This is a genomic window from Methanococcoides alaskense (assembly GCF_027594145.1).
In the GTDB taxonomy this organism is placed as follows: Archaea; Halobacteriota; Methanosarcinia; order Methanosarcinales; family Methanosarcinaceae; genus Methanococcoides; species Methanococcoides alaskense.
This window is the reverse complement of record NZ_JAQFFK010000003.1, coordinates 576,714-634,384: the sequence shown is the minus strand read 5'-3', so window position 1 is coordinate 634,384 and position 57,671 is coordinate 576,714. Positions and strand designations below refer to the sequence as shown.

Below are 57,671 nucleotides of genomic sequence, written 5' to 3'. Positions count from 1 at the left end.
CGGAGAGCATACCCTGAACCATAGTTCGTACTTTTCTGGATCTCCTCGAAGGCGATCTCGAACACCACATCAGGTTTAAGTTCGATCTCCCGACCGGATTCACCAACAATGAGCTCAGAGAAGACCTCAGTAAGCTCAACAAGTTGCTCATCTGAAAAACCTGTAGCCACTTTGCCGATCGGAAGGAATGTTCCATCTTCCGGGTCATGACATGCCAGAGCATAAGAACCGATAAGATTTGCACGCTTCCCATAACCCCATTCCGCACCAATGACAACGAGGTCGAGTGTCTCCATTATAGGCTTCTTCTTGAGCCAGTTCTTACCCCGCTTGCCTGGAGAATAAGAAGCTTCCGGGTTCTTTAGCATGACTCCTTCATGTCCACCCTTCAACGCAGCAGCATATATCTCGTTCACAACTTTCTCATCATCTGTGAGAACCTGCTCATCCACCTTGATACTCTCACAGTTATCCACACAGGAGACCAGTTGTTCCCTTCTTCTTAAAAGAGATTGGTCCATCAATACCTCTCCATTAAGATAGAGAATATCGAAGAGGTTCAACGTAAGAGGGATCTCACGAACCATTGCCTCAACGTCATACTTTCTCCTGAAGCGTTTGAGTATATCCTGGAAGGCACGAGGAGCTCCAGTCTCATCGACCGCTACAGCCTCACCCTCCAGAATGGCAGAATCCGCCTTCACATGGAGCTTCACTGCCTCAACGATATCCGGCAGAGATAGTGTCACATTCTCAAGTCTCCTCGAAAAGATGTTGACCGATTCCCCATTCTTATGAATTTGAACCCTTGCACCATCGAACTTCCACTCGATAGCAAGCATACCAAGGTCCTTTATAGCAGCCTCGATGCTCGGAGTAACCTGTGCCAGCATCATCTTTATCGGACGGTCAAGCTCCATCCTGAGCTTTGAGATCTCCTCAATGCCACCCTCTTTTGCAGCAACTGCCACAAGACCCAGATCGTTGGTCACCATAAACCCACGTTCTATCTCCCCTGCCGGAACATCGAAAGCCTTAGAGATAGCATCACGAACGATCCCTTCACCAACACCAATGCGAAGGTCCTCGATCGCCAGTCGGGCAAGATAACGTGCTTCTTCAGAGCTGGATGAATTGAAAAGGAATTGCAAGTTCCTCATCTTATTACTCTGTGAACCTGCGCCTGATGATCTGGAAATATCAAGGAACCGATCAAAGACATCCATTATAGAGATGGAAGGATCTTCACCCATGAATGCAGAGAATGTAGACTGGTTCTTTTTCTGTTTTCCAAGTGCCGCTACCGCAGTTTCACCTATATCGCCTGTGGAACGGACAAGGTCCTCAATGTCTTTCAGGGAAAGACCGGATGATCTCGAAAGGGCACCATACAGTAGACTCGTACCCACGCCAAGCTGTTCAACACTCCATGCAGGAAAAACATCCCCCATCACAAAATGGGTCACAACAGGAAGTTCCTCTGTAGATACCGACTTTAACATATCCGAGACAACATCTGTCATCTCCAGTGAACTTGAGATATGTTCGATCTGTTTACAAACATCAGCGAATTCCTTGAAATCGGTCATGAGTAAAATTTCCTGTCGTTCCCATCTGGTAATCAGATCGCCATCAGTCCTTGTAGATGGATATAATATCGCTCAAGATAGCACTTGCAGTCTCAATAGAACCTGCACCCCTGCCTGTAACCGTAATGGTCCCTGCAAGATCGGTACACACCGATGCAACGTTCAACGTACCGCCCACAGCCAGAGGATGGGATACCGGTACAAGGCGTGGTGAAACACGAAGACGATCCTTCTTGACCTCACCTATAAGCTTGATTACATAGCCTTCATCATGGGCAAGAGAAAGAGATTCCAGAGTTACTTTGGTAATTCCGGTAACATCCACATCCTGATAGGTTGCATCCTGATCGAATATGGAATTTGCAAGAATGACAAGTTTACATGCCGTGTCGATACCTTCCACATCATATGTAGGGTCGGTCTCAGCAATACCAAGCTCCTGTGACTCCGCAAGCATCTGCTCATATGAAGCATGCTCTTCCATCATACGTGTCAGAATGTAATTACATGTACCGTTAAGGATACCTTCCACACTGATTATCTCATTTCCGGCAAGCGTATCTCTCACAAGATTGATGATAGGCATCGCACCGCCGACGGTCGCCTCAAAGAGCAACTTACGGTCAGCTTCCTTCGCAGCTTCGACAAGTTCCCGATATTTCAACGCAAGAGGACCTTTATTAGAGGTCACCACATGTCTGCCAAACTCAAAAGCAGCAACCATGTTAACAAGGCCGATACCACCGGTCTCTATATCGGTAGGAGTGGTCTCGATCACAATGTCATGGTCCACACTTTTGATGACATCTTCCCCAGTAAGATCATCGATAGCAACAGTACCGAATTCCCGCTTTCTGCCAAGTGCAGCTTTAAGATCGATACCAGCAACATTTACCTCAGCGCCTTTGGAATCAGCGATGGCCACAACGTCGAGGTCGATACCAAGAGACTTTAATTCTTCATCCTTTCTCAGAAGGACCTCTGCAACACCCTGTCCAACTGAACCAAATCCAATAATGGATGCACGTACTTTTCTCATTGAATATCACCTTTATGAAATTTCAGCTTCAATTGGTTCTATGACCAGAAGATCCTTCTTGATCGCGACCTGCCTAAGGACTGATATCGCTTCATGAAGCTCATTCTTACCCACAGCATCTATCTTTAAGGAAGCAGAAGAACGCATGTCTATCTGCGGCATTGAAAGAGAAATGTTCACGACCTCTGCAAAGCCGGTATTATCAATAGTATCAATAGTATCCTGTATATCAGTATGAACTATATGACCTATCAGGAGGACAGCACCATGTGCTGTGAAACGCTTCTCATCAACCCTTGCAACACCAATTCCATTCTCTTTAAGACGACCTATAAGGACCTCAAGATTGGCTGGTTCTATCTCAAAAACAAGCTGTACCGGAATGGCACTTCTTGGAGTTCGTTCTTCATGATGATGCACGATCGATTTCAAGTTCCCTTTTAGCTCCGAAATCGGATCCAAAGCCAGAAGCAATTGTCCTGGAGTGTCCTTTAATTCAATGTCCATTGAAACTCTCATGTGTTCCCTCTTAGGCATTCTTCATATAAATGTATTGATAAGCCATACCATTAATTCTTAAGATAGTACAGAAGCAAAGTCAACTTACTTCTTATCTTCAGGAATTATAATGATGTTGCCCCGCCCTTTCTTGAACTTATCCACAAGTCCGCGGTTTTCCAGATCAGAGACTATCAGACTTACCTTCGCCTCGGAATATCTCAATTTCCCACGCAGGTCCTTTTGGGTTATACGTCCACCATTTGCAATAACGATGTCCAGAACTTCCTGAAGGTCATCAGGCAGGATATTTGTTTCAGCTTTAGTGATAGTATCAATGGTTTCCGAATCATCGGTAATAGTATCAACCAGACCATCTTCCTTCACATAAACGGAGAGGGACCCATCTGGTAAAACACCATTATCACCCTCTGGTGAAGTGTTGACCAAACTCCCTTCATTCGCCCCTTTCTTCTTTGAATACACATATACTGACAAAACAAGTACAAAAACGAGTAGCAAAGCCGCTACATAGGCCATATATGAGCTTCCCGTATCAGCCTCGATGATCTGAGAATCGGCTTCAAATGCTTCGCTCAAATTAGCTATTTCAGCATCTTCAAGGTCCTCATTTTCATAGGAAGGAAGGAGAAGAAGGTCGATTATGTAATCACCATCATCGGTTATTGTTATTGATTCCTGTGCCGACGCTACGAGAGTAGTACCAGTATAATAAGTAGCAACTATCACATAGTCACCTGGAGCCAGATCAAGGGAATAAACACCATACTTTGCAACTATGGACTGCGGAGGAGTGGAATTGACCTCTATCAAGACATTCTCAAGAGGTTCAAAGGTGTCCCATTCATAGATAGCCCCATGTATCGTTGCAGTTCCAACAGCCCCCACAGGAACAATAAGCAGTATTAATGTAAGAAATGTGCAAACCCCAAATAATGCCCTGCCTTTCACAGTGTTATATTGCCGGGTTCTACTTTTATAGTTTTTTATTCCCGAATTAGTAGTATTGAAGCGAATTGTATCTCTGGAATACTAATAATAGGAACACCAAAAATATTGAATAGCTGAACAGCTTAAATAAAAACGGGAAGGGGATATTAGATGGAAAAGCGGGATTATATGATTATATTAGAAAATAAGCAAATTTTGTCCTTTAATATACAAAATAGTTCGATATAAAGTATTATAAAGTAAAAAAATGCTTTTTATCGCTCAAATAATACTTTAGATAATCTTGATTCTGAAGATCAATGAAAGTAAGCTTATATCCCCCATATCCAAAGTTGAACTTGTAAGTTCATTACATCGATGATCAAGATCGTATCACATAGAAAAAAAGGAAGGGTCCATTATGAAGAACAGAACAATGAAAGGGGTTGCACTGATCGGTGCCATATTGATGATATTCAGTCTTCTTCCTGTGACAGCTTTTGCTGCCAACCAAGGGGATAATGGTGTTGGGGCCATGGGTGCAGACAAGATAAGATCACAGGAACACAAAGATGAAACCATCACACCTGAGTTTGCTGCTAACCAAGGGGATAATGGCGTTGGAGCCACAGATGCAGACAGGATAAGATTACAGGAACATAAAGATGAGAACATCACACCTGAAATGATCCAGGAAAAGGAAATGCGAAATGACCGGGCAAGGAGCAAAGTTCAGCTTTCAAAGGCCGGCTATGATGAACTAAGAGGAAATTTCCAGAACGCTAAGGCATTGCAAGCCAAAGGTGAATTAAATGCCACAGAAGCAATGGATGCAGCAAAGGAATACCTGGCCGGAACCATTGATTATATGGTCACCCGTCTTGAGACTATCAAGAAAGAAGGGAACTATACAGAAGATGTCAATAAGACAATCGACACATACATTGACAGTCTTGAAGCACAGAAAGATGATGTTGCTGCTGCAGATACCAGAAAGGACCTCTCCGAAGCAACAAGGGACATAAGGAAGATCTGGAGTGATGCTCAAAAGGACCTGAACAGGATGAGAGCACAGAAGATCAACAGTGGCCTTGTTAACTACCTTGATAAAACAAATGGTGTTTCAGAGAGACTCCAGAATGAGATCAACAGTTTGACCGAGGACGGCGAAGATACTGAAGACCTCCAGGAAATGCTTGACGACTACAACGCCCTTATCGAGGAAGCAAAGCAGGAGCATGAACGTGCAAGAGTAGCTTACCAGAATGGAGAAGATGACGCTGGCGAACAGCTCCGTAAATCCATCAGACTGACGAATGAGGCCAACACCCAACTTAGAGCACTTGTCCAGGAAATGAAAGGGTTCAGACAGGGCTATGTGACAATGGCAGGCGAAGGTTTGATCGATGCAGAGGGTGATGGAACGATCGTGCTTTCAGGAGAACTTAAGGTCGAGTTCACTGCAACCAATGCCACTATCGTTATCAAAGACCTTGCAGGAGACGCAGAAATTGACCTTGATGGGGATTACGAACAGTTCAATGAGGACACTACAGGAGACGGAAGTTACGCAGTCGTCTACCATGATTTTACCGGAGAAGCAAAAATTGAAGGATCCCGCCTCACAGTTATGGTCCGTGGAGAGGACATAACCATCAAAGCAGAAGGGACAGGCAGTACATCCCTTTCAGGAGAAGGATCTTACACGATCGAGAAAGATAGTGAGAGCACTGAACTTGAATGGGCTGCTCCAAAGATAAGCGACGATGAAGAGGATGAAGACTCCGATGATGACAGTGCTGATGAAAAAGAGAATGAACTTGAAGACAACAGCACCGAAGAAATGGAAGATGAAAACTCCGATGATGACAGTGCTGATGAAAAAGAGAATGAACTTGAAGACAACAGCACCGAAGAAATGGAGGATGAAGACTCCGACGATTCCGAAGATGATGATAAAGATGACAGTTCCGATGACAACAACTCAACTGAGGTGGTCTGATCATGGTAAGCATTAAACATCTGGGAATTGTTGCTATCCTTCTCATCGGACTTACACTCTCCGGTTGCGTAGGGGAACCTGCTGACAATGATACAGAAGAAGATACAGCCACTGCAGACGAGATACTTGCAGAAGAGGGAGTTGAACTGACAGATTCTGAAATAGCAGACCTTGAGAACGATCTTGAGGAATTTGAAGCCCAGATCTCCGAGATAGAAGAAGATACAGAACTCATAGTAGAAGAGGTATGAAAGTCGATCATTTCGACTTTATCTTCTTTCTTTTTCTTTTCTTATTTTACTCAGCAGCAATTGACCCTGCGAATAATAATGTAGCAAGGAACAGTATTGCAAAGACCATTATGAAACACATTAGCTTTACATCGAAGTGTACGAAGATGTGTTTTTCAATTGTCCCTTCAGACCATCCTTTTTAGGTCTCATGATGGGAACCATTTCACTAATATCGGGTATTTCAGACAATATATATGAACTGACCATATGAAATTATTCACACACATACAAGACCCCAACGCATTTATATAGAACTACAAATCAATAGATATGTTAGTAGGTGTAAATATCTGAAATTTACAGATTTTTCAAAGAACAAAAGATACATACGCACTACTGAGGTAAAACATGAAGAACATGCTTAAGACCACATTATTACTTTCATCCTTGACAGGACTGCTGATCATTGTAGGTCGTCTTATCGGCGGAACTGCCGGAATGTTCATCGCATTTGCGTTTGCACTTGTGCTGAACTTCGGCAGTTATTGGTACAGTGACAAGATAGTCCTGAAGATGTACCACGCTAAAGAAGTGACCGAATCCGAAAGTCCACAACTTTACGATGTTGTGAGGAATCTTGCAATGCGTGCCCAACTCCCGATGCCTAAAGTTTACCTCGTGGAGACATCGATGCCAAATGCATTCGCTACCGGCAGAGATCCTAAACATGCAGCAGTAGCTGCGACCACAGGGATAATGAATATCCTCACACCAGAAGAGCTTGAGGGTGTGCTTGCCCATGAACTGGCACATGTAAAGAACAGGGACACACTTATCAGTGCTGTTGCTGCGACAATTGCCGGAGTTATCACAATGCTTGCCACCTGGGCAAGATGGGCTGCCATCTTTGGAGGTATCGGAGGCAGGGATGATAATGGGGGAGGAAATATTGTTGGTTTCATAGCACTTGCAATAGTGGCACCGCTGGCAGCAACCATCATACAGTTTGCAATATCACGTTCACGTGAGTTCGGTGCAGATGCAGAAGGAGCACGCATTTCACAGAAACCCTGGGCACTTGCCAGTGCACTCTCAAAACTTGAATCCGGAGCACAGAACTACCAGCCAAGAAAGAACGATGTTAAGCCATCCCAGAACACAGCACATATGTTCATCGTCAATCCTCTGAGAGGAAGCTCATTGATGAAGTTGTTCAGGACACATCCTCCCACAGAGGAAAGGATACGCCGCCTGAACGAAATGTGAAAATTTAGAACCTGAAAAGGTCTACCTGGCCAGGATCGGTCAGGTGTATTATTTTTATTCCGGAAGATTCAAGAACCTTTGATAAATGGTATCTATGGCAATTCTTCGGGTTCTTTTCAGCACACATAAGAACGATACAGGAACCCGCTTTATTGACAGCCTCTATTTTATCCACTAAACGAGAGTAATATTTACTGAACTCATCGGTCTTTGTATAATCCATGTAGCTTCCGTTCCTAAGACCCCCAAGCCCCGGACAATGAGAATAGATAATATTGTTCATGGGAAGCACTATCTCGAGGTTCTCCTTATTGAAATCCTCGTGCACCGAATGCGGATAACTGCGAATATCCACCAAATGAACGATATTGAAACTTTGCACCATATCAATAAGATATTCAAGAGACCTGTTACCATAGCCTATGGTATAGCAGAAACTACCGTCTTCCATTATGGCCATTGAATGGATTGGAAGCTTATTATCTTTTCTGTTTTGAGCTGTTAACCTACGTTTTTTGAACAGAATTTATAGACATTGGATGCATATCAATGAACATTATTGAACATTGAACAGATACCTATATTAGAAGGATAATGCCTAATTAAGTTCATTAGTGGAGAATTTATCATGACGCATGATGCTGCAATTGGAAGGATCATAAAAGCCCGGAATATAAGCGATGCATGGTATCGAGGACTCAATGTCATATGGAACCATGGAAGTGTGATCACGGATGAGCGTGGGAGCCAGATACGTGAATTCATGAACCTTATGGTGGTTATCGAGGACCCATACAGTAATGAGATACCTGAGGATAGCGCCTGGAACCATGAGAGGCTGGAAGAATATGCAAAACAGCTTATTACAGGCGAAAATGTACAGGATTTCGAATACACCTACGGTCAACGGCTCAGGAACTGGGATGGTAAGGTCGACCAGATAGAGTATGTCATCGAGAAACTGACAAACAACAAGACAACACGCAGGGCTACTGCCGTCACATGGGTACCAACGATCGATACCGAAGTGGATGAAGTGCCATGCATGATAGTTGATGATTTTAAAATACGGGATGAAAAAGTACATCTTACAACATTGTTCAGGAGCCATGATTTTGCCGGAGCATATCCTGCAAACCTGTATGGGCTTTCAAAACTGCTCGAATATGTTGCAGATGAAGTAGGACTTGCTCCAGGAACGATAACGACCATGAGTGTTTCCGCACATATATACGACCATGACTGGGACAAGATCGAGAAGATCATTAAAGGGGTGCAGTAAATGAAAGTTACAGTAGGAAGATCAGGAGTACACGGAGAGATATTTGCACCTCCTTCAAAAAGTTACACTCACAGGGCTATCACAGTTGCAGCCCTCTCAAAAGAATCCATTATACACAGACCTTTGATCTCAGCAGACACCCAATCAACGATAAAGGCCTGTGAGATGTTAGGTGCATACATCGAAAAGGATGGAGATAAATTATTGATAAGCGGTGTTGATGGAGAACCACAAACTCCTGACAACGTTATCGATGTTGGCAATTCCGGAACAACGCTTCGTTTTATGACAGCCGTTTCTGCCCTTGGCCAGGGAACTACCGTTCTTACAGGAGATAATTCCATAAGATCAAGGCCTAATGGACCGCTTCTCAATGTATTGAACGACCTTGGAGTTCAGTCCATATCAACACGAGGGAACGGGTGTGCACCTATTGTGGTGACCGGAGGATTAAAAGGTGCTATCGCAAAGATAGACGGCTCCATAAGTTCTCAGTTCATATCCGCACTTCTGCTTGCATGTCCACTAACAAAGAACAGTACAACGCTTTCAATAAAGGGAGAACTGAAATCCAGGCCTTATATCGATGTCACATTGGATATTCTGGAGAAAGCTGGTGTTGAGATATATCTGGAAGATAATCAGAACCTTAAGTTCATAATACCTGGTAGCCAGAAGTACAGGCTCAAGGAATATACCGTACCAGGAGACTTTTCCTCGGCATCATATCTTCTTGCAGCAGCTGCAATGACAGATACGAAGATCAAGGTCAATAATCTGTACCCATCCATGCAGGGAGATGTTGCCATCATAGATATCCTAAAGGAAATGGGTGCCAATGTCTACTGGAACAAAGAAGAAGGAACAGTAGAGGTGAATGGTGGTAAACTTCACGGCATCACAATGGATGCCGGCGCAACACCTGACCTCGTACCTACAGTCGCAGTCCTCGGTGCAGTTGCAGAAGGTGAGACTGTCATTACAAATGCCGAACACGTCAGATACAAGGAAACCGACAGGCTCCATGCAATGGCTGTAGAGCTCAATAAAATGGGAATCTCCACAAGTGAGGAAAAGGACAAGCTCACCATCAAAGGAGGAGAGCTTAAAGGTGCAGATGTCCATGGCTGGCACGACCACCGCATAGTGATGTCACTGACACTTGCCGGAATGATCGCAGGTGATACGACCATCGATACTGCGGAAGCTATCTTTATCTCATATCCGAACTTCTTCGATTCAATGCGTTCCATCGGAGCGGATGTGATCCTAAGCGAACAGTGACGAAGAAGATATATTATCTTTAGGTCAGCTTACCATGATATACGATGTAGTGGTTGTCGGCGCAGGACCAACTGGCTCTACAGCAGCGCGTTACGCAGCAATGGCCGGTGCGAAGGTGCTCATTATCGAAGAGCATGCTTCCATCGGGTCTCCTGTGGAATGCACAGGATTACTGAGCACACGTGCTGTTTCGGAGTGTGATGTACGTCCCGAAGATGATTTCGTATTGAACAGTGTTCGCGGGGCTTTTGTACACTCACCTGACGGAACCTGTCTACCCATTGATGGAAAACGGACAAAGGCCTATGTCGTTTCCAGAAAGATATTTGACCGTCATCTTGTCTCGCTTGCAGTTGATACCGGAGCAGAGCTCATGCTTAAGGGCAGGGTCACAGGGATACAACAAAAGGACGGGATACAACTTCTTTCGGTCATCCACATGGGAAAGATGATAACCGTCAGATCGAAGATCATCATCGGTGCAGATGGTGTCAAGAGCAACGTTGCCAGATATACAGGGCTTGGAAAGGTTGACAGGATCCTTTCAGGAGTACAGACAGAAGCCCTTTACAACTCAAATGACACTGATTTTGTGGAACTGTTCGTTGGTTCACAGGCACCCGGATTCTTTGCCTGGACAGTACCTGTCAATGAAAGGATATCAAGGATAGGACTGGCAGTAGAGCCAGGAAATGAACACAATGCAATAAACTACCTGAGGAACATTGTGAACAAGAACGAACGTCTTGCAGGCAACTGCACCAGCAGCATGCTAGACCTTGTTGTCGGAGGGATACCGATCGGTCCGCTCAAGAGGACATATTCGGATGGCGTGCTCATTGCAGGCGATGCAGCCGGACAGGTCAAACCGACATCTGGAGGCGGTATTTATACCGGTGCTGTTTGTGCAAAGATAGCTGGACAGGTTGCAGCTGAAGCTGTCAGTGAGGAGAACCTTTCGGCAAACAGACTGAAAGAATATGAAAGCAGATGGAAAGCAGCTCTTGGTCGTGAACTTAGAACAGGAATGAGGATACACGATTTTATGGGCGGGCTGACCGACAAAGAACTGGATGACCTTATCGGTTCAATGAACAATAATGCGATCCTCGAACTTATCACAAAATATGGAGATATGGACCATCCGTCCATACTTATCAAAAAGCTACTGAACCCTATGAACTCACGTCATTTGATAGGGGTTTTCAGAGCGTTTGCAAAAGCTGTTCTGTGAAAGGATCAATAGATACTTACGCCTTTTACGCCAGGAAGCTGTAAGATCTCATTTACAAGGTCACCCGGCACTTTAGAATCCGTGATTATGGTCAACATCGCTTTGCTGTTGAAATATGGGTCATCGGATACCGCTTGCCTGATACTGATGTTGTGGTTAGATATCACCTGTGATACGCTGAACAGGATACCAACGTTCGCGGCATCATCAGGAGTTATTATTATCACACCAAGACCGAGAGCTGGAGCTACATCACGAAGGAAAGGTATGGACGTGACGTTCTGGAAGATATTCCTTAATAGTTCATCCGAAAGTATGGTTTCAGTAGTTGCATCTACGACCCTGCGATCAACACCTGCTTCTTTTGCAAGCTGAGTATGAGGGATCTCTATCGAGCCTGATGTTACCTTACCATCGCCATTTACCTGAAAACCACGTTCGAAGAGTAACTTTATTACCTTCTGCTGGGCAGGGTGTTTTTCGAACTTCTTGAGTACTGTGCTCCACATGATTACCATCTTGTTCCCCAAATTATAAAGATTTAAGCTCTAATCCATACTAAAAAAGAACTAAATAAATAAATATTCCGTTCATGGGTCCTGACACAAAAAATCAGATCAATACCAGCCCTTTGAACAAAAAGATCTTTCCGATTATTTTAAAAAGAAAAAGGTAATATTTGTTGCCTCAAATAGATATAATGTATGCATTTCTTGAACAGGTCTCAATGTATGCACTTTTTTGAACAGGAATCAGTGCCTGTAGCTTGATATTACATCATTGACCATTTCATGGGTGCTTTCATGTATATGAAGGCTCATTTTCCCTTCAAGCGCCTCAATTGCTTGTGTCAGTTCTTTAACAGATTCATCTATTGACATAGGAGTTTGATCACAATCCCCTCCAAAACATTTCATGATCTTGAAAAACTTAAATATATCAGGAGCATCCAGATTGTTTTCTTTTACAAGCACATGATCTGAAAATATATCCCTTGTTGGCCCCTCTGCCACTATAGACCTGTTCAAGACGTAGACCCTGTCTGCCAGCTCAGAGAGAGCATTGATATCGTGCATTGCTATTACAGTGGTGATACCATGGTTCTTGTTCAGGTCATTGATCACTCTTATTAGATCTGCCCTGCTTTTAGGATCAAGGTTCGCTGTAGGCTCATCGAGTACCAGGACCCTTGGCTCCATGGAAAGAACTGCTGCAAGAGCCGCCTTTTTCTTCTGGCCAAAGCTCATGTGATGAGGTACTTTGTCCTCGAATCCTTCAAGACCGACGGTTGCAAGTGCTTTTTTTACCCTTCTGTCAACCTCTTCTTCACTAAGTCCCATGTTAAGGGGTCCGAATGCAATATCATCATAGACCGTAGACATGAACAACTGGTCATCAGGTTCAGCAAAGACAACTCCGACCTCCCTGATCCTGTCTTCGGTCTTCATGCTCCCGATATTGTTGCCAAATATTTTCACATTGTCCTGCTCAGCGCGGATGACACCATTAAGATGAAGGAAAAGAGTGGTCTTCCCGGCCCCATTTGGCCCCATTATGACGATCTTTTCACCCTGTTCGATCTCAATATTTACATTATCCAGTGCTTTTGTACCATCAGGATAAGAATAGTTCAGATCTGTTATACTTATAGCCGTTTTCATGATAAGGACATCCCATATATTATAAATATCAAAACAGTACCAATTAAGATCGCTGCCAATCCGTAATCTGCAGTCTGCATTTTAAATTTAACAATTGTCCTGGACTCTCCGGTGTAACCTTTTGAGGCCATAGAATGATAGACCCTTTCAGCTCTTTCATAGCTCCTGACAAGGATCATGCCAACTAGATTGCCTATGATGGAAAGGGAATGCTTGTTTGCTTTTACCTTAAACCCTTTGGCTTTCATTGATGTCCACATGCTAAAGAATTCATCAATAAAAACAAAAATGTACCTATAAGAGAACATCAGCGTCTGGACAAAAGGAGAAGGTACCTTAAGTGAATGAAGTGACTTCATCGTAGTATCCATTTTCGTTGTCCCAAGCATGATCAGTGTAAGCATGATCGATGTTGCTGCCCTTATAACTACAAGGCTGCCATAATAAAGACCATCATAACTGATACTAATTCCGTTATAGGAATAAAGGACATTTCCATCTAATGCAAAAGGCATTACTATCAGAAATGGCATAACAAAGATCAATCCTGGTTTCATCCTATCAAAGATAAATCCAAAAGGAATTCTTGATACAAGTAAAATGAAGGATGAAAAAAGCAGGCTTACAAATGCGATCCTTATATCTTCTATAAAAACAAAAGAAAAAATAAGAATGGTAAAAGTAATTATTTTTGCCCTTGGGTCAAATCGATGAATAAGAGAATCAAGTTCTGCATATTTATCAATCTCGGGGTATTTCATTTCAATTACTCCACCAATTAATTATTTCCTTTCTTTGCAGTATAGACCATTGCAATTCCTGCAAGTCCCATAAGGTATCCAAATCCGGTGAAGATCCTCATGAAAAGAGGAAGTTCAGCTGGCTTGTTGTTGCCACCTGTGACACTTACTATAGCATCACCTTTGTGACCAAACTGGTCAACGACCACATGGTATTGTATAACACCTTCAACCGGTGCAAAACTTAAGAAACCATCTTCATCAGTCTCTCCTTCATAAAGGAGCTCTTCGGTATCTGCATTAAGTATCTGGTACTCTGCCAACCCCATTGGTGCATCGCCTTCATAGAAAGCCTTTACAATGATCTCATCGCCACTGAACTGCTCTACGAAACACCTATGTGCAGATGCAGTTGGTATAAGTGACATACACAGAATTAATAATATTGTTATAGTAAAAATTTTGGTGGATCTCATTTTTTGTCCTCCTTGTTAAGTGGAAGAAGTTCTGGCTTTACCTTTGCAAGGTAAGCTACTACTGATGCTGTTACTATTGTTTCAATTACCATTATGAGCATGTGTGGGATCACTACAAGCTTTGCCATCATTTCGAATTGCTCTCCTGCTGTAATAAGTGTTATAGCCAGGAAGACCGTGGTCAGAAGTATTGCAAGACCTCCACAAATACCGCCAATAGCAGGCTTTGAAAGTCCCATACCCGAACCTTTCCTGAATACTGCATAACAGATCAAAGCAGGTGCACCCACATTGAAACTGTTTATTCCTATCGTGGTTATGCCCCCGTGCTGGAACAACAATGCCTGAAGTACCAGACCAATGAACATTGCAGGATATGCAAGTGCGCCAAGGACAACACCCAGCAATCCATTCAGGATAAGATGTACACTTGTAGGTGGTACGTTTATGTGAATAAGTGAAGCAACAAAAAAAGCTGCTGTGAATACGGATAGTTTGGGGATCTGTTCTGCAATGCTGCCCTGTTTTTGAGCCATCTTGAAAGCAAATGCAATAAAAATTATTGAAACGATCCAGCCAAACGCTATAACAGCTGGAGATAGTACCCCGTCTGAAATATGCATTATACATCACTCCTTAAAAATAAAATAAAATGAAAGGGGATTTTGAATCCCCCTTTCAATATTAGTTACTTATTTCCTTCTAAAAAGACAGATTGCACCAAGGATACCTGCAATTGCAATTGGGAATCCAAATCCTGGTACGCTGTTACCTTCAGCTTCTGTTGAGACTTCGAGAGGTTCTGATGCCACTGCTTCAGGTGCTGTTGCTGGATAAAGAGCAGCTTCAAGTTTCTCGGACTTTTTCTGGAGCTGTTTTGCTTCATACTCTACCTTGTGCACAGTGTCGTGTGTTGCACTTGCATGTGTAAGATATGGTTCTTCTAGATCGAGAATTGCGTGAACAGCTTCATCGTGGCTCATAAGCTCGTCCATAATCTCCTGTGCACGTTCACCGATCTCACCGATCTTGGCCTTCACAGCAGCTTCATTTGCATCTGGTTCTGCAGCAAGTGGCTTGAGTTCATCAATGTCCTCAAGGATCGCTTCTGCTGCCTGTTCTACAGTATGGGATGAAAGGTGTACTTCCTCACCATAGTCTCTCCACTGCTGGTCAAGAGCTTCATCATCAGCAATGTACTCTGTCTCGTCGTGGATGGTATGGGAAAGCTCCACCATTTCATTTGCAAGCTCTTCCATAGCTGTTACGTATGTTCCAGCATCGCCTTCAAGTACTACAGCTTCTGCAAAACCAAGGTTTTCCTCTACTTCTGCAGCGTGGCTCTTGATGTGATTTGCAATTGAACCTGCCTCTGTAACAGCTTCTTTGATAGCTGTTGCATACTGCTGCTTTGATTCAGGTGCATCGGAAAGGATCTTCTGAAGGTCAGCGTCCTTGCTATCGATAAGCTCAATTGCTTCATCAGCATATTCGTTTATCTCACCAAGGGCAATCATGATCTCGTCTTCGTTTGCTTCCGGATCAGCTGCGAGTACTTTAAGCTCATCAGCGTGTTCCTTGATGTGCTCTCCTATCTGCTCGATCTCATGGGAGGAAAGGTGTACAGATTCTCCTGCAGCCCTTAGATCATCATCAAGAGCTTCATCATCCGCTATGAACTCAGTCTGATCGTGGATAGTCACGGATATCTCTACAAGTTCCTCTGCATGCTCAATGACCTCATTGATAGCCATATTCTCATCCCCGTGAGCGGATGCAGGCAATACGCTTGCTACCATTAGGACAAGTGCTATTATTGCAATTCCAAATATTTTATTAAAATTCATATATTCCCACCTATTTTTTAACTCAAACATCCTGATATTTCAAACATCATAACATTTATACTATGTTTTGTGTTACAGGCTATAAAATAGAATCATATATATATGTTACCGTTTGGCAACATTTGTATACATATTGGGTAATAATTGTTAATTGAAGCCACCCCATATCAAATTTGCAATGACAAATAAACAGTAACAGCGTAAACTTTAAAAAAATAAATAAAAATAGAGGGGTATATCACATCTGAATAACCGCCGGGAAACAGTGTAAACTTTCGAAGAATAAACTAAGTGATGCGGCACAGCCCAGGCGGCTTGAAAAAGAAAGACATTTTAAGGATAAAGTATTACAGGTGTTAAATCAAAAAGAAAACTCAATTAGATATGATGTTTTTTACAGACAGGTTCCTATTCAAAAAAACGGACTGTTCTTAAACCGTTTTGTCACCAAGAAATATAAAGGACCTGTGATGCCTTAAACTACAAAGTTTCACAGTCGTACACATTCAAGGAGGTATTTTATGAAATTATACAAAACTTATGAAGATCTTCCAAAGATCAAGCTCCCAAAGGGACAGGAAGTAAGCATAAGTGATAGTACCCTACGTGATGGAGCTCAGATGCCTGGTATTGTATTAAAGGCAGATCACAAAGTAAAGATCTATGAGTATCTTCACAACATCGGAATTGAAAAACTTGAGACATTTGTGTATAATGACCGTGACAGAAACGCCATTAGCATGATGTTGGACAGGGGTTATGAGTTCCCGGAGGTCACCGGTTGGGCAAGGGCTGCCATCAGCGACATTGATCTGGTACTGGATATCGGTGCTATCGAAGAGACGGGAATATTGATGTCCGTCTCAGATGTACACATTTTTGACAAAATGGGACTGCCAAGCAGGGAAGCTGCCGAGGAAAAATACCTTGATGCATTACAATATGCGGTAGACCACGGGCTTAGGACACGTGCACATATTGAAGATATGACACGTGCGGATAACACTAATTTTGTCTATCCAATGATCAAGAAGATCCTTGAGATCGATCCAAAATGCACCATCCGTCTTTGTGACACCATTGGATTCGGAGTTCCATTTGTAGATGTGGAAGAACCATTCGGCATACCCGAGATGGTCAGACATGTCAAGGAAGAACTAAAAGCTGTCAATATCGAAACCCATTGTCACGATGATTTCGGTCTTGCTGTAGCAAATTCCATTGCTGGATACTGGCACGGTGCCAACTGGTCAAATGTGACTTTCCTCGGCATCGGCGAACGTGCAGGTAATGCTGAATTGGAAAAGTTGTTGCTATTCCTTGGAAGGAGGATAGAAGGCTTTGATAAGTACAATCTCGAATCCCTTTTCGAATTTGCTAAATTCATGCAAAGTGAGATAGGCATAAGGATACCAAGGAACAAATCCGTTGTAGGGAACAATGTCTTTGCACACGAATCCGGCATCCACACAGCAGGCGTCATCAAGAACCCATTCACCTATGAACCCTATCCACCGGAAGTCGTTGGAGGAAAGAGGGCTTTCCTTATAGGCGATTCATCAGGCATTGAGGTTCTGCGTTTCAAGGTAGAGGATACACTTCATGACCTGCTGGACGTTAATATCAGTGTCGAAAAGAACGATCCACGCCTCAGGGCTATACAAACGGATATACAGGACCTTTACAACAATGAGAAACGTGTATCATGTATTTCCGATGAAGAGATACAGGCATACGTTGAAAAATACTTCCTCTTCGAGCCTATCGTTGAGAAAAGCATGGCAAGAAAGACTCTCTGAAAGCTTGTCCGCTAATATGCGGATAAGCAACATTCTTTTTTTAAAATTCGATGATCATCAAAGCGATATTATATCCCGGCAATAGCTTTAGCTCTATAGATCATCCCCTACCAAAGTATATAGTCACCGATAATTGAACAGGCTTTTATAGATAGAAATACAAAATTACTGTTGTTCTTTAATTAGTGAGTTCGGGACCTAGGGGAGTAAGAGCATGTTATTTGGAGAATATCAACTAACGATCTATACAATAATTGCATTGTTCGTTCTTCTTACAGTATTAAGCTACATTCTCCGGAAAACCACCATATTAACCCGGGACAAAATGATAAAACAGATCATACTTTCCGTAGCCACTCTTCTTGGAATTGTTCTGATATTACTCACATTGCCAATAACAGATAATTCAAAACAAACCCTTTTGAGCTTTTTAGGAATACTACTCGGTGCTACCATTGCACTGTCGTCGACAACATTTGTTGCAAACGGCATGTCAGGTATGATGTTGAACCTTATAAGACCATTCAAAACAGGTGACTATATAAGAATAGGAGACGAATTTGGGAAAGTCTCGAACATATCCATGCTTCACACACAAATACAGTCCATTGACCGTGATCTGATAAACATCCCAAACCTGAAACTCGTCTCAAATCCACTGGTCACAATAAGCACATCGGGAACAATTATTTCTGCCACCGTTTCATTGGGATACGACACACCATGGAAACATATCGAAAAGGATCTGATAAGAGCAGCAGAAAGAACAGAACTTGAAAGTCCATTTGTACATGTCACAGAACTAAATGATCATGCTGTAACATACAAAGTAGGAGGCCTTCTTCGGGACATATCAGGATTGATCACAAAAAGATCAGATCTTAAAAAAGCAGTTATTGATGCCCTTCATGAAGATGATATTGAGATCGTTTCACCCACCTTCATGAACCAGAGAGTGTATGATAAAAATGCTGTATTCATACCATCCTGCCCGGCATGCGATACGAAGGAAAATGTACCTGCACCTTCTGATGAGTATGTGCCGAAAATGTCAACTGAAGATATAATATTTGACAAAGCCATAGGTGCAGAGCTTATCAAGAAGATAGATATGACCATGGAAAGTCTTGATAATAAAATTGCAGAATTCAGATCTCTTTTCAGTACGACCCCAAATGCTGATATTTTCACATCAGAACAAGAAGAGATAGGATCCATCGAGAACCAAAAGGCAGAACTGGGAAACTCGTTCAAGACCATGAAAGAAACTTTTGAAAAAGAAGATGATAAAACCCCTGATGCTATAAAACTTAAAACGCTTCAGTATGTCGATTCAAGATTAGAAGAGATGGACAATGGGATGGAAAAACTTCTTGAGAAATTGAAAGAAAATATTGACTAAATAAAACTATCTCATTTGGTTAACGGAGAGCGAACAATTAAAAGAAGGTGCATAAGGCGTTAAGCCTTATGCGAAAAAGTCCCATTCTCGCCAGAGCCGGACTTACGTATAATTTTTAATTTACAACTTTGAGATGATAGCGTCAGTCATCTCGCGGAGAGCTGTATTTCCACCAAGGTCATAGGTGAGAGATTTACATCGCCAATGCCTCTTCTGTTGCTTTGAAGATAGCTGCGGACTTATCGGATTTTCCGAGGTAATCAAGCATCTTGCGACATATTCGCATGTTATCTAATGGGTATAATTATCACATGCTATATATAACATATGATGAGGAAATTACATAACATATATTGAAATTGGAAAAAACCATCTTCTTCCATTCATAACATCAATTGACTTGCTAGCTCAAGCTTATCTCTATTCCTAAAGTCAACCAACAATATCCATTTTATGGATTAGTACATTCCATTATTATTCGCAGATTCTTCAGGAATTTGTTGTATGCTGTCCCAGTGCTCAACTATCTTGCCATCACAATCAAATCTGAAAAAATCCATTGTAACATATTCTTCGTTGCCGGGCCATATTTGATGTGTATGCAAAGCAACCAAATTGTCCTCTGCTACAGCCCTCACAAATTTAATACTTTTCTCAGGATATTCTACCTGTATTTTATCAAAGTATTTAATAAATTCTTTTAAATTCATGCCAATAACTTGATTGAAAAAGAAAAGTAGGCCAATCATTGATCATAAATTAATAATTAGCTATCCCTTTTTAAAAGATGTCCCATTTTCAATTGTTTACAATTGAGATAATCATTATTAAACGCATTAGGCATTACTTCAATGGGCACCCGTTCCACCACATTTAATCCATATCCTTCAAGGCCCATTATCTTTGTTGGATTGTTGGTCATCAGACGCATTTTTCGAACTCCCAGATCTGCAATAATCTGGGCTCCGACACCATAATCCCTCATATCGGCATCAAATCCCAACTCAAGATTGGCATCAACCGTGTCGTATCCCCGGCGCTGGAGTTCGTAGGCCTTGAGTTTATTGACCAAGCCAATCCCTCGGCCTTCCTGTCTGAGATAAATAATAACACCACTTCCCTCTTCCTCCACCATGGCCATGGCTTTATGGAGTTGATCGTCACAATCACATCTCATGGAGCCGAAGATATCTCCTGTCATACATTCTGAATGAACCCTTACGAGGATTTCGTTTTCAGGATCGATTTCACCTTTAACCATTGCGATGTGGGTAAGGTTATCCAGATTATTTTCATAGGCGATCATTCGAAACTCACCGCCATATTTCGTGGGAATAACGGTTTCAGCTGCTTTTCTGACAAAAGATTCTGTCTTCAACCGATACTTCACAAGATCTGCCACTGTACAGATACCTATGCCATGTTTTTCGCTGAATTTTTCCAGGGAGGGCATTCGGGCCATGGTACCGTCATCATCCATTATCTCACAGATGACACCGGCAGGCTTGCATCCGGCAAGATGCGCCAAATCCACAGAGCCTTCTGTCTGGCCGACACGAACCATGACACCATTGTCCCTGGCCCTCAGGGGGAAAATGTGGCCAGGCCGAACAAGATCGTCCGCAGTTGCACCATCGGCAATGGCTGCCTGAATGGTGGTGGCCCTGTCTGCAGCAGAAATACCGGTGGTCACTCCAACCTTGGCCTCAATTGAAACGGTAAATCCGGTTCCATAGGAAGATGTATTATTCTCCACCATCATGGGAAGGGCCAACCGGTCAGCCGTTTCACCGGTCATGGAAAGGCAGATCAGACCACGACCATACTTGGCCATAAAATTAACAGCTTCAGGAGTCACCGCCTCTGCTGCCATGGTCAAATCCCCTTCATTCTCTCGATCTTCATCATCCACAAGAATGACCATAAGCCCGGCCTTGATGTCCTTTATGGCCTGTTCAATGGTTATTTTAGACATATTCGAACTCACTCCTTATATTAATCCTGTTAAATCATTATCACTGTCACAGCCTTTATAATAAGTCAGATGGCGATTTTTTGAGCAAATACCAGTCCAGCTTATAAGCTACTGCAATTACTCATGTCCTTCTAGAGCCATCATAGCTTGCATAACTTCTTGCGTCGTTTTCTCACGGCTGTAATCAGCAGAGCGCAGTTGTTCACCAAGCTTTTTGCCTGCCTGTTCAGCTGCAAGCATTACTTTTTCATCTTTTGTAGCATCAGGAATATTTTCTGGAGTGATCGGTGCGTCAGGTCCATATACACGATAGTGTCCTCCTACTTTGCAGTTTTCACCGTGGCCGCAATAGTGGCAGCCGAGAGAACCTATTCCTTCAACAGTATCTATAACTTTGATCAAGTTGGCTATGCACATTGTATTTAGAATCTCAGCAGGTGGTGCAGGATTAAAACCTCCAAGACTTACAGTAACTGCAAGCTTTCCCCAGAGGACATCATTTTCACGGTGCGTGAATTGCCACCATCTTTCAATGAAAGAATGCATCAATGCGTTCAATGTACCGTAGTAGTTTACACCACTCAAAACATACGCATCAGCTTCAACAATTTTGTCACGCATGGTTTTCATGTCATCATTTACTTTACATACATTATCTTCAACACATGCCAGACATGCAATACAGCCATTTATTTTTTTACCGTGCAGTGAAATAAGTTCATAGTCACATCCTGTGCTCTCTAAAACTTTTTGTACCACTTTAATAGAACCTGAACGTGATTCTGGCCTTGGACTTCCTGATATACCTAGTATTTTCATATTTTAAATTCCTCCATTAGTTTCTATCTATTTCCATGAATGATCGTAATTAATAATTTGTGTGCATAGATATATACGTGTGTGTTATAATTATGTACCAAATTACACGTCAGTGCATTTTTCTAACGCTAGGGTCTACATATATACAACACATCATCTTTTGGCGACAACTCAGGAAATTAGAATACGTTAACAACTGGGTACCAAAAACCAGTGAAGAAGATATTTCAAGATTAATTACAGGAGGATGTAACAAATGACAAAACAAATTCGGTTCTCAATGAATTCAAGAATCAATGTGCTGGAGATTTTATTGAGGGATCTTTAGATAATAACTTAATTATTATCAAACATGAATCAAATGAGTGTACGATGTGGGAACATTGTGAACCTATTTACATTGATTATTTTGACAGTTTATCTGGTTATGCTAAAAAGGGAGAGCTATCAGATACAAATATTTCAAGTCTAAGGGACAAGTTTGACAAAATGAAGGAACTTGCATCGGAATCTAAGCAATGTTCCAATTGCTTGCAACATGCTGAAACATGTTTTGAAACTCAGATTGAGATGTTGCAAAAAATGAATTTTTACCAACCCGATAGCAACGAGCAAATACAAGTTAGAGATCTTCCTGAAGAACAGATCTCCATTTTGATCGGGGATCCATTGAGTAGCGCTGTAAGAGTCCAGATTCTAAAAGCATTGTATGATGAAGGCAAATCATTTACTACACTTTCAAAACTTACAAAACTTTGTGGTGGAAATCTTCTGTTCCATCTGGATAAATTGCAAAGCAAAGGATTGATACGCCAACGTGAAGAGCGAGGTGAATATCAAATCGTTTTGCAGGGCCATAATCTTCTCAATTCACTAATAGATATTGTAAAAATACAAGGTATTGATAAAAGTAAGCAGGATTGAAAATCAAAATTCACCAAAGGGTAATGTTAAAAAATTTAAAAAAAGAAAAACAGGAATAATCGATCACTGGACCTTTGCCTGAATCTCTTTTGCGAATTCCCTTGCTTTCTGCACATGTGCTTCATCAGGCTGTCCCTTACCAGGAGCCACCATAGCAGCAAAACCCCTCATCTCTGGATCTTCGGAATTTTCGAGCATCTCTTTAACAGGCTGTGCAAGTTCTCCCTGACATTCGAATGTACCAAGGAAATTTCCGCTAGCTGTGAGATCCTCGATGGAGCCAGTCCATGAGTGTATGGCTTCAAATCCTTCAGGAACAGCATGAGTCATGAAGAATGCCATGTTCTTACCAGCTGCGTTCTCTGAAATAAAATTTGTAACCTTCTTTGGAATGTTAAATTCCATTACTGGAGAACCTACAAATACAAGGTCATAGCCTTCTAAATTGTTTACGTCCTTGATCTCTTTGATTTCCTTTTCACCAGCTATTTCTCCATAAATAGCTTCTGCGATCTTTTTTGTATTTCCTGTCTGTGAAAAATATGTTACTAATGTTTTCATGTAATCACTCCTTAGCTAATATGAAAATTAGATAGTATGGATATATATAGATAAAGGTTAACAAAATGTACAAATGTTGAATTAGTGCATAATAATATACTACATTATAGAGCTATTACAAACTTTATAATTAACTAAAAAATAATAATTATTATATTGTTAATGATCTTCAGACAACATAATTGCGTACTTACCAAACTCGTTCAATGATATGAATATCTGCTGTTTCTCCCCACTGGGCAACTCGATACTGCCTGAATAAAACGATTCAGCTTTATCTTTGAAGCCATCAGATGTATTCCGCACAATATTCGTAGCCTGATTCAAAAGGTCTAACAGGTTTGGGATATTGATATCATCAGCCTGCATGTAGCCATTAGATTAGTTGTAATGTACCTAAAGATTCCCTTCTCCCATTCAGGATTAACTTGTAAGATATCAAAAAGGATACCATCTTCAACCGCTTGTTTTGAAGTGTAACTAAATACAACTTCACCAAACATATCATTCATACAAACATCTCTCGATGGATTGCTACAACAAACGTAGATCTGTCAGGTGCAATTACAATAAAGCCACCATCATTAGATATCGTTCCTGCAATGACACCTATACGATTAGCATCAGACAAGACTCCTGCTTCTTCAAGTGTCAGTACTTCATAGGATAGGATTTCCCCGGCCGAAACCGGGGCTTCCTTTTGTTTCCACAATAAAATTAAATAGAATCGATAATCCCATTCAAAGTCGCACTAGGTCTCATGGCCTGGGATTTCAACTCCTCATCTGGAGCGTAGTGTCCTTTGAGATCCATAGCTTTGCCCTGAGCTTCTAACAACTCATTGGCAATCTTCTCTTCATTTTCCATCAGGGCTTTAGCTACAGGTTCAAAGATCGCTTTTAATTCGCTATCTTTCTCCTGATCAGCCAGAGCCTGAGCCCAATACATTGCCAGATAAAAATGAGATCCTCTGTTATCGATCTCATTCACTTTTCGGGAAGGTGATCTTCCGTTTTCCAGAACCAGCTCTGTCGCTTTATCCAATGTTTCTGCTAAAACCAGAGCTTTAGGATTATCAAAATTGTTGCCCAGATGCTCCAGAGAAACAGCTAAGGCCAGGAATTCACCAAGGGAGTCCCAACGCAGGTGACCTTCCGATTCAAATTGCTGTACGTGTTTGGGTGCCGAACCGCCGGCACCTGTCTCGAAAAGTCCACCGCCATTCATTAGGGGAACGATTGATAGCATTTTCGCACTGGTTCCCACTTCCAAAATGGGAAAGAGGTCTGTCAGATAATCTCTCAAAGCATTTCCAGTCACAGAGATCGTATCTTTACCCTCTTTAATTATCTCCAATGAAAACTTGGTCGCTTCAATGGGACCTTTGATCAATAGTTCCAGGCCATCAGTCTCATGATCTTTCAAGTATTTGTTCACTTTTTTAATGAGCTGTGAATCGTGAGCTCTTTTCTCATCGAGCCAGAAGACTGCAGGATTGCCTGTCGCTTTGGCTCGTTTAACGGCCAGCTTGATCCAGTCCTGAACGGGTGCGTCTTTCACCTGACACATGCGGAAGATATCTCCTTCCTCTACCGGCTGTTCAATGAGTACATTATTGTTGTCATCGATAACTTGAACTTTTCCTGTACCAGTCATCTCAAAGGTCTTGTCATGTGAGCCATATTCTTCAGCTTTTTGCGCCATAAGCCCCACATTGGAAACGCTTCCCATTTTTGATGGATCAAAGGCACCGTGTTTTTGACAGAACTCAATAGTTTCCTGATACACTCCCGAATAAGAGCGGTCTGGAATTATGGCTTTCATATCTTTCAGTTTCCCGTCTGGTCCCCACATGCCGCCTGATGAGCGGATTGCTGCAGGCATGGAAGCGTCGACGATAACATCGCTGGGAGCATGGAGATTGGTAATTCCTTTATCGGAGTTAACCATAGCCAATGCCGGTCTCTTGGCATACACAGCTTCTATATCTGCTTTGATCTCAGCCTGTTTGTCTTCAGGCAGATTCTGGATTTTTGTATAGAGATCTCCCAGTCCGTGGTTGGGATTTACACCCAATTCTGAAAGCAGATCACCATATTTATCAAATATCTCTTTAAAGAAGACCTTAACCACATGACCGAAGATAATAGGGTCGGAAACTTTCATCATTGTCGCTTTCAAATGAACGGAGAATAAGACATCTTTAGCTTTGGCATCTTCTATCTGTTCAGCCAGAAATGCCTGAAGCGCTTTTTTATTCATAACAGCTGCATCAATGATTTCTCCGGTCTGAAGAGGGGCTTTGTCTTTTAATAGTGTTTTATTACCAGCGTCATCTGTAAAGAAAATTCTGAAATTGGTAGCATCTTCAATTTCAACAGATTTCTCACTGCCGTAAAAATCTCCGCCTGTCATGCTGGCTACATGGGATTTGGAATCAGACTTCCATTCTCCCATGGAATGGGGATGTTTTTTCGCATAATTTTTTACAGCTTTAGGAGCTCTGCGGTCAGAATTCCCTTCTCTCAATACAGGGTTAACAGCACTGCCCTTGGCAATATCGAATTTCGCTTTGATCGCCTTTTCTTCATCATTAGAAGGATCTTCGGGATAATCGGGCAGATCATATCCCTGAGCCTGGAGTTCTGCGACTGTCGCTTTGATCTGGGGAACTGAAGCGCTGATATTGGGTAGTTTGATAATGTTGGCTTCCGGAGTTAAGACCATCTCTCCCAATTCGGAAAGGGTATCGGAAATCTTCTGGTCCTCTGTCAGTCTTTCAGGAAACTGGGCAATGATTCTTCCCGCCAGGGAGATATCCCTCGTTTCCATACTGATTCCGGCGTTTTTCACATAAGCCTGTACAATAGGCAGGAGCGAACTGGTTGATAAAGCCGGAGCTTCATCGGTTTTCGTATAAATGATTGTCGGTTTTTGTGCCATGTTAATCCTTTTCTCTGTAAATTAATAACATTTTATCGAAGCGAGGCGCTTTATTCTATATAAAGAGACCCCATCCCTTTTTACCCAGGAATTCGTCATTTTGCACAATGATATCTCCGCGGCTCATTGTCATCTCCGGCCAACCTGTTATTTTCTGGTTTTTATAGGGTGTCCATTGAGCTTTTTCATGAACTTTTAATGCAGTAATAAAATTCAAAGGACCATAGCCAAACCAATTGCACGTTTCTTGATTGATACCAAATGCAGAGAGATAATGAGTATTTTTCTTGAAATATGAATAATATTTTTGAATTATATCGTTCAACTCATCGAATTCCATGAATTGGTCTATGCACTCAATGCAATATGCTTTTTCATAGTTTTCTAAAAGTTTGGCATGTACTATACATTCCCCAATATCGTTACCCTTCGATTCAAAATATGGAACTTGAATAGTATTTTGAGTTAGAATATATTTGTTATTTTCTTCATTTAAGAAGTCATTTATATCTACAAAGCCATCTTCACTTACACCTACTGGTGATCGTTCATCAGTGGCAAATTACTCACTACTTAAGTAGGGGTTTGAACCTAATGGTGGGCGTGGATGTTTTGGCATTCCATGGATTGCACGCAAAAGGTCATCTAATTTCTGATCAAATTCATCTAATTTTTTGAAAGAAATATATTTTTTTGTCTTGAGATACGCTGGAGCCGAACTCTTAAACTTACCGGATTTTAATATAGGTATGTATTTTATATCTTTAAAATGTTCATCGATTTCTCCTGTAATTATTGCATTTTCATAACCCACTCCACCGGTCCTATCATTTGCTTTTTTTGCATAATTAGGAGTAAGGACAAGGACCACATAATCAGAATTTGTGATAGATGATTCCATAAAATGATGTAAGTCACCACCCTCAGGCACCCATCGGTCTAAATTTGCATCAACCCCATTTTCACGAAGTTTATTAGCTAGAGATAGAACCCAATCCCGATGTTCCTCATCATCCCATGAGTAGCTGATAAAACAACTTGGTGCAGCTGTTGATTCTTCGATAATACTCTCATTAAATACTAGTTTTTTATCATCAATTGTTATGTTACATTCTACCAAACTATCAATTAAATTAGGATACCATTCTGAAACATTTTCACTATAGTAATTAAAAGGATCTTCTTTCGTCTCTATAATTTGATCATCAAACAGAATAGCAGTTAGCAACCCCAGATAGTTGCTATGTGGGACATTTCCCATAAAGTTTGCAAAAGAATAATTTTTGCCTTGCAGAAATTCACGGTTTTCGTTAGTATGGAAAGAGCGATTGGTAGGCGTATCTAAATCAAATAAACCAGAATATGACTCAAGAGGATAATCAATTTCATACTTTTTCAAAAGTTCTATGAATTTTATGGGTGAATGAACATGAAGGAACAGCCTTTCAATATTAATCCAGAATTTATCATCAAAATTGTGAGTCATGCAGAGGAACTAACAGTCGTTAAAAATATAAATTTATCGATGAATAGTTAAAGGTATGTAATGATCTTGATGGATGGAAAACGATTAGTGTGCGAGGAGTATGAGTGGTTCAATTAAAGCTCCTCGTATAGATGGAGGGGATATATACGAAATGAAAAATGGCAACGCTTTTGTAGTTACAATACCGAACCATGTCGTAATAATTTATGGTTATATAAACCTTAAACAAAAATCAATTTGCTAAAGTGGTTAACGGAATTTTCTTCATCCAGTTCATTAAAAGCAAGTATTTTATTTTTATTCACACTTGAAGAATCAGGATTAATCTCTACTGCTTTATCAAAAGCTTCTGCTGCTTCCTCGTATTGACCCAATTTCGCGTGACTAATTCCCTTATTATTCCAAGCTTCAAAACTTTGTGGATTGATTTCCAGCGCTTTGTCGAAAGCTTTTATTGCTTCTGAATGATTGCCCAATTGATTGAAACTTGATCCTTTATTAACCCAAGATTCAAAATTCATTGGATCATATTTTAATGCGTTTTCAAAAGCATTTATTCCCTCTGAATAATTACCAAAGTGTACAAAACTCACCCCTTTACTGTACCAAACATGGGAATCTTGTGGGCTAATTTCAATTGCTTCATCGTATGTCTTTAAAGCTTCTTCATATCGGCCTAATTTGTCAAGACTTAATCCTTTGTTAACCAAAGCATCAAAGTAATCTGAATCAATTTTTAGTGCTTCTTCACAAGCTTTTAATGATGCATTATATTGACCTAAATAAAAAAGTGCAATTCCTTTGTTTCTCCAAGCTTCTTTGTAATTTGGGTTAATTTTTAGTGCTTTTTCATGATCATCCAATGCACCTTCATAATCTCCTAAATTTCCAAGTGCCAGACCTTTATTCGTCCATGCAATTGGATAATTTGAGTCGATTTCTAATGATTTATCAAAGGATTTTATTGCTTCCTCGTATTGACCCAATTTAGCGTGATCAATGCCTTTATTGTTCCAAGCTTCAAAACTTTGTGGGTTTGCTTTTAGCGCATTTTCATGAGCATTTAGTGATGCTTCATAATCACCTAGACTTGCAAATGCTAAACCTTTGTTATCCCATGCAGCTGAGTGATTTGGACTTATTTCAATTGCTTTATCATAGGATTCTATTGCTTTTATATGGTTTTCTAAATAAAAATAAACAATTCCTTTACTGTACCAAGCATCTGCTTCCCGTGAGTTAATTTCAATTGCTTTATCATAAGCTTTTAATGCTTCTTCATATCTGTCCAAATAGAAGAGACTTGCACCTTTGTTGCACCAAGCGACTGAATCTTGTAAATTTTTATCTAATACTTTGTTAAAGTAGTATAGTGCCTCCTCATAGTCATTCTCAAAGAAAAAGCAATTTCCAATATACAGTAATATTAAGTCATTTTCTTCATAATTCTTGACAGATTTAAACTTATCAATAGCAAAAGCGTATTCAGATCTATCATAGTATTCAAATGCAAAAATCACATTTACTGTTGATGATACGTTTTCTTTTAAGGATTCAACAATTGTTAATGCATCCGTATCATAACGTGAAAATACAATGCTTTCACTCATTTTTCCGTCATTAGCTAAGCTATTTTGTCTCACTTTTGAATCAAAATTTATTGGCAGTACATTGAATTCGATTTCAACAATGTCCCCGATTTTGTTTTTATTCACTCCATAAATAACGAGATGAGATGCAACCTTTTTTCCTCTAGTTATCGCATCAGATTCACTAGATGGGGGCTCATCCAAAATAATAGCTTCAATCCTACCAGTAGAATCAATTTCAATTAACCGTCTAATATCTTCTGCAGTATCGGAATCTATTTCGCCATCGTTTGAATTTCCCAAATAAAGAGGGAAAATCGCAACTACAAATTTATCTTCAGGAGGCTCAGGGAAAAAGTGACTATTAAAGTAAGAAAAACCGAATGCAGAAATAATAAATATAATCAAAACAAATAAAATTGTATAATTTATTTTCTTACGATTGTTGTCTTTATAGAGGTTTACTCCCTTCAATTTTTCATGTAATTTTTTTTCATTAACATGATATATTATCAAGGACAAAAAAACTAGTATTACAGCTACAATTTGGAAATTCGAAGGTACTATGGAAAATATAGTAATCAATGCAGCCAAAATTGAAATAATTTCTTTCCATAAGTTCAACTTAAAAACCCCGTTTAAACCAACATACTTTGATAGATATTATGCAGCATAAATAAGTATTCCTCTACAGTTAGTAGCTATTTCTACAAAGATAACATTTCCCTACATCTTTAATTTTTCCTTCACATGTGTATTCAAACTAAAAGGCTATCTGCTTCATATAATGCAAAGTGCCTTTTGAGAATCCCATCTTCTTCCATTCAGTATAAAACATATTTTAGTTATCATACGTTGCCTATCCCATGGATATCAGGCAATAGGAGAACGATAAGCACAAGAGATGTACATGAGAAACAGGATAGGACAGTAAGGGCAAGACCACACGCAATAAGAATGTAATAAATACTAAAAAAATCAAGAATTTATCTTATTAATAGCAGGGGAGATGCATATAAGAATCAATCTTTAATGGAGGCTTACCTCTTTGCATCTTTCTAAGATTAAGCTCTCTACCTTGTTTATACATACCTGATTCTATGATACGACATCTATGCTTTAGTTTCTTTTCTTTTGAAAAGTGAAGGAAGGAAATATAAGAGATCTACTGATATTATCAGATAAAACTGACAGTAGATCGAAAGGGATTGAAAGATATGTAATTTATATCCCTCTACATTACAGTTGCAACTTTCCGATCCCATCACGCACAGACTTAGCAGATATTGAAAATGCCTGTTGCTGGCTTTCTGTCAATTCAAGTTCGAGGACCTCTTCCACTCCATTTTTGCCTAATATCACAGGTACTCCCAGATATAAGTCGTTCTCGTTATATTCCCCTTGCAAATAAGCGGCTGCAGGAAGAACTCGTTTTTGATCTTTTATCACGGCTTCTACCATGGTGGCAATGGCTGCTGCCGGGGCATAGAAAGCACTGCCTGTCTTAAGATATTCAACAATTTCAGTTCCGGCGTTGATGGTGCGCTGTATCAGCCTATCGATCGTTTCTTCTGGAAGCAATTTTGAGATAGGAACTCCTGATACTGTGGTATATTGTGGCAATGCTACGAGGGAATCACCATGTCCTCCAAGTACGAGTGCAGAAACATCCCGTACTGAAATTCCAAGTTCCATTGCAATGAATGCTGCAAAACGACTTGAATCAAGTACTCCACTCATTCCAAATACCCGATCATGTTCCAGTCCTGTATATTTCTGTGTGGCATAGGTCATTACGTCAAGTGGATTGGAGACCGTGATAACTATGGCTTCAGGTGCATATTGCGAGATATTTTCAGATACATCTCTTATTATATTTGCATTTATCTTCATCAGGTCGTCACGCATCATTCCCTTTTTCCGGGCAATTCCTGCGGTAATGATAACAACATCAGAATCCGCAATGTCAGCGTAATCGGTCGTGCCCAATATGTCCACATTGTATCCAAGAACAGGAGCAGCCTGTATAATATCAAGTGCTTTCCCTTCAGGCAGACCTTCAACAACATCGGTCATAACAATGTCCCCGAGCTCAAGTTCTGCAAGACGCTGAACAGTAGTAGAGCCAACGTTACCTGATCCTATGACTGATATTTTCTTCATTTGTAACTACCTCCGAATGATTGGACATATTTAATGATCAATACATTGCAATTTATGTTTGATGCTTAACATTAATATATGTGTTCTTAGTTTATTTGAGGATATCTCTACAGAGCCGAACTATTACATATTTAAAAATAGATTTGCAAAATAGAAGCTCGAAACATTTATATGACATAATTATATATTTTTATATACCAATGGTGTTTGGTATTTTTGTAGTTAATATTTTCGTGGTGGGTGATATGATTAAAACATTAGATGTAGATTCTCGATTCATTAGCAGAGTTAGTAAAATATCCTATTTCAACCTGAGATCTTGCAGGATCATTGGTTTAGCATTACTTTTGTTGTTGCTTGTAAACACCGGTGCAGCATTAGCTGAAGAGCTAAATGTCTGCAGAGAACTTCCGGTAAGTGCAAACCCAGGCGACACAATCACTGTGATCCTGGACATCACACTTGATGGCGCGGACAAGACTGTCATCGAGGAAAATGCGCCTAGAGGCTGGACAGTAAGCAATCCATCTGATGATGGATCGATCTTTAATGCAAATACAGTAAACTGGATTTACATCAACTCAGCACCAGGTGCCGCGCAGTTTACCTATGATGTAACAATACCTGAAGATGCAGCACCAGGAACATACACATTTGATGGAGATTTCGACCTGGCAGTAGCAGCTCCAGGAATCCAGCCAATTGACTGTGAAACACAGATGGATGTCGAAGATGCAACATCGACCATCGATGAGAAAACTGAGGTCTCAAATAGTGGTGGCAGCAGTTCCTCCGGCAGCAGTAACGGTGGAAGTGGAGCATCCGGTGAAGCCTTTGAGAACATCGGATTTAAAGATGTGAAAATGGAGAACATCATCGGTGGTGCCGTAATTAGCTACACTTTCGATGAAGAACAGAATGCCATTGATTACATCAAGTTCACCGCACTCAAGAATTATGGAGAGGTTTCAACAACGGTCGAAGTCCTCAAAAATAGGTCTGCAATGGTCAATGAAAGTGCTCCCGGACTTGTATATAGCAACCTTAACATTTGGGTTGGTAAAGTGGGATTCGCTACAGAAGATAACATTGCACATCCTGTGATAGGCTTTAGCGTATCTAAGGCATGGCTCACAGAGAATGAGATCAATGAAAATGCTATTGCATTGTATCGCCATAGTAAAGGTAAATGGAACAATTTGAATACCATAAAGATAGGGGAAGATGATTCATACATCTATTTTGAAGCAGAAACTCCCGGATTCTCGCCATTTGCCATTTCAGCGAATACAGAAGAGGATGATACATCGATAGCAAAGGATTCTGAACCAAAATATGCAGGATCAGATGCTGAAGCAGAAACACCAATTGAGGATGAAGCTGCCAGCGAACCAAATAACACCCCGGGAATTTCAGGGATCTTATCAGTGATGCTTCTGGGTTGTGCTTACGTATTCAGCAAGAGAAAGAACTGAGCTTCTTTCTTTTCCTTTTTTTCTTTATACCTTTGAGCCAAGGTTTCTTTGTTTGGACTTTTTCTTTCGGTTTTCCCTAGAGCCTTTTGCCAACCCTTTCTTTAACAATAAAAAAAGAATTAATAAATGAAATTTTCGAATAAGATCAGAACAAACAATAACATTATTCAACCCCCAACACATCAATAAATACATGAACACATCTCCAAAGATCCCCATAACCGATGAACACATGCACATCGACCCTCGTGCAAAGGGACTCAAAGCTGTCAAAGAGTTCCAGAATGCAGGCGGTACCCACATAATCCTTGTGACAAAACCAACGTGGACCATAGGAGTGGAAGTTACAAGACCGGAAGATTACAAGATAGTGTTTGATGAGACCGTTGACCTTGCTAACCAGATCAACGAGACCGGTGTCACAGCATTTCCGGTCCTTGGAGTCCATCCTGCGGAGATAAACAAACTGAACGAACGTATGGAACTTGAAAAGGCAGTGGAGCTTATGAAAAGCGGACTTGAGATAGCTTCAGAGTACGTTGAAGAAGGGCTTGCAGTGGGGCTTAAAAGTGGAAGACCACACTACCCGGTGTCGGAAGAGATATGGGATGCATCCAATGTTATCATGGAACATGGGTTCACACTGGCAAAAGATGCCGGTTGTGCCATTCAGTTACATACTGAAAGTGTTGGGGAACCGGAACTGATAGACATCACTGAAAGAGCAAAAAGTACCGGCATTCAGCTCAATAGAGTGGTCAAGCATTACGCTCCACCGCTTGTTAATGTCTGTGAAAGGCTTGGCATCTTCCCGGGTGTCTTGGCAGGAAAAGGAGCCATCGAAGAAGCTCTTGAACAGGGAAATCGCTTCATGATGGAAACCGACTATATCGATGATCCTGAAAGACCGGGAACTGTCCTTGGACCTAAAACTATCCCCCGAAGAACACTGAAACTTATAGAAGAGTATGGGCAAGAACCTTTCTGGAAGATCCATAAGGAAAATGTGGAAGAGGTCTATGGCGTAAACATCGAACTCTGAGTCCGGGAACAAACTAACCTTGTATTTCAATACATCCGCCCTGCACTCACCTCCGGCATATATTTATTCAAACCAATCATAATTATAACCACACATGTCCCTTACAAGCATCATCGTAAAAGGTGCTAAAGAGCACAATCTTAAGAATGTAGACGTTACATTCCCGCGTGATAAACTGATAGTCATAACCGGACTCAGCGGGTCTGGAAAATCTTCCCTTGCTTTTGATACAATATATGCGGAGGGTCAGAGACGATACGTGGAATCGTTGTCAGCTTATGCAAGACAATTTCTGGGACTCATGGAAAAACCGGATGTGGAATACATCGAAGGGCTTTCCCCTGCAATTTCCATTGAGCAGAAAACCACCAGTAAGAACCCGCGTTCTACGGTCGGTACTGTCACAGAGATATACGATTATCTTAGGTTGCTCTATGCGAGGATAGGAATACGGCACTGCCCAAAATGTGGCAAGGCAATTGAACCTCAGAGCGTTGACCAGATAGTCGATAGCATATTGAAGATAGAGGAAGGGTCCAAGATACACATCCTTGCGCCACTTGTGCGGGAACGCAAGGGAGAATACAAGAAATTGCTCACGGAGCTTCGCACAGAAGGGTTTGCACGTGCAAGGGTCGATGGCGAGATAATAGCCCTTGAAGATGCAGAGACACTTGAGCTGGGACGTTATAACAAACACAATATCGAAGCCGTAGTGGACAGGATCGTAATAAAGGACGACATTCGGGAAAGAGTTACAGATGCCGTTGAGACCGCACTGGAAAAAAGTGGTGGCACACTGATAGTTCATGTGCTTGACAAAGAGGAAATGGTCTTCAGTGAAAATCTGGCATGTACTGATTGTGAGATTGGTTTTGAGGACATGGAGCCATCGGCATTCTCGTTCAACAGCCCTCAGGGAGCATGCGAGGAATGTCATGGTCTTGGAACTTCCATGGAGTTCGATCCTGAACTTATCGTATCCGACACCACCCTTTCATTGCATGAAGGAGCCATTGAACATTGGGGCAAGAAGGATGGGTATTACATGCAGTCACTGAAATCCGTTGCGGACCGCTATGGGTTCTCCATGGATGTGCCTTTTGAGGAACTTGCACCTGAGCACAAGGATATCATCTTCAACGGTGCCAGCGGGTTGATCGATTATGTGCACATCGGTAAGAACGGTGGGATGTGGAAACACAAGGGTAAGTTCAATGGGGTCATCGCCAATATATCAAAGATATATAATAGCACAGAATCCGAGAACCGAAAAGATACCCTGAAAAAGTACATCACCACCAAACCCTGCACATCCTGTAATGGAGACAGACTAAAACCCGCAAGTCTTGCAGTTACTATTAATGAACAGAACATTCTCAAGGTCACCCGTATGTCCGTGGAGACTGCCCTATTGTTCTTCGAAGAACTTGAAACAAAGCTCACACCACGCGAATATTCCATTGCGAGACTCATACTCAAGGAAATCAAGGCAAGACTGGGTTTCCTGATGGATGTGGGACTTGATTACCTTACCCTGAGCCGTTCAGCAGCTACCCTGTCGGGCGGGGAAGCCCAAAGGATAAGACTTGCAACACAGATAGGTTCCAGCCTCATGGGTGTGCTGTACATCCTTGACGAGCCGAGTATCGGTCTGCATCAGAGAGATAATCTCAGGCTCATTAATACGTTAAAGCATCTGAGAGATATTGGAAATACTGTTATAGTGGTCGAGCATGATGAAGAGACCATCATGAACTGTGATCATGTTGTTGACATGGGACCGGGGGCAGGCATACATGGTGGAGAGATAGTCGCAGAAGGAACTCCTGAAGAGATAATGGCCCATCCTGATTCACGTACCGGACAATACATGAGTGGTAAACTGGAGATCGCCATCCCGGAACAAAGACGTAAACCTGCAGGAAAACTTGTTATTGTGGGGGCTTCACAGAACAATCTCAAGGGAATAGATGTAGATTTCCCGCTTGGAGTAATGACCTGTGTTACCGGAGTATCAGGTTCCGGAAAAAGTACGCTTATCAATGAGACATTGAACAAGGTACTGTCACAGAAGTTGCATCGTTCCCGGGAGAGACCGGGCAAATATAAGGATATAAAAGGTCTTGAACTGGTGGATAAGGTCATCACCATCGACCAGTCGCCAATAGGACGAACACCGCGCTCAAACCCTGCCACATACACCAATCTGTTCACACCCATACGAGAGTTGTTCTCACAGACAAAGATGGCAAAGACACGTGGCTACAAGCCCGGAAGGTTCAGCTTCAATGTTCGTGGAGGCAGATGTGAGACATGTTCAGGTGATGGGACCATAACGATCGAGATGCACTTCTTGCCTGACGTTTATGTGCCTTGTGAGGTATGTCACGGAAAAAGGTACAACCATGAGACACTGGAAGTGAATTACAAGGACAAAAATATCGCTGATGTTCTTGATATGACCGTTGAGGAAGCCCTGGGATTCTTTGAGAACGTCCCTAAGATCAGGAATAAACTGCAAACCCTTTTCGATGTTGGATTGGGATACATCAAGCTTGGTCAGTCTTCCACCACACTTTCGGGTGGGGAAGCCCAGCGTGTAAAGCTTGCGACCGAACTTAGTCGCCGCTCAACCGGAAAGACGGTATTTATCCTTGATGAACCGACCACCGGACTTCATTTTGATGACGTGAACAAACTGCTTGACGTGCTTCAAAGATTGGTGGAAACAGGGAATACTGTTATTGTGATCGAGCACAATCTTGACGTTATAAAGACCGCAGACTGGGTCATAGACCTTGGACCTGAAGGAGGAGAACGTGGTGGCAAAGTTATCGCAAAGGGAACGCCTGAGAAGGTAGCAAAGGTCAAAGGATCATATACCGGAGAGTTCCTGAAAAAAGCGCTCAAGAAATGATGATAAAAAAGAGAAGGAATGTAATTTAATTGATATCTGACCTCTGGGTCAGATATCGTGTCCTTCAAAACAGGAAAGGCAGACCGTTTTACCTTCCTTTACACGCAGACGGGTTTCCATGGCTTCCTCGCCACATTCCGCGCATGCTATGGAACGATAGACCATTGCTTTTTCCGGTGGTTCTGTTTCAACATGCGTGACGGTGAACAATTCCTCATCTGGAATGGCAAGGATGGCATAGGCCTTCTCAGCATGTCTTTTTCTGAACTCCTCAAGCTCCTCAGCGGTGGCTGTTCCATTTCTTACTTTTGGGAAAAGTTCATTGTACTTTTCATCGTTGCTCCTTTTGCGAGGATTTAGAGATATTCGCAGAGCATTGCGGTCCCCTCTCTTGAAGAAAGTGTAGATATGCTTGCCAAGGTCTTTAAAGACAAGATTGCCTTTTCCGAATGTGCAACCATTGATGACTTGTATAGCATCGACAGCGCATGATTTGTTCTCTACGACAACTACTAGTTCCTCATCCTCTGAGCGGTCCTTGAACTGCTCAGCAGCATAGGTGCCTACTCTGTAACCGATAACAAGTCCCGGACAAAGGTGACCGTGGAACTCTATTGCGTCTTCCAGATCCATTATATCACCTTACACCTGAGTTCTGAGCTTTTCCACAACATTCTCGACCTGAGCTACTGCGGTACCGATGTACATGTCAGGATTTAGAAGATCGTTGATGTCGGATTCGGTCAGATACTTTGTAACGTCCGGTCTACTGAGGAGGACATCCTTGAGATGCTTTCCTGATTCATGGGCTTCCATTGCGGAACTGCGCACGATCTCATGGGCTTCCTGCCTGCCAACACCGCGTTTTGCCAGATCGATCATGATAGCTTCACCCATGTTAAGACCACGTAAGAGGTCGAGGTTCCTGCGGATGTTCTCAGGATAGAATCTCAAGTTCTCGATTACGCCTATTGCGAGCTTTAAGAGATGGTCTGTAAGGACACAGCTTTCAGGGAAAACGATCCTTTCGCAGGAGGAGTTAGTGAGGTCACGTTCATCCCAGAGGGTGTTGTTCAGAAGTTCCGGCTCGACCATTGAACGAACGATACGTGCTAGACCACTTATCTGTTCTGATTTGATAGGGTTCCTCTTGTGAGGCATTGTGGATGAACCTACCTGGCCCTTGCGGAAGCTCTCCTCCACTTCTGCGATCTCGCTTCTCTGGAGGGTGCGTATCTCTACAGCGATCTTGTCAAGGGTGGTCACGGTGTTTGCCATCCACATGACGAATTCTGCGTGGCGGTCACGCTGGATTATCTGATTTGAAACATCAACACTGCCAAGACCGAGATATTCCATTGCGTATTCCTGGATCTCTATGCCATCGTTACCAAATGCAGCCTGTGTACCCACAGCACCTGTCATCTGACCTACCAGAAGACGTGGTGTAAGTTGTGCTAAGCGTTCGAGGTGTCTTCCAACCTCACTTGCCCAGATAGCAAATCTCAAGCCGTATGTTGTCGGCACACCGATCTGACCGTGTGTCCTGCCGGCACAGACAGTGTTCTTGTGCTCTTCCGCCTTTGTGAGCAATACATCAAGAAGTGTCCTTGTCTTCTCCTCAAGGATAGCCACAGCATCCATCATCTGAAGAGCGGTAGCTGTGTCCAGGATATCGTTGGAAGTTGCACCAAAGTGTACCCACTTTGCAGCGTCATCTGTGCATTGCTCAGAAATAGCAATAACAATAGCCATCATGTCATGGTGGATCTCATCTTCTATCTCAGCAACTCTCTCGATCTTTACATGAGCTATGCTTTTCTCGATCTCTGCTGCAGCTTCAGCAGGCACCATACCGATCTTTGCTTCGGCATTTGAGAGTGCTGCTTCGGTCTTCAAGAGCTTTTCAAGGCGGTTTGCCTCGCTCCAGACATATTTCATTTCGTCAGTACCGTAACGGTATTCGATAGGATGGATTGCCATGTCTTTTGGTCTCCTTTGATGTGGAATTGATTTACTAATGAACTATAGTGGGTAGATAAACAACAAACCCATAAATAGACTTTGTTTGTCAAGTTTAAAGCCCGAGAAGATAATCCATTCAGAGCCTTGAAGGTCCTTGCATACATAGGATTACAGTCCGAAGGCTGTGCAGACTTTCAGGATATATTAGATAACCTTGACATTTCAAAAAGTACCCTCTGGCGTTACATCAGTTCCCTAAGAACACAGGGATTGATAGACATAAACAGAAGCGATCATACGTGCGTGTTCTTCAAGAAACGTTCAGTATGGGAACAACTCAGAGATCCTTTGCTTTCCATAGTTACAGCTCTGGACATTGGTCTTAAGAAGATAGATGGAGAATATTTCATTGATTCCGGGATGATTCACCGTTATCGTGACAGGGCTAAGAACCTGAAACCAATAAAGAAAAAGCAATCAAGAACTCCAACCTTTGAAAAGGTAGTTGTTGAAACCATCCGGGAAGCTGAAAAGCTTAACAAGGAGTTCAAGGAGCTTGGTATTAACAAGCGTGCTTCTGTTCTGTCTACTCATAACACGATGAGGTATAGTCGGCTTGTTGGGTGGGCTTTAGCTATGGAGTTTGTGATTAGTATTTAAACTTTTTAAAAACCTAATGCACTTGCCAATGCAGCAACAGCCATAGGAGCACCAATTTTATCTGCAATAGTATAAGCCCATTTTCCAGCCTTGGATAAATATTCCATAGTTATTGGTCCATCTCCTTTTTCAGCAGATTCCTTTGCATGTACAACATTAGTTATTGATTCATATTGATCACCAGATTCAGCATTTTCTTGCATAGCAACTTTAAGATTGATTAGTTCTTCAGCTAATTCTCCAAGCTTTATTCTCTCTTTGTTCACCTGCCAAATTTGTGAAAAGTTATCCATGTTGACATTTCCCCGAGCATTTTGACCTTGTGCACCAATTACTTCCATACCATTGTGATAATGTGTGTCTCCAATATGAGTTATTGTACTTCCTCCTTCTGCTATTTTAGTTTCAATAATAGATTCAACGTTAACGTTTCCCAATAATTTTCCGACAGAGTATTCTCTATCAGCCCCTTCTGGAATGTAAGTTGGCTTTTTTAAAGATTCCAATTTGATTAAATGAAGATATGATATTGCAATTTTTGGATTATCCGGTAAAGGAACTTTTTCGATTGCATTTAAATTTGGAAAACTACTATTAATGATTCTGAAGTTATTCAGAATAATAGAAAAATAATCTCTTTTTTGAGTCCCTGCTACATCAATATAGATTTTTTTTGCATCGTCATCCGATTTTACTACAGCGCAAGAATCATATTTTTTATTTTCAAGAACAACACCTGTCCTCCACCTTAAGTTACCTTTGATATCTTCGTTCATTTTCACAATAAAACGTGGTAGAATTGATTTTGGAAGAAAGTCATTGTAATCAATCAGGAAACTTATTTTATCTTCATAATCGAAATTGAACTCAGGCTCTCCGATTTCTAATAAGTCCGGCACAAGTATCTTTTCTGTGCCTATTGAATAGCACAATTCAAATCTTTTCATCAAATTTATTATGAAAGTATATTTTTCAGCTGGATAATAGTAATCATCCTCGTCTTTATTCTGCAGAATAGATTCTATAAACTTTAAATCTAAAACACCATTGCAATTTGCCAACTTCTTAGAATTAATTATTTTATAGACAGCACTCGTAATCCATTTGGGTTCAAGTACGTGTGTGTCCTTTAAATCGAAGTCCTTAAAATTCAATGCAATTCCAAGATCATTTAAGAAATCGATTAATGTTGTTTGAGCAGTATTTTCAGTTATGCCTTCCTCATTGCATATTTGTTTATAATTATTATAACTTATGAAATGTTGAGTCATGTTTTCAAGTTTATTCTTCACATTGAACCAACTTTTAGGCCAAGTAGTTTCTATGTGTTTAATGTTTACAAGCTCTTTTTTTAAGTCCGAAAATAGAATATTAATTCCTTCATTATCTTTACACGAAATAGGATAAAAATCACTTATTGATGGATACTTATCTTGCAAAAATTTCCTATTAACCTCAAAACCAGGATTCTCATCAATTTTATTTAACACAACAAAAATAGGTGAATCTCCACCAAGGCTTTCTATATGTTTTAACCAGTATTCTGTTTTTTCATCTTTCCTACCATCCAAAACCAAAATGTAAAGGCTTCTTTTTGATAAAAAAAACTGGTGAGTTGCATGCATAATCTCCTGTCCACCAAAATCCCAGAGATTAATTTTAATATCTTTATCTTTTTCAGTAACATTCCAATTTGTTATGCTAATCCCCGGCGTTTGAGATTCGTGCTCATTAAATTTATCATCAACAAGCCTTTTTACTAAAGATGTTTTGCCTGCACCACCATATCCTACCAGCAACACTTTTACTTCATTGATGGGCATTTTTTCTTCATTTTCAAGTGAACTAAAATATTCGACTAAAGCTGATCTTCCTCTTTTGATAATATCGATTGGTGGATTTTCAAGAGGATTTTCCTGAAGAAAGATTCCATCAAAATCCGCGAAATTGAATTTAAAATCCAACCCAAGTTCTATAATTTTCGGTGGAAGTTGCGTAAGTTGATTGTTCGATAATTCAAGTGTTGTGAGATTTTTGAGTTCTGCTATTTCCGATGGAAGTTGTGTAAGCTTATTGAAATATAAATAAAGTGCTGTGAGATTTTTGAGTTCTCCTAATTCTATTGGAAGTTGTGTAAGCTCATTAGCACCTAAAGCAAGTACTGTGAGATTTTTGAGTTCTACTATTTCCATTGGAAATTGCGTAAGTTGATTGGCAGATAAATCAAGTGTTGTGAGATTTTTGAGTTCTACAATTTCCGATGGAAGTTGCGTAAGTTTGTTGTCACTTAAGCTAAGTTCTGTGAGATTTTTGAGTTCTACAATTTCCGGTGGAAGTTGCGTAAGTTGATTGTCAGATAAATCAAGTATTGTGAGATTTTTGAGTTCTACAATTTCCGGTGGAAGTTGCAAAAGTTGATTGTCACTTAAGCTAAGTTCTGTGAGATTTTTGAGTTCTCCTAATTCTATTGGAAGTTGCTTAAGCCTGTTGCTGGCTAAATAAAGCCTTGTGAGATTTTTGAGTTCTGCTAATTCCATTGGAAGTTGCTTAAGCCAGTTACCAGATAAATCAAGTATTGTGAGATTTTTGAGTTCTCCTAATTCCATTGGAAGCTGCTTAAGCTTGTTGCCAATTAAATGAAAATTTGTGAGATTTTGTAAATATATAATTTCCTGTGGAAGTTGCGTAAGTTGATTGTTCGATAAATCAAGTGTTGTGAGATTTGTGAGTTCTACAATTTCCGATGGAAGTTGCGTAAGTTGATTGTTCGATAATTCAAGTGTTGTGAGATTTGTGAGTTCTACAATTTCTGGAGGAAGTTGCGTAAGTTGATTGTTCGATAATTCAAGTGTTGTGAGATTTGTGAGTTCTACAATTTCCAATGGAAGTTGCGTAAGTTGATTGTCAGATAGAACAAGTGTTGTGAGATTTTTGAGTTCCACAATTTCCAGTGGAAGTTGTGTAAGTTGATTGCCAGATAGATCAAGTGTTGTGAGATTTTTGAATTCTACAATTTCCGGTGGAAGTTGCGTAAGTTGATTGCCAGATAGATCAAGTGTTGTGAGATTTGTGAGTTCTACAATTTCCGGTGGAAGTTGCGTAAATTGATTATCCGATAAGAAAAGTGTTTTGAGATTTTTGAGTTCTACTAATTCCATTGGAAATTGCGTAAGCCTATTGCTAGATAAATCAAGTACTATGAGATTTTTGAGTTCTACTAATTCCATTGGAAATTGTGTAAACCTGTTGTTAGATAGGAAAAGTATTCTGAGATTTTTGATTTCTACAATTTCCGGTGGAAGTTGCGTAAGTTTGTTGTTAGATAAATAAAGTGTTGTGAGATTATTTAGAGCAGCTTCCCGGATAAGTTGCATTACTTTTTCATTAGTCATTAAAAATCCTTCCTAAAATCACTTGATAAGCTGAGTTGATGCTAATTAAATCTTTCTTAATTCTACAGCATGGGTTCAATCTTGAGTTCATTCTTGTGTCAGAAATATTATGAGGAATTGCTGTGATGGATAAGATTTCAGGCAATTCTATAGTGAAAATTGTAGATGCTAACTATAGCAATAATTAAAATGTGAAAGATTAGATTTGAATTCACAAATCCCATCTAAATCTTAATATTTACCTTTTTCTAATTTTGTTAAATTTAAAAAATGTTTAATCATTTTTTTTCAGTTAAGTTTGACATAATTTTTTTAGTCTTTGATATTTCGTCAAATTTTCCATTCTAACTTTATTATTTCTGGTGGAACCATTGGAACAGATATGTTCTGCTGGTACTCTTACCCAAATATTGCATCATCTCTAACGATACCGAGTAACAAACAATCTAAGAGTTTTTGCATTTGTATTCGGCAACGATTGCACCACAAAGTGCCGCATGTGGCTTTTTTACCCTATCCCCTTAGGTACACTCATAAGGACTATGTCTCACTATTGAGACATTCAGCTCGAAAATGACTTTCAAAAACTCCAAGAGAAATCGAGGTTAATCCTATTTTCCTCTCTAAAAATGATAAAACTTTGACTCTCATGCACATGTGAGAGAGATGTTGGAAAAAGTGTAAAGAGTCCGTAGAACGGACTCAGCTTAGATCGCCTGTAAAAAGATAATCATTATCTTCATTTGCTGAATGGCAATCGATGCAACCTGCGACCTTACCCTCAGTAGTCACCTCACCTTGCGGTGAATAAAGTGCCCAGAACCAGTCGTTATTCTCGGGATCATAATCCTTTACTTTGTACATCACAAGGACCCTTTCAAGTTCCTCATCCGGATTGTAGCCTTCTTTTACGATAATGCTACCATCGGGCATTACATCTTCTTTATCCTCGATGGCGGTGAAAGCATTATCTGACACATAGATGGTTATCAGCTCACCGTGTATGTCTTTGCCTTCACTAAGTTCGACAAATCCAGGCCAGATACCCCATTCTTTGTAATTGTCCTCTTGAGTTATCTGCTCATAGAGTTCAGCCGCATTGGGTTGAGCTTCTCCACCATTTTCAGGCACTGGTTCCTGATCCCCAGAATCATAACCTGTGCACCCTATGACCATAAATGCACTTATCAGTATCAATAAGATAGTAAGTTCTTTTCTCATTATTTGTCCCCCATATAATAGATATAGATATTTATGAAAGGGTTTCTTAATAAGTTTTTTCCGTCAGATGGATCAAGATCCTAGACTTCTATGACACCATCGAAGAACTTGACTCCTTAACTTAATTTGTCGTTTCGGACGCATAGTTAAACGCAAGCGATTTTAGGAGCCGCACGTTTTAGCGGCGCCCAGGGAATCACTTAAGGATCCATCAGGGTTATGGATTACATATTATCAAAATCAGTAAGTCTCATTTGTCCACCTCTCTTTTGAGGAATGACTACTTTCCGTAGATTTTTTATGAGTATCTCATAACGCTGACTTAAAATTAAGTTTACAAACATTTTAACCATGGGTTCAAATTCATCTTTATTGCCATATTTTAGTGATTTTATGTACATTTCCCTATCATCACCTAAAAATAGAAGCTTAGGATAGTTTTCACGATTCAACATATAATTAAAAATTTCACGACCTACTCTTCCATTTCCATCTGCAAAAGGATGAATCATCTCAAATTTGTAGTGAAATAGCACAGCTTGTTCAAATGTATATTTGTTATTTTCTATAGAACTATAATATTCATTTATTATGAGAGTTAAGTCATCTTCAATCAATAAAGAGGGAGCAACTTGTAAATCACATCCCGTAATAACAATATCATCAGTTCTCCTAAAAATACCCGCAGATTCATAATCGATGTTATCCATAATCATGTAGTGCAGATTTTTTATAAATTCAATTGTAACTTTACCTTTATAATTATCACGATATTGCTTTACTTTTTTAAAATTTTGAATTTCATTTATTTCTCTTAGTGGTTTATCTTTTGGAATTATTCCATCTACAAGAAGATCACGAGCTTCTTGAAGGGAAAATGTATTTCCTTCTATGGAAGTCGTTCCTTGAACGTAATTAATTTCAAAACTTTGTTCATAAGCTTCAATTTCATTTGTTGTAAGAAGCTCAGTGAAAGTTTTGTACAAAAACCTCAATCTTTCAATTTCTTTTACTTTTTCTAGATTTAAGTAATCAAAATTGAACATGTTACTGCTAAATTCTGCTTTTTTCTCCGCTACCTTGAACTCAATTTCAAATGCAAATTCATCAGTATATCGCTTGATGTCATCTTCAGATGGAGGATTTGTGCCTAATGATTTCTTAATTTTACTCTTTTTCCCTTTAAACCAAACATCTTTCACTAAGAAATATCTTGGTTTTTTATCTTTAGGATAATTGACTTCTACACGATAGGGTCTTTTTGCCATAGTTCATATAGGGATGGGGGAATTATAAACTTTTCGAAAGCCCCCATCCCCATTCAATAATTTAATATGTTCTTTCTTACAAATCTCCATTCAATATCCTAGCAATATTCGGATCATTCTCCACAAGCCCCATCAACTTAAGCATAAGTTCCTCTCGCTTCTCATCCATAGAAATTGCAGTTTCTACCCGGAGAGCTGCACCACATTGAGCACAGAAGTCAGACGTAGCACCGTTCTTATGTTTACATCGTGCACATACCTGATAGGACAATATAGGAATTGGATTATCTTGTTTTAATCCATGCATTTTCAAAAGGGCATCATCAACCTGCACCCCGGATAAATGAATATAGGTCGCTGGCATCATCGAACTGTATATACATCCTAAGTGAGATTCCATTTGAGCTTGTGTTAAATGGTTTGCTAATTCGGTAGCTCTTGAATGCCTGAAAAGATGTGGATGAATTCTTTTATTTATACCTGGACTTTGAGCTAATCTTCTAAGAATCATAAGATAGCCCATATATTGCATGTGTTGAACTTTTTGATATTACCCTGGTTTATCCACACATAACTATCTGAATCGCCCCTGTGTGGATGTACGTCCACCCAGGCGGCAACCGAAGGACAACTAGAGGTAATTGTATTCTTCTCATTCCAGTTTTGCCATCTACCTGGATAATACTGCCAGCTTGACAATATAAGGAGTCAATAAATCTGTGAAAAAATAAAGGGAATGTTTATCTATTGATAGGGAACATAATTATTTAGTATAGGGGGAAAAAATTGTGGAAAAATTAGATGTGTTCTTTAAGAAATTTGACAGGAATGAGTTTACAAGTCAGGATATAGACCTACTTGTCAAACAGATGACAGATGATGCAAAGCAGGGGATCATTGCACTGACAAAGGAAGACAGGCAATGGTTTGAGACCTATGCATTCGGATTGCAGCAATTTGAAGTGCTTTGCAGTAAAGACCCGTCTAAAATGAGAGCAGGCGACTGGAGACAGGCAGTGGATGATTTTAGCAAGGTCCGGTTCTTTGTGGATGATATGGAAGAGAGGAAGATAGTCAAGAATGTATTCTGGAATGTGGAAGGAATAGTGACCTTCGATATCCCTGATAGTACAGGATACAGGAACTTCATCTACTGCAGGATCAAAAGTTATCTTGAAAAGCTTTATAAGTTATAAATTCCGGAAGAAAAAGGAGTGGATGACGGGCCCGCCGGGAATCGAACCCGGGTTCTAAGCTCCGGAGGCTAAAGTGATATCCACTACACTACGGGCCCATTTGAATGAATTTAGATTATGTGAAATTAACTATATTAACTAATAGGTTTAGATGAGGCATGATCTGAACGAAAATGCATCCATTTTTTTTGAAACTGCGGTTTTTCTATAACAGCATATTTATAAAGATGAAATCAGTAGACCCGTAGGGATTTAATTCAGATTTAGGAATAGCTTACTAACTCAACATTAGTTCATTAATATAATAGTATGATAAAAAACATATTAATATAGAATTGTATTAATTGAACATGATGCATTATTATCAGTTTGAGAGATCCATGTGTATTAGTATCAATGAAGGAACGATAATAGGTTAAAGTAATAATCGCGGTAAATAATATGGATATCTCAGAGAAGGTAACAGAACTTGAGAATGAGAGTGAAGAACTCAGGACAAAACTCAAGCTTGCTAACGAAAAAGTAGAAGAGATAGAAGAGTTCTGTAAATTACACATTGAAAACCTCAATGATGTTATATTCAGCATCAATAGACAAGGCAATTTCACATACATCAGCCCTGCTATTGAAAAATTTACCGGATATACCCCCGAAGAAGTAATGGGTACCTCTTTTACACAGTACATCCACCCAGAGGACCTTCCCGGTCTGCTTCAGGATATTGACCTTACGCTTGAAGGCGAACACAAGCCATATATGTTCAGGATAGTGTCAAAAACAGGCAGTATAACCTATGTCCACACCTCATCAAAAGGCATTGTAAAGGATGGAAAGGTAGTTGGTATCAATGGCATAATGGTCAATATTGCCCAACTTAAGAGGATAGAGTTCGAGCTTATGAAAGAGAAGGAAAAAGCTCAACATTATCTGGATGTGGCCGGAGTTGCGATAATCGTCATTAACAATGATTTCAGGATATCACTGGTGAATAAGAAAGCCTGCGAGCTTCTGGGATATAAAGAGCATGAGTTGTTCAATATGAACTGGTTCGAGATGATCATTCCAGAAATGATATGTGAATCTGTCACTCAATCATTTATGCTTTCCTGTTACGGAGATGTTGCATCAACTCCATTCGATTGTGCTATTAATACAAAAGAAGATATGATCCGATTATGTTCCTGGAAATGTACACAATTGAAGGATGAGAACGGACACAATGCAGGTTGCATACTGGCCGGCGAGGATATCACTGAGCGTAAAGAGGCTGAACAGGCTCTTTTAAAGGCTAAGTATATGGCGGAAGATGCAAGTCGGACAAAGAGCGAGTTCATTGCAAATATGAGCCATGAACTTAGGACTCCCCTTAACGCAGTGATAGGTTTTTCAGATGTCCTTATTGAAAGAAAGTTCGGGGATGTGAATGAGAAACAGGATAAGTATCTGAGAAATATCTTCACAAGTGGAAAGAAACTTCTGGAAATTATCAATTCAATACTTGAGATCTCGAAGATAGAATCAGGAGATCTTGAGATGGACTATAAGACCATCAGTATTGAAGACCTGATCGAGGAAATTAAAGAGAGTATTGAAGAGCAACTGACCGATCAGGCCGAAATGGTATCTTTTGAAATACTAACAGATGTAAGCCACATTATAGCTGATATCAGGAAGGTAGAAAAGTCAGTTTTTCATCTGATAGAGAATGCTATTAAATTCTCAGACAAAACAAATCCGGTTAAAGTACGTATAGAGTCTGTTGATGGGATGGTAGCATTCAAGGTCACAGATAAAGGGATTGGAATTTCAGAAGAGGACATCGATAAATTATTTGAGCCATTCAAACAGCTTGATCCTTCATCAACACGTGTTTATAGTGGGTTGGGAGTGGGACTATATCTTATTAAGAAGTTTGCAGAATTACATGGCGGTTGTCTTGGGGTAAAAAGTAAGCTGGAAAAAGGAAGTACATTCACTTTTGCAATTCCAACAAAACCAGCAAAATAAGGAATGAACAAAGTTAAAAAATGTTACACAAATAATCGTGTAACATTAATATTTTTTAATTTGTAATATCATAATAGCATCTTTTTGGAGAACAAACAAGACCTTTTTTCTTGAGACTGGCGAGTGATTTACTAACCAGCTTATTGTCAATGCCAGTAGTTTCTGCAACATCACCAGGTCTTAATGGCTCATCGGAATCTTCCAGAACTTTTAAAATCATTTCTTCATTTGTATCTAAAGCGTTGGTCATGATAATTACCTCTCAATGCTACAGCATTTGAATATAGAATAACAAATTCCAAATATTGATTTATAACTATTACTATAAAAAGATAAGCTCAAATAAGTAAGTAAAAAAAAGAAGTAAGTAAGTGGGAGGAGAAATGTTACAGATATAGATCTGTAACTAATTTAAGTCGTTTTTCAATAGTACTTAATTCTGGAGTACGATCTCAATACTGATATCTTTTGGAACATTAATTCTCATGAGCTGTCTAAGTGCACGCTCATCAGCTGCAATGTCAATAAGTCTTTTGTGGACACGCATTTCCCAGTGGTCCCATGTTGCTGTACCGTCGCCACTTGGGCTCTTCCTTACAGGAACTACCAACTTCTTTGTTGGAAGTGGAACTGGACCGGATATGCTTACTCCAGTGCGGTTTGCAATGGCTTTCACCTGGTCGCAAACACCATCGAGGTTTACAGGACTTGTGCCTGATAATCGTATTCTTGCTTTCTGTGCCATGTTTTTTCCTATAAAAAAAAGAGAAGAGTGTTATTTCTTCTGTGTAACACTCATGCACATACCAGCAGCGATCGTCATACCCATATCACGGATAGCGAATCTGCCGAGCTGTGGGATCTCACTTACAGGCTCAATACACATTGGCCTTGTTGGCTTGATCGTAACGATAGCTGCATCCCCAGCCTTGATGTAGGTTGGGTTCTCTTCCTTGACCTGACCGCTCTTTGGATCCAACTTCTTGTTGATGGCCATGAGAGTACATGCAGTCTGAGCTGTGTGGCAGTGGAATACAGGAGTGTATCCGACTGTGATAGCGGATGGGTGCTGAAGGACAACGATCTGTCCGGTGAACTCTTCAGCTACCGATGGTGGCTTCTCTGCAGGACCACATACGTCACCTCTCCTGACGTCGTTCTTTCCAATACCTCTTACGTTCCAACCGATGTTGTCACCAGGTACAGCCTGATCCCATTCTTCGTGGTGCATCTCAATTGACTTGACCTCACCAGTTGCGCCGCTTGGCATGAAGGTGACCTTCTGGCCCTTCTTCATGATACCGGTTTCTACCCTACCTACTGGAACGGTACCGATACCGGAAATGGTGTATGCATCCTGTACTGGGATACGGAGTGGAAGTGTGTCTGGCTTACTTGGCACCGTAAGATTGTTGAGGCATTCAAGCAATGCAGGACCAGTGTACCATGGAGTGTTTGCGCTTGATTTTGTTATGTTGTCGCCTTCGAATGCGGAGGTTGGAATGAATGGGACATCCTCTGCCTTGAATCCTACCATACCGAGGAGCTGTGATACTTCTTTCTTGACCTCGTTGTATCTGTCCTCGCTGTAATCTGCTGCGTCCATCTTGTTCACAGCGACGATGAGCTGGTTGATACCAAGGGTCCTTGAAAGGAACACGTGCTCCTTTGTCTGGGCCATTACACCATCAGGTGCTGCAACTACGAGAACTGCTGCATCTGCCTGGGAAGCACCAGTGATCATGTTCTTTACGAAGTCACGGTGACCTGGGCAGTCCACTACTGTAAAGTAGTACTTGTCGGTGTCGAATCTCTTGTGTGAGATATCGATAGTTACACCTCTTTCACGCTCTTCCTTGAGTGTGTCCATAACCCATGCAAAAGCGAAGGATTCCTTACCCTTTTCTTTTGCTTCTGCCTTATATTTCTCGATAAGGTGTGCAGGTACTGCGCCTGTCTCGAACATCAATCTTCCGACAAATGTTGATTTACCGTGGTCAACGTGTCCGATAACTGCTAAGTTCATATGTGGTTTATCAGCCATGATAATATTCTCCTTTATTTTAAATTGGTATAATTTGTAATTTTGAGCATAATGGTTGTTTCTACTCTTAAACCTTTCCAGCGAATAGTCTCAGGTAGAAAAAAGATGGATTTACATCCACCTTACATGCTCATAAAGTCTTCTGCTTGTGGCAAAGCTGCCTTGAGTCCTTTTCGCTTGCGGATACCTGTAACAACTTCGGTCATGAGGCTCATTGGAAGTGGTTCGAAACCTGCGAACTCTGTACTCCACATTGCTCTACCTTCTGTTGCGGATCTGATATCACCAGCGAATCCGAATAACTCTGAAACTGGTGCTTTGGACTCGATGATGGTTGTATCACCTTCGGAAGTCATGTCTATAATGACACCGCGACGACCCTGGATCTCCTTGGTTGCTCCACCCATCTGCTCCTGCGGAACCTGGATGAATACCTTCTGATATGGTTCAAAGAGCGTATCATCAGCCATAAGCATTGCAGCCTGGATTGCCTGTCTTGATGCAGGAATTACCTGTGCAGGGCCTCTGTGGACAGCATCCTCGTGGAGTTTTGCATCCATGAGCTTTACTTTGACACCCATGCATGGTTCCTTGGAAAGTGGTCCAGCCTTCATGACCTCGGCGAATCCCTCAAGGATAAGCTCCATTGTTTCGTTCAGGTACTGAATACCCTTTGTCATATCGAAGTAAGCATTGCTCTCGAAGATATTTGCGATCTTCTTTGCTTCATCCTTATGCAGACCAGCTGCCATGAGCTTCTCCCTTCTCTCAACTTCAGGCATCCTCATGGATATCTCGCCATTGCGTATAAGCTCACGGACTTCTGGCTCCAGTGGCTCGACGATAACATAGAATCTGTTGTGCCTATTAGGGGATTTACCTTCCACAGGACCTGCAGTACCTGTGATGGTCTCACGATATACGACAAGTGGAGGTGTTGTTGTGATCTCTACACCTTTGTCACGCTCGATCCTGTGAGCAATGACCTCAAGGTGAAGTTCACCCATACCAGCCATTAAGTGCTCACCGGTCTCTTCATCAAGAGTGATCTTGAGTGTTGGGTCTTCCTTAGCGACCTGGCGAAGAACTTCAACGAGCTTTGGAAGGTCCTTCATGTGCTTTGCTTCGACTGCAACAGTAACTACAGGTTCACTTGCGTGCTTGATGCTCTCGAAAGGCTCCATACCTTCAAGTGTGGTTACTGTGGCACCTACAAATGCATCCCTGAGACCTGTTACCGCTGCAATGTTACCGGCAGGGATCATATCAACTTCAAGTCTCTCAGGGCCCATGAAAACACCGACCTGCTGGATTCTGTTCGTCTTTGATGCGCCTGAAACGTAAACTTCCATACCACGGGAAAGTGAACCGCTGAAAAGTCTACCTGTTGAAACTTCTCCTGCGTGTTGGTCCATGGTAATATCAGTTACCATGAAAGCAACATCTCCTTTGGCATCTGCAACAGACATCTGCTTACCGATACCGGCCTCACGGTCACCATGCCAAATAGCTCCGACCCTGCCCTTCTGTGCATCGATAGGACTTGGAAGGAATCTGATAACCATATCGTTAACTGCTTCGTGGAGTGGACATTGGTCTGCAAGTGCCTTCATGTCTTCTGCACGGCAGTAATTGAAAACGTCACTAAAGCTTACACCGGTCTTCTTCATCATAGGGACACTGATAGCCCAGTTGTAAAGAGCAGAACCGAATGCTACAGTACCTTCAGCTGCATCTACCTTCCAGCCTGCGTTGTAGCGCTCTTCGTTCATACCTTTGATAAGCTTATTTACGTGATCTATAAGCTTCCCGAGCCTGATCTGCATCTCCTGATCATCGACCTGCAACTCGTTGATAAGACGGTCTACTTTGTTAATGAAAAGTACTGGCTTTACGTGTTCTTTCAGTGCCTGTCTCAGAACGGTCTCGGTCTGAGGCATTGTACCTTCAACAGCATCGATGACAACTACAGCGCCATCTACTGCACGCATTGCACGAGTTACATCGCCACCAAAGTCAACGTGACCTGGTGTATCAATAAGATTGATAAGATATTCCTCTCCCTCATATTCGTGCACCATTGACACGTTAGCGGAGTCGATTGTGATACCTCTTTCCTGCTCCTCTGCGTCAGAATCCATGAACAACTGGCGACCTGCGAGCTCCTTAGAGATCATCCCAGCGCCTGCGAGGAGGTTATCTGAAAGAGTTGTTTTTCCGTGATCGATGTGAGCTACAATACCGATGTTCCTGATCATTACTGGATTGCTCATCAGCGTTGTAACACGCTCAACCATTTTCTTCCTTCGTCCCATGATAAAACCTACAATTGAATATTATATAAAATAAAAAAGGAACACGATTAACGTGCTGCCTTTGCGACTCTTTCCTTTCCATCCTTTCTGTTGATGGAGAAGCACTTTGCATCACGGTTAGAAGCTGCGATGAGCTCGGATGCAAGGCATTCTGCTGCAGAGCGCTTTGATTTGAAAGCTGCCTGATTAGAACCTATTGAGATATTTCTCAATGCATGGTCAACACGCCTCTGTGGAGCTGTGTCAACTGCCTTTGGTACAGAGATACCACCGTATTTAAGCCTGACAACTTCTTCCCTTGGACCTGCATGTGAAATAGCTTCTACGAGAACCTGAACAGGATTCTTCTTTGTCTTCGAGTTAACGATGTCAAAAGCCTCATCCACGATACGAAGAGCAATCTGCTTCTTACCAGTGTTCTGTGCATTACGCATTACATTGTTCACAAGACGCTCGACGATCGTAATGTCGGACTTGTTGAACTGCTGCCTTGCATGTTTACCTGATGTATGTGGCACGATAACAGGATCGAGGTTGACATATCTCTTGATACCACCGTCAGCAACTTCGACCTCTGTAAGGTCCCACTTTCCGAATAACTTGTACATGGAATTATCTCCTTGGTTTTTCCTTTCTGCCAATGACCATTTCTCTCAATGATACATTGTTCACAGCAATGACCTTGAAGCGCACGCCAGGAATATCACCCATTGCACCACCCATACGGCCACCTATTCTTTCTACGGTCACTTCATCGTGCTCATCAATAAAATTGATAGCACCATCACCAGGACAGAAAGCTGTTGCCTGACGACCGTTTTTGATCAACTGGATCCTAACACATTTCCTGATAGCGGAGTTAGGCTGTTTTGCCTCGACACCCACCTTCTCAAGAACTATTCCACGACCCTGTGGCGCACCACTTAGAGGGTCAGATTTAATATCCAGACCTAAGGTACGCCTGCTGTAGTTGGTATCTTTCCACCTAGCATCTTTGCGAACCTGCTGAAGTCTGTGAGCTGCATACTTTCCATTTGGCATATATTATCCTCCCAATTAATTTTCCGTAAATTTTCGTAAATAAATCAGTTGAATTAGATCATTTGTGTGAACAAAAGTTCACTGTAAGATAACATCATCGACATAGTGATGGCGACCTACCACCCTTTTTATCTTATCGATATTGCTTCCATTACGCCCTATAGCAAGCCCTTTTTTATTTGCTGCCACATCCACATAGGCAATTTTCTTATCGCCTTTACTGGATATCCTGACGGACTTAACAGACACAGTACCGAAAGCATTCTTTATAAATGTAACCGGTTCGGCCGAATATTCGATGAGTTCAATGTGTTTGTCAACGGATTTTTTCACCCGATTGAGATTATCCCCACATTTCCCAATAGCTGCACCCATGTCACCAGTATTTACGACATAAATGACCCTATCATCATCGATAATGCAATCCTTAATAGAAGCGTGAGTCACACTTTCAAACAGTGCAATATATCTGATACATTCTGTTGAAAGTCTGATCTCGCCCAAATAATACAACTCCTGAATTAGATCCCTGCAAGTATATCGGATTCGCCTGCATCCATGATCGCCATGGTAGCAATGGTAAATGGCTTACCACATGCAGGACCGAGATCGACACCTGTACCAGCATAATCTAAAATAGGTACGCTGGTTGCCTCGATCTGTTCTCTTATGTTTGCAGGGCAGTTGGATGCAAGAACTACCATCTTTGCTTCGTTTTTAACTGCTGCCTCAATAGTGCGGTTCGCGCCCATGATGACAGTACCTGTCCTGATAACTTTGATAAGTGCTTTATCAATATTAATATCCATTTTACATCAACCCATCCATATTGTCAATTTGAGATTTGTATTCTAATATCTGAATCCTTATATCTACTTTCTGGTTGCAACCCAATGCTCTTAAAGGTCTTTGAGAGGATTTCTTGCAACCAGGTGAACATCACCAGTACCGAGCTTGATCGGCTGACCGACGATAATGTTCTCAGTAACACCATTAAGTTCATCGATGTCACCGCGCATACCAGCATCAAGCAAGTGATTAACAGTAACCTCGAACGCTGCACGGGCAAACACACTGGCCTTCTCACCGGAAATACCGTGACGACCGATCTGCTTTACCTCTCCATCACAGGTCATGATGTCCGACACAAGCATGAGGTGGCGGATATCCACAGTAAGACCCTGCTCACGCAGAGTGTCACTGGCTTCCTTAATAATGGCAAAACGAGCAGCCTCAATGCCGAACACTTCATAGATCTCACCAATATTGTTAGTAGAGGTCCTTGAAAGGTCTATACCTTCGACATCGAGAATTTCCTTAAGCATTGAGCCTTCAGTGTAAAGAGTGTATTCATCGCCATCTTTTCTGATAACTACCCTCTTGATACCCTCAATACCTTTCAAAGTGATACCATGAATGTTCTTGGCAAGCTGGAGCAGATCCCTGTATAAAGGTTCCTTCGGGATCACAATGATCTGATTTGCAACCTCACTGGGGATCTTTACATTTACTTTAAGACCCTCTGCGAGTTTCTCAGCAATGGCATCAACATCAATGCCCCTCTGCAAAAGCATCTTCTCGTTAAGATCTAGGATAAGGTTCATGTTAGCAAGATCGGTCGTAACGTCCGCCAGATGCTCGATATGAGTAGCTTCGATCTCCCATGCGACCTTCCTTGCGAATTCCCTGTCTGCAGCATGCTCTTTGACAAGAGCAACGGTCATCATAGGAGTACTGGGAGTCTTCCTTGCATCCACGATCTCGATAAGACGTGGCAAACCCAACGTAACGTTGATCTCAGCCACACCAGCGTAGTGGAAAGTACGCATGGTCATCTGAGTACCAGGTTCACCAATGGACTGTGCAGAGACCACACCTACCGCCTCACAGGGCTCAACACATGCATAGTCATAGTCTGCCATGACACGTACGATGATCTCTTCCATTTCTTTTTTTGTAACACCGACATCCACTACATCCTTTCTTAACGTAGCAAGTGTCGTCTTTGGAAGCGGAAGACCGCTTATCATAGAATCGATAGTAGCTTCACTGATGGACATTATACCACATCCTTACCTGTAACAGACCTGACAACACGGTGTATTGCCTCAGGCTTACTATAATCACTCTTTGTGGAGTCGATACCATCTTCACCATACTTGAATTGTACAATGACACCTCTCGTCTCACGCACAGAACCATCATACTGAACCTCAAGGTCCTGCAGCGCATTCACAAGACGCCTCTGAAGGTAACCTGACTGAGAAGTACGGACCGCAGTATCCACAAGACCTTCACGGCCACCAATTGCGTGGAAGAAATACTCAGTAGGATTCAATCCGCTCTTGTAACTTGCCTTCACGAAACCGTGAGCATCTGCACCAAGGTCACCCTTATCGAAATGAGGGAGGGTCCTATCTGCATATCCTCTCCTGATACGCTCACCACGAACCGCCTGCTGACCTACACAAGCCGCCATCTGGGTCAAGTTCAAAATAGAACCACGAGCACCAGACCTTGCCATTATAACCGCAGAGTTCTCAAGACCAAGACTCTTATCAGCCATTCCACCAGTATCATCCCTGGCTTTACCCAGGGTCTGCATGATCCTCATTTCAATGGTCTCATCAAGGGTCCTGCCCGGCAAAGCTTCAAGTTCCTTGGCCTCATAAGCCTGAACAAGTTCAGCGACCTCATTTTCAGCATCCTTTAGCCTTACAGCAATGCCTTCCTTGGCCTCTAACGGAATATCCTCATCACTGATACCAAAGCTCAGACCTGTGTGCATAACACCTCTGATAGCAAGCCTTGTGAAATCATCTACGAACTGTGCACCTGCAGTGGTACCGAATTCTTTAACGACCTTATCAAGAACACGCCCTTTGAACGCACCTATAGCCTGCTCATCGATAGTACCTTTGATAAGCTCACCATCTTCGATGACAACATAAGCATCGTACTCACAGTCCCCTTTCTTACAGGTATCACACTTGAAGCATACCTGCGCAGGGAACTCGACATTAAGTCCCTTAGGAAGGATCTGACTGAAGATCTGCTTTCCATCCCAGTAAGGCTCACCATCTTCATGATGTCCCCTAGGCTCTGGAAGTTCACGCAATTCAGACTTGCGGAGAAGCTCCAATGCATCGTTCTTACTAATGAAATTTTGAGTCCTTGTCAAAAGGAACAGACCGGAAATGTGATCGTGGATACCACCGATGATAGGACCACCGAAACGCGGGGAAAGGATGTTTTCCTGAACCTGCATAAGGATACTGGCCTCTGCACGTGATTCTTCGGTCTGAAGAACGTGCATGTTCATCTCATCACCGTCAAAATCAGCATTATATGGCGGACATACA

53 protein-coding genes and 1 tRNA gene (2 of these 54 cut by a window edge) are annotated in these 57,671 nt (G+C 41.3%); 15 read left to right on the top strand and 39 right to left on the bottom strand.

The annotated features are described in order from the left end of the window. From PBV53_RS06990 to PBV53_RS06975, 4 genes are all read right to left on the bottom strand, one after another. On the bottom strand, nt 1–1,589 hold the 5' portion of the coding sequence (locus PBV53_RS06990) for an ATP-dependent DNA ligase (protein ID WP_270096428.1). 97 nt of this gene lie to the left of the window's left edge; only the first 1,589 of its 1,686 coding nucleotides appear in the window; the start codon lies at nt 1,587–1,589; its stop codon lies beyond the left edge, outside the window. A gap of 43 nt (nt 1,590–1,632) precedes the next feature. Continuing rightward, on the bottom strand, nt 1,633–2,628 hold the full coding sequence (locus tag PBV53_RS06985) for a homoserine dehydrogenase (protein WP_270096427.1): 996 nt from the start codon (nt 2,626–2,628) through the stop codon (nt 1,633–1,635). Between the two features lie 12 nt (nt 2,629–2,640). Continuing rightward, nucleotides 2,641–3,147, bottom strand: a complete 507-nt coding sequence (locus tag PBV53_RS06980; RefSeq protein WP_270096426.1) for an amino acid-binding protein — start codon at nt 3,145–3,147, stop codon at nt 2,641–2,643. An 84-nt stretch (nt 3,148–3,231) separates the two neighbouring features. Continuing rightward, nucleotides 3,232–4,098: a helix-turn-helix transcriptional regulator gene (locus PBV53_RS06975; protein WP_270096425.1), complete on the bottom strand. Its 867-nt coding sequence runs from the start codon at nt 4,096–4,098 to the stop codon at nt 3,232–3,234. 400 nt (nt 4,099–4,498) lie between these two features. Here PBV53_RS06975 and PBV53_RS06970 point away from each other — a divergent pair, with 400 nt between their 5' ends. From PBV53_RS06970 to htpX, 3 genes are all read left to right on the top strand, one after another. Then, nucleotides 4,499–6,079, top strand: a complete 1,581-nt coding sequence (locus tag PBV53_RS06970; protein ID WP_270096424.1) for a hypothetical protein — start codon at nt 4,499–4,501, stop codon at nt 6,077–6,079. Between the two features lie 2 nt (nt 6,080–6,081). After that, nucleotides 6,082–6,330, top strand: a complete 249-nt coding sequence (locus tag PBV53_RS06965) for a hypothetical protein (RefSeq protein ID WP_270096423.1) — start codon at nt 6,082–6,084, stop codon at nt 6,328–6,330. Nucleotides 6,331–6,720: 390 nt separating this feature from the next. Then, nucleotides 6,721–7,578 carry a zinc metalloprotease HtpX gene (htpX, locus tag PBV53_RS06960; protein WP_270096422.1) on the top strand — a complete coding sequence of 286 codons (858 nt, stop codon included), beginning with the start codon at nt 6,721–6,723 and terminating at the stop codon, nt 7,576–7,578. A gap of 4 nt (nt 7,579–7,582) precedes the next feature. Here htpX and PBV53_RS06955 read toward each other — a convergent pair whose 3' ends face one another. Continuing rightward, complete coding sequence (locus tag PBV53_RS06955; RefSeq protein WP_270096421.1) at nt 7,583–8,038, bottom strand: DUF488 domain-containing protein; 456 nt, start codon at nt 8,036–8,038, stop codon at nt 7,583–7,585. A gap of 168 nt (nt 8,039–8,206) precedes the next feature. On the opposite strand from PBV53_RS06955, the gene PBV53_RS06950 reads away from it, so the two are divergent. The 3 genes from PBV53_RS06950 to PBV53_RS06940 are packed head-to-tail and all read left to right on the top strand — an operon-like array spanning nt 8,207 to nt 11,378. Further along, on the top strand, nt 8,207–8,860 hold the full coding sequence (locus PBV53_RS06950; RefSeq protein ID WP_270096420.1) for a thymidylate synthase: 654 nt from the start codon (nt 8,207–8,209) through the stop codon (nt 8,858–8,860). Further along, the gene (gene aroA, locus PBV53_RS06945) at nt 8,861–10,144 is read left to right on the top strand and encodes a 3-phosphoshikimate 1-carboxyvinyltransferase (RefSeq protein WP_270096419.1); all 1,284 of its coding nucleotides are present in this window, start codon (nt 8,861–8,863) and stop codon (nt 10,142–10,144) included. It begins immediately after the preceding gene. Nucleotides 10,145–10,178: 34 nt separating this feature from the next. Beyond that, nucleotides 10,179–11,378 (top strand): geranylgeranyl reductase family protein, encoded by a 1,200-nt coding sequence (locus tag PBV53_RS06940; protein WP_270096418.1) that lies wholly within the window; start codon nt 10,179–10,181, stop codon nt 11,376–11,378. 5 nt (nt 11,379–11,383) lie between these two features. Here the strand turns inward: PBV53_RS06940 and trpY are convergent, their stop codons facing one another. From trpY to PBV53_RS06910, 6 genes are all read right to left on the bottom strand, one after another. Continuing rightward, complete coding sequence (gene trpY / locus PBV53_RS06935; protein ID WP_270096678.1) at nt 11,384–11,887, bottom strand: TrpY family transcription regulator; 504 nt, start codon at nt 11,885–11,887, stop codon at nt 11,384–11,386. Between the two features lie 243 nt (nt 11,888–12,130). Continuing rightward, the gene (locus PBV53_RS06930) at nt 12,131–13,039 is read right to left on the bottom strand and encodes an energy-coupling factor ABC transporter ATP-binding protein (protein WP_270096417.1); all 909 of its coding nucleotides are present in this window, start codon (nt 13,037–13,039) and stop codon (nt 12,131–12,133) included. Further along, on the bottom strand, nt 13,036–13,800 hold the full coding sequence (gene cbiQ / locus PBV53_RS06925; RefSeq protein WP_270096416.1) for a cobalt ECF transporter T component CbiQ: 765 nt from the start codon (nt 13,798–13,800) through the stop codon (nt 13,036–13,038). The genes PBV53_RS06930 and cbiQ overlap by 4 nt, the downstream gene beginning before the upstream one ends. A 17-nt stretch (nt 13,801–13,817) precedes the next feature. Next, complete coding sequence (locus PBV53_RS06920; protein WP_270096415.1) at nt 13,818–14,207, bottom strand: hypothetical protein; 390 nt, start codon at nt 14,205–14,207, stop codon at nt 13,818–13,820. Nucleotides 14,208–14,251: 44 nt separating this feature from the next. Further along, nucleotides 14,252–14,878, bottom strand: a complete 627-nt coding sequence (gene cbiM / locus PBV53_RS06915; RefSeq protein ID WP_270096414.1) for a cobalt transporter CbiM — start codon at nt 14,876–14,878, stop codon at nt 14,252–14,254. A 69-nt stretch (nt 14,879–14,947) separates the two neighbouring features. Next, a complete protein-coding gene (locus tag PBV53_RS06910) occupies nt 14,948–16,102 on the bottom strand; it encodes a PGF-CTERM sorting domain-containing protein (protein WP_270096413.1) in 1,155 nt (384 codons plus the stop codon). A 521-nt stretch (nt 16,103–16,623) separates the two neighbouring features. Here PBV53_RS06910 and PBV53_RS06905 point away from each other — a divergent pair. Together PBV53_RS06905 and PBV53_RS06900 are read left to right on the top strand one after the other, a co-directional pair. Then, complete coding sequence (locus PBV53_RS06905; RefSeq protein WP_270096412.1) at nt 16,624–17,901, top strand: hydroxymethylglutaryl-CoA lyase-like TIM-barrel protein; 1,278 nt, start codon at nt 16,624–16,626, stop codon at nt 17,899–17,901. A 214-nt stretch (nt 17,902–18,115) separates the two neighbouring features. After that, nucleotides 18,116–19,303 (top strand): mechanosensitive ion channel family protein, encoded by a 1,188-nt coding sequence (locus PBV53_RS06900; protein ID WP_270096411.1) that lies wholly within the window; start codon nt 18,116–18,118, stop codon nt 19,301–19,303. 458 nt (nt 19,304–19,761) lie between these two features. Here the strand turns inward: PBV53_RS06900 and PBV53_RS06895 are convergent, their stop codons facing one another. The 3 genes from PBV53_RS06895 to PBV53_RS06885 form a co-directional block, all read right to left on the bottom strand. After that, entirely contained in the window at nt 19,762–20,013 is a 252-nt protein-coding gene (locus tag PBV53_RS06895) for a nuclear transport factor 2 family protein (RefSeq protein WP_270096410.1), read from the bottom strand. A 56-nt stretch (nt 20,014–20,069) separates the two neighbouring features. Further along, nucleotides 20,070–21,278, bottom strand: a complete 1,209-nt coding sequence (locus PBV53_RS06890; RefSeq protein ID WP_270096409.1) for a bifunctional 3,4-dihydroxy-2-butanone-4-phosphate synthase/GTP cyclohydrolase II — start codon at nt 21,276–21,278, stop codon at nt 20,070–20,072. 117 nt (nt 21,279–21,395) lie between these two features. Continuing rightward, entirely contained in the window at nt 21,396–22,097 is a 702-nt protein-coding gene (locus tag PBV53_RS06885; RefSeq protein WP_270096408.1) for a flavodoxin family protein, read from the bottom strand. Between the two features lie 372 nt (nt 22,098–22,469). Between PBV53_RS06885 and PBV53_RS06880 the strand changes: the two genes are divergently transcribed. Next, nucleotides 22,470–23,021 (top strand): winged helix-turn-helix domain-containing protein, encoded by a 552-nt coding sequence (locus PBV53_RS06880; RefSeq protein WP_270096407.1) that lies wholly within the window; start codon nt 22,470–22,472, stop codon nt 23,019–23,021. A 63-nt stretch (nt 23,022–23,084) separates the two neighbouring features. Here PBV53_RS06880 and PBV53_RS06875 read toward each other — a convergent pair whose 3' ends face one another. The 8 genes from PBV53_RS06875 to mdh all read right to left on the bottom strand — a co-directional run bounded on the left by PBV53_RS06875 (nt 23,085) and on the right by mdh (nt 31,763). Beyond that, on the bottom strand, nt 23,085–23,582 hold the full coding sequence (locus tag PBV53_RS06875) for a flavodoxin family protein (RefSeq protein ID WP_270096406.1): 498 nt from the start codon (nt 23,580–23,582) through the stop codon (nt 23,085–23,087). A gap of 159 nt (nt 23,583–23,741) precedes the next feature. Continuing rightward, entirely contained in the window at nt 23,742–23,951 is a 210-nt protein-coding gene (locus PBV53_RS06870; RefSeq protein WP_270096405.1) for a hypothetical protein, read from the bottom strand. 139 nt (nt 23,952–24,090) lie between these two features. Then, complete coding sequence (locus tag PBV53_RS06865) at nt 24,091–24,294, bottom strand: hypothetical protein (protein WP_270096404.1); 204 nt, start codon at nt 24,292–24,294, stop codon at nt 24,091–24,093. Nucleotides 24,295–24,299: 5 nt separating this feature from the next. Then, the gene (locus PBV53_RS06860; protein WP_270096403.1) at nt 24,300–26,525 is read right to left on the bottom strand and encodes an NADP-dependent isocitrate dehydrogenase; all 2,226 of its coding nucleotides are present in this window, start codon (nt 26,523–26,525) and stop codon (nt 24,300–24,302) included. A 55-nt stretch (nt 26,526–26,580) separates the two neighbouring features. Continuing rightward, nucleotides 26,581–26,865 (bottom strand): hypothetical protein, encoded by a 285-nt coding sequence (locus tag PBV53_RS06855; protein ID WP_270096402.1) that lies wholly within the window; start codon nt 26,863–26,865, stop codon nt 26,581–26,583. Between the two features lie 222 nt (nt 26,866–27,087). Beyond that, complete coding sequence (locus tag PBV53_RS06850) at nt 27,088–28,011, bottom strand: toll/interleukin-1 receptor domain-containing protein (RefSeq protein ID WP_270096401.1); 924 nt, start codon at nt 28,009–28,011, stop codon at nt 27,088–27,090. A gap of 221 nt (nt 28,012–28,232) precedes the next feature. Further along, complete coding sequence (locus tag PBV53_RS06845) at nt 28,233–30,224, bottom strand: tetratricopeptide repeat protein (protein WP_270096400.1); 1,992 nt, start codon at nt 30,222–30,224, stop codon at nt 28,233–28,235. 615 nt (nt 30,225–30,839) lie between these two features. Continuing rightward, on the bottom strand, nt 30,840–31,763 hold the full coding sequence (gene mdh / locus PBV53_RS06835) for a malate dehydrogenase (RefSeq protein ID WP_270096399.1): 924 nt from the start codon (nt 31,761–31,763) through the stop codon (nt 30,840–30,842). A gap of 245 nt (nt 31,764–32,008) precedes the next feature. Here mdh and PBV53_RS06830 point away from each other — a divergent pair, with 245 nt between their 5' ends. The 3 genes from PBV53_RS06830 (at nt 32,009) to uvrA (ending at nt 37,200) form a co-directional block, all read left to right on the top strand. Continuing rightward, nucleotides 32,009–33,238, top strand: a complete 1,230-nt coding sequence (locus PBV53_RS06830) for a PGF-pre-PGF domain-containing protein (protein ID WP_270096398.1) — start codon at nt 32,009–32,011, stop codon at nt 33,236–33,238. Between the two features lie 193 nt (nt 33,239–33,431). After that, nucleotides 33,432–34,280 (top strand): TatD family hydrolase, encoded by an 849-nt coding sequence (locus PBV53_RS06825; protein WP_270096397.1) that lies wholly within the window; start codon nt 33,432–33,434, stop codon nt 34,278–34,280. A 94-nt stretch (nt 34,281–34,374) separates the two neighbouring features. After that, nucleotides 34,375–37,200, top strand: coding sequence for an excinuclease ABC subunit UvrA (gene uvrA / locus PBV53_RS06820; protein ID WP_270096396.1), 2,826 nt, complete (start codon nt 34,375–34,377; stop codon nt 37,198–37,200). A gap of 48 nt (nt 37,201–37,248) precedes the next feature. Here uvrA and PBV53_RS06815 read toward each other — a convergent pair whose 3' ends face one another. Continuing rightward, complete coding sequence (locus PBV53_RS06815) at nt 37,249–37,833, bottom strand: FmdE family protein (protein WP_270096395.1); 585 nt, start codon at nt 37,831–37,833, stop codon at nt 37,249–37,251. Between the two features lie 9 nt (nt 37,834–37,842). Continuing rightward, a complete protein-coding gene (gene purB / locus PBV53_RS06810) occupies nt 37,843–39,183 on the bottom strand; it encodes an adenylosuccinate lyase (RefSeq protein ID WP_270096394.1) in 1,341 nt (446 codons plus the stop codon). Nucleotides 39,184–39,264: 81 nt separating this feature from the next. Between purB and PBV53_RS06805 the strand changes: the two genes are divergently transcribed. Further along, the gene (locus PBV53_RS06805) at nt 39,265–39,825 is read left to right on the top strand and encodes a hypothetical protein (RefSeq protein ID WP_270096393.1); all 561 of its coding nucleotides are present in this window, start codon (nt 39,265–39,267) and stop codon (nt 39,823–39,825) included. A 5-nt stretch (nt 39,826–39,830) separates the two neighbouring features. On the opposite strand, the gene PBV53_RS06800 is transcribed toward PBV53_RS06805, so the two are convergent. From PBV53_RS06800 to PBV53_RS06785, 4 genes are all read right to left on the bottom strand, one after another. After that, complete coding sequence (locus PBV53_RS06800) at nt 39,831–43,217, bottom strand: leucine-rich repeat domain-containing protein (RefSeq protein ID WP_270096392.1); 3,387 nt, start codon at nt 43,215–43,217, stop codon at nt 39,831–39,833. Nucleotides 43,218–43,919: 702 nt separating this feature from the next. Then, nucleotides 43,920–44,438 (bottom strand): cytochrome P460 family protein, encoded by a 519-nt coding sequence (locus tag PBV53_RS06795; protein WP_270096391.1) that lies wholly within the window; start codon nt 44,436–44,438, stop codon nt 43,920–43,922. Nucleotides 44,439–44,662: 224 nt separating this feature from the next. Beyond that, nucleotides 44,663–45,706 (bottom strand): Fic family protein, encoded by a 1,044-nt coding sequence (locus PBV53_RS06790; RefSeq protein ID WP_270096390.1) that lies wholly within the window; start codon nt 45,704–45,706, stop codon nt 44,663–44,665. A 76-nt stretch (nt 45,707–45,782) separates the two neighbouring features. Next, nucleotides 45,783–46,106 (bottom strand): hypothetical protein, encoded by a 324-nt coding sequence (locus tag PBV53_RS06785; RefSeq protein ID WP_270096389.1) that lies wholly within the window; start codon nt 46,104–46,106, stop codon nt 45,783–45,785. Nucleotides 46,107–46,494: 388 nt separating this feature from the next. Between PBV53_RS06785 and PBV53_RS06780 the strand changes: the two genes are divergently transcribed. Continuing rightward, entirely contained in the window at nt 46,495–46,902 is a 408-nt protein-coding gene (locus PBV53_RS06780; protein WP_270096388.1) for a hypothetical protein, read from the top strand. A gap of 26 nt (nt 46,903–46,928) precedes the next feature. On the opposite strand, the gene PBV53_RS06775 is transcribed toward PBV53_RS06780, so the two are convergent. After that, nucleotides 46,929–47,000, bottom strand: a tRNA-Arg gene (locus tag PBV53_RS06775). Between the two features lie 343 nt (nt 47,001–47,343). On the opposite strand from PBV53_RS06775, the gene PBV53_RS06770 reads away from it, so the two are divergent. Then, nucleotides 47,344–48,909, top strand: coding sequence for a sensor histidine kinase (locus PBV53_RS06770; RefSeq protein WP_270096387.1), 1,566 nt, complete (start codon nt 47,344–47,346; stop codon nt 48,907–48,909). Between the two features lie 55 nt (nt 48,910–48,964). On the opposite strand, the gene PBV53_RS06765 is transcribed toward PBV53_RS06770, so the two are convergent. From PBV53_RS06765 to PBV53_RS06720, 10 genes are all read right to left on the bottom strand, one after another. Then, nucleotides 48,965–49,159, bottom strand: coding sequence for an ArsR family transcriptional regulator (locus tag PBV53_RS06765; RefSeq protein WP_270096386.1), 195 nt, complete (start codon nt 49,157–49,159; stop codon nt 48,965–48,967). A 183-nt stretch (nt 49,160–49,342) separates the two neighbouring features. Beyond that, complete coding sequence (gene rpsJ, locus PBV53_RS06760; protein ID WP_250867885.1) at nt 49,343–49,654, bottom strand: 30S ribosomal protein S10; 312 nt, start codon at nt 49,652–49,654, stop codon at nt 49,343–49,345. Between the two features lie 30 nt (nt 49,655–49,684). Beyond that, complete coding sequence (gene tuf / locus PBV53_RS06755; RefSeq protein ID WP_270096677.1) at nt 49,685–50,956, bottom strand: translation elongation factor EF-1 subunit alpha; 1,272 nt, start codon at nt 50,954–50,956, stop codon at nt 49,685–49,687. Nucleotides 50,957–51,075: 119 nt separating this feature from the next. Next, nucleotides 51,076–53,268: an elongation factor EF-2 gene (locus tag PBV53_RS06750; RefSeq protein ID WP_270096385.1), complete on the bottom strand. Its 2,193-nt coding sequence runs from the start codon at nt 53,266–53,268 to the stop codon at nt 51,076–51,078. 47 nt (nt 53,269–53,315) lie between these two features. Continuing rightward, the gene (locus PBV53_RS06745; protein WP_270096384.1) at nt 53,316–53,876 is read right to left on the bottom strand and encodes a 30S ribosomal protein S7; all 561 of its coding nucleotides are present in this window, start codon (nt 53,874–53,876) and stop codon (nt 53,316–53,318) included. Nucleotides 53,877–53,880: 4 nt separating this feature from the next. Further along, on the bottom strand, nt 53,881–54,309 hold the full coding sequence (locus PBV53_RS06740; RefSeq protein WP_250867882.1) for a 30S ribosomal protein S12: 429 nt from the start codon (nt 54,307–54,309) through the stop codon (nt 53,881–53,883). A 78-nt stretch (nt 54,310–54,387) separates the two neighbouring features. Next, the gene (locus PBV53_RS06735) at nt 54,388–54,813 is read right to left on the bottom strand and encodes a NusA-like transcription termination signal-binding factor (protein WP_270096383.1); all 426 of its coding nucleotides are present in this window, start codon (nt 54,811–54,813) and stop codon (nt 54,388–54,390) included. A gap of 17 nt (nt 54,814–54,830) precedes the next feature. After that, nucleotides 54,831–55,118 (bottom strand): 50S ribosomal protein L30e, encoded by a 288-nt coding sequence (locus PBV53_RS06730; RefSeq protein ID WP_250867880.1) that lies wholly within the window; start codon nt 55,116–55,118, stop codon nt 54,831–54,833. Nucleotides 55,119–55,208: 90 nt separating this feature from the next. Then, nucleotides 55,209–56,339, bottom strand: coding sequence for a DNA-directed RNA polymerase subunit A'' (gene rpoA2, locus PBV53_RS06725; RefSeq protein ID WP_438941552.1), 1,131 nt, complete (start codon nt 56,337–56,339; stop codon nt 55,209–55,211). A gap of 29 nt (nt 56,340–56,368) precedes the next feature. Continuing rightward, a protein-coding gene (locus tag PBV53_RS06720) for a DNA-directed RNA polymerase subunit A' (protein WP_270096676.1) crosses the window boundary here: on the bottom strand, nt 56,369–57,671 show its 3' end. 1,343 nt of this gene lie beyond the right edge of the window; only the last 1,303 of its 2,646 coding nucleotides appear in the window; its start codon lies beyond the right edge, outside the window; the stop codon is at nt 56,369–56,371.

What these genes read in the sequence shown, in the direction of transcription:
- PBV53_RS06985 (WP_270096427.1), bottom strand. Translation starts at nt 2,628, where the DNA reads ATGAGAAAAGTACGTGCATCCATTATTGGATTTGGTTCAGTTGGACAG.
- PBV53_RS06980 (WP_270096426.1), bottom strand. Translation starts at nt 3,147, where the DNA reads ATGAGAGTTTCAATGGACATTGAATTAAAGGACACTCCAGGACAATTG.
- PBV53_RS06970 (WP_270096424.1), top strand. Translation starts at nt 4,499, where the DNA reads ATGAAGAACAGAACAATGAAAGGGGTTGCACTGATCGGTGCCATATTG.
- PBV53_RS06965 (WP_270096423.1), top strand. Translation starts at nt 6,082, where the DNA reads ATGGTAAGCATTAAACATCTGGGAATTGTTGCTATCCTTCTCATCGGA.
- htpX (WP_270096422.1), top strand. Translation starts at nt 6,721, where the DNA reads ATGAAGAACATGCTTAAGACCACATTATTACTTTCATCCTTGACAGGA.
- PBV53_RS06955 (WP_270096421.1), bottom strand. Translation starts at nt 8,038, where the DNA reads ATGGCCATAATGGAAGACGGTAGTTTCTGCTATACCATAGGCTATGGT.
- PBV53_RS06950 (WP_270096420.1), top strand. Translation starts at nt 8,207, where the DNA reads ATGACGCATGATGCTGCAATTGGAAGGATCATAAAAGCCCGGAATATA.
- aroA (WP_270096419.1), top strand. Translation starts at nt 8,861, where the DNA reads ATGAAAGTTACAGTAGGAAGATCAGGAGTACACGGAGAGATATTTGCA.
- PBV53_RS06940 (WP_270096418.1), top strand. Translation starts at nt 10,179, where the DNA reads ATGATATACGATGTAGTGGTTGTCGGCGCAGGACCAACTGGCTCTACA.
- trpY (WP_270096678.1), bottom strand. Translation starts at nt 11,887, where the DNA reads ATGTGGAGCACAGTACTCAAGAAGTTCGAAAAACACCCTGCCCAGCAG.
- PBV53_RS06930 (WP_270096417.1), bottom strand. Translation starts at nt 13,039, where the DNA reads ATGAAAACGGCTATAAGTATAACAGATCTGAACTATTCTTATCCTGAT.
- cbiQ (WP_270096416.1), bottom strand. Translation starts at nt 13,800, where the DNA reads ATGAAATACCCCGAGATTGATAAATATGCAGAACTTGATTCTCTTATT.
- PBV53_RS06920 (WP_270096415.1), bottom strand. Translation starts at nt 14,207, where the DNA reads ATGTCACTTATACCAACTGCATCTGCACATAGGTGTTTCGTAGAGCAG.
- cbiM (WP_270096414.1), bottom strand. Translation starts at nt 14,878, where the DNA reads ATGCATATTTCAGACGGGGTACTATCTCCAGCTGTTATAGCGTTTGGC.
- PBV53_RS06910 (WP_270096413.1), bottom strand. Translation starts at nt 16,102, where the DNA reads ATGAATTTTAATAAAATATTTGGAATTGCAATAATAGCACTTGTCCTA.
- PBV53_RS06905 (WP_270096412.1), top strand. Translation starts at nt 16,624, where the DNA reads ATGAAATTATACAAAACTTATGAAGATCTTCCAAAGATCAAGCTCCCA.
- PBV53_RS06900 (WP_270096411.1), top strand. Translation starts at nt 18,116, where the DNA reads ATGTTATTTGGAGAATATCAACTAACGATCTATACAATAATTGCATTG.
- PBV53_RS06895 (WP_270096410.1), bottom strand. Translation starts at nt 20,013, where the DNA reads ATGAATTTAAAAGAATTTATTAAATACTTTGATAAAATACAGGTAGAA.
- PBV53_RS06890 (WP_270096409.1), bottom strand. Translation starts at nt 21,278, where the DNA reads ATGTCTAAAATAACCATTGAACAGGCCATAAAGGACATCAAGGCCGGG.
- PBV53_RS06885 (WP_270096408.1), bottom strand. Translation starts at nt 22,097, where the DNA reads ATGAAAATACTAGGTATATCAGGAAGTCCAAGGCCAGAATCACGTTCA.
- PBV53_RS06880 (WP_270096407.1), top strand. Translation starts at nt 22,470, where the DNA reads ATGTGGGAACATTGTGAACCTATTTACATTGATTATTTTGACAGTTTA.
- PBV53_RS06875 (WP_270096406.1), bottom strand. Translation starts at nt 23,582, where the DNA reads ATGAAAACATTAGTAACATATTTTTCACAGACAGGAAATACAAAAAAG.
- PBV53_RS06870 (WP_270096405.1), bottom strand. Translation starts at nt 23,951, where the DNA reads ATGCAGGCTGATGATATCAATATCCCAAACCTGTTAGACCTTTTGAAT.
- PBV53_RS06860 (WP_270096403.1), bottom strand. Translation starts at nt 26,525, where the DNA reads ATGGCACAAAAACCGACAATCATTTATACGAAAACCGATGAAGCTCCG.
- PBV53_RS06855 (WP_270096402.1), bottom strand. Translation starts at nt 26,865, where the DNA reads ATGGAATTCGATGAGTTGAACGATATAATTCAAAAATATTATTCATAT.
- PBV53_RS06850 (WP_270096401.1), bottom strand. Translation starts at nt 28,011, where the DNA reads ATGACTCACAATTTTGATGATAAATTCTGGATTAATATTGAAAGGCTG.
- mdh (WP_270096399.1), bottom strand. Translation starts at nt 31,763, where the DNA reads ATGAAGAAAATATCAGTCATAGGATCAGGTAACGTTGGCTCTACTACT.
- PBV53_RS06830 (WP_270096398.1), top strand. Translation starts at nt 32,009, where the DNA reads ATGATTAAAACATTAGATGTAGATTCTCGATTCATTAGCAGAGTTAGT.
- PBV53_RS06825 (WP_270096397.1), top strand. Translation starts at nt 33,432, where the DNA reads ATGAACACATCTCCAAAGATCCCCATAACCGATGAACACATGCACATC.
- uvrA (WP_270096396.1), top strand. Translation starts at nt 34,375, where the DNA reads ATGTCCCTTACAAGCATCATCGTAAAAGGTGCTAAAGAGCACAATCTT.
- PBV53_RS06815 (WP_270096395.1), bottom strand. Translation starts at nt 37,833, where the DNA reads ATGGATCTGGAAGACGCAATAGAGTTCCACGGTCACCTTTGTCCGGGA.
- purB (WP_270096394.1), bottom strand. Translation starts at nt 39,183, where the DNA reads ATGGCAATCCATCCTATCGAATACCGTTACGGTACTGACGAAATGAAA.
- PBV53_RS06800 (WP_270096392.1), bottom strand. Translation starts at nt 43,217, where the DNA reads ATGACTAATGAAAAAGTAATGCAACTTATCCGGGAAGCTGCTCTAAAT.
- PBV53_RS06795 (WP_270096391.1), bottom strand. Translation starts at nt 44,438, where the DNA reads ATGAGAAAAGAACTTACTATCTTATTGATACTGATAAGTGCATTTATG.
- PBV53_RS06790 (WP_270096390.1), bottom strand. Translation starts at nt 45,706, where the DNA reads ATGGCAAAAAGACCCTATCGTGTAGAAGTCAATTATCCTAAAGATAAA.
- PBV53_RS06785 (WP_270096389.1), bottom strand. Translation starts at nt 46,106, where the DNA reads ATGGAATCTCACTTAGGATGTATATACAGTTCGATGATGCCAGCGACC.
- PBV53_RS06770 (WP_270096387.1), top strand. Translation starts at nt 47,344, where the DNA reads ATGGATATCTCAGAGAAGGTAACAGAACTTGAGAATGAGAGTGAAGAA.
- PBV53_RS06765 (WP_270096386.1), bottom strand. Translation starts at nt 49,159, where the DNA reads ATGACCAACGCTTTAGATACAAATGAAGAAATGATTTTAAAAGTTCTG.
- rpsJ (WP_250867885.1), bottom strand. Translation starts at nt 49,654, where the DNA reads ATGGCACAGAAAGCAAGAATACGATTATCAGGCACAAGTCCTGTAAAC.
- PBV53_RS06750 (WP_270096385.1), bottom strand. Translation starts at nt 53,268, where the DNA reads ATGGGACGAAGGAAGAAAATGGTTGAGCGTGTTACAACGCTGATGAGC.
- PBV53_RS06745 (WP_270096384.1), bottom strand. Translation starts at nt 53,876, where the DNA reads ATGTACAAGTTATTCGGAAAGTGGGACCTTACAGAGGTCGAAGTTGCT.
- PBV53_RS06740 (WP_250867882.1), bottom strand. Translation starts at nt 54,309, where the DNA reads ATGCCAAATGGAAAGTATGCAGCTCACAGACTTCAGCAGGTTCGCAAA.
- PBV53_RS06730 (WP_250867880.1), bottom strand. Translation starts at nt 55,118, where the DNA reads ATGGATATTAATATTGATAAAGCACTTATCAAAGTTATCAGGACAGGT.
- rpoA2 (WP_438941552.1), bottom strand. Translation starts at nt 56,339, where the DNA reads ATGATAAGCGGTCTTCCGCTTCCAAAGACGACACTTGCTACGTTAAGA.